The organism is Xanthomonas pisi DSM 18956 (genome assembly GCF_001010415.1).
GTDB classification, from domain to species: Bacteria; Pseudomonadota; Gammaproteobacteria; order Xanthomonadales; family Xanthomonadaceae; genus Xanthomonas; species Xanthomonas pisi.
This window is the reverse complement of sequence record NZ_JPLE01000007.1, coordinates 1-57,671: the sequence shown is the minus strand read 5'-3', so window position 1 is coordinate 57,671 and position 57,671 is coordinate 1. Positions and strand designations below refer to the sequence as shown.

Below are 57,671 nucleotides of genomic sequence, written 5' to 3'. Positions count from 1 at the left end.
CACCATGGCGCCGCAACGCCTGCGCCCGGTCATGGCCTGCGTTGGTGATTCCCTGCCGCATTCGCACTTTCAAGAGAACCCGTCATGAAAAAATGCATGCTCACGTTGGCGCTCTCGGCGCTGGTACTGACGGCTGCACCCGATGTCTTCGCGCAGTCCACATCCGGCGACGGTGCGGGTTGGTTCGTCAACGGCGGCGTCGGCCGCACCTCGCTCAAGAGCGGGCCCTACGATGGCAGTGATACCGGCTACAACGTCTCCGCCGGATATCGCTGGAATGTGTTGTTTCCGTGGCTATCGCTTGGCCTGGAAGCTGGCTACAACGATCTTGGCAATATCCAGGCGAAAAACCTCTTCAACGGTGATGCGGTCGTGGAAGACCAGAGCCAGCTACGTGGGTGGACGGTCGGGTTGAATCAGCGCTTCGCACTGGGCGAGAAGTGGTATGCCAGCATGCGCGGCGGACTGTACGGCTGGAAGGGCCAGGGCCTGCGCAATGACAGCGTGTCCGAGCGCGCCGACCTGGACAAGCTATCGTGGTATGCAGGCGCCGGCGTGGGCTACAACCTGGGCGAGCACTTCAGCATCGGCGCCGGCTACGACCATTACAACGCCAAAAAATTCGATGTCGATCTGAGCACCGATATGGCTTCGGTCAATGCCGAGTACCGGTTCTGACAGCCATCGGCATGTCGGGCTGCGCTGAGTCGGCAAACAGCGGACGCAGCTCGACCCTGCAGCCATACGTGCAACCACGCGTCACGCTCGGCGAAAGGATGCGCCTGCGGCGGCGAGGCGACACAGCGCTGCCGACCTGCCCGGCTTCAAGCGCAGCCCCTTATCCGTGCTGCGCGAATTCGCACGATACGGCGCGCGCGATCTACCTGCTACGGCCGCCAATTCGCATTGCGTTCCCAGAACGCAACGCTGCGCCGGTAGGCATCGCGGTCCAGTGCCACACCGGAGCCGCCCTCTTCCACGCCCAGTGCATTACGCAGCATGGTGATGGGCGCCATCGGAATTTCTTCCGGCTCGTTGGTGTAGAGGCAACCGACAACGCCCCAATCGGCGTCGATCGGCGAGCCCTCCTTGGTCAGCTGATCGCGGCTATACAGGATCGGCAGCATGTACCGGGCAACCGGCGCCTCGACGCCTTCGAACCAACGCACCAGGACCGACAATTCCTGTGTATTGCGTGCTTCGTAGCCGCAGCGCAGCAGGTGACGGTTTTCTGCGCTGATCGGCACCGTCAGGCAGCGGGTGCTGGTCCAGTTGCGATGCACATGCAGCTGGCAGAACGGCGCGTAGCCTTCGATCACGCGCAGCGGTGGCGCGTCGTTGAGATGCTGGATGAATTGCTCGGCCGTGCAGTCCTGGATGGCATTGCGACGGCCATCGCGCGGAAACAATCGGGTGCGGGCGAACGGCGTAAGAACGATCGACATGGCAACAGGCCGGCGGCAAAGAGCGCCAGGGTAACGCGCGGGCCAACGCGCGGTCACTTACCAGATCAGATCGTCGGGCACCTTGAACTGGCTGTAGTACGCGTCGTCGCTGTCGCTCGATGAGGGGGCGGGGTTGCGCGCATGATCCAGCACCACCGTGCCTGGATCGCGGCTATAGACCTTGTCGGCCGCCGCACGCGGAATCAGCTCGAATCCGTCGCCATGCCGCACGATCACCAGTGCGCCACTGGCCAGCTGGCCACGCAGCGCCGGATTGACCAGCACGCTGCGGATGATGCTACCGTCGTTGAAGCGATAGTCGATCTCGCCTTCGCGCTTGACCTTGCTGGTCTCCACGATCTGCCGCACCTGCGCCAGCACTTCCTGCTTGCGCAGCTGCGCGTTGCGCTCCTCGGCCAGCGCGCGATCGCGCTCGGCACGCTCGGCCTGCAGCCGCGCCGCATCCACCTTGTCGGCATCGGCAGGCGTGACCGCCCCGCCCTTGGCATGCCGCTGCTTGACCTGCTCGCGCGCAATCTTGTCCACCTGGGCTTTTTTGACCAGGCCAGCCTTGAGCAGCTGTTCTTGCAGTGGATTACGCATGGCAGACATCGGCAGTGAATTAGCCGCTAGTTTAACGCGACACGCGCCAGGCACCTTCGTCGCCGGTCCGGGCCGCTGCGCATCAGTCGCCGCCAGCCGCCCGGGCAGGTGCGCGACCGGCCACGCAGCGCTTATGATGTGCCACTTCCATACAATTCAAGGACGAATGATGATCATCTGGGGATCGGGCGGCGACGCCATCGCACTCGGAGCCGCCGACGGCGCGCATTGCGACCAATGCGCGCAACAACGCAGTTTTCGCAATGTCCTGCATTACCGCTATGCGCACCTTTGGTACATCTTCAGCTGGGTCACCAAGAAGCAGTATCTGCGCGTGTGCGACGGCTGCAACCACAGCACCCCGCTGGACACCAAGACCTTCGAAGCGTCTCGGGGCAAGCCGCCGATTCCTGCCTACCGCCGGTTTGGCGGCCTGGTGCTGCTGGGGCTGATCGCGCTGCTGGTGCTGTTTGGCGCCTACAGCGCATCGCAGACATCCAAGCAGGACAACGCGCTGCTGGCGCAGCCTGCGGCAGGAGACCTGTACACCGTGGACCTGCAGACGGTGGCACCTGGCGCCTACGATGGACATGCCTACGGTGTGGTGCGGGTACACAGCGTCAACGGCGACACCATCAGCCTGGCGCTGCCGCAAAAGGGCTTCAGCAAGTGGAAAGGCGCCGAGCGCGATGCCGGCGGCAGCACCGCCAGGCAGCCGGCGTACTACACCGACGAGCACATCGACCTACCGCTGTCCAAGCTGCAGGAATTGCACACACGCGATGAGCTCCGCCACGTGTATCGCTGAGCGCTGTCGGCCAGCAGGTGCGGCGTAGGCTGCACCGGCGCAGTGCGTGGCGCCCCCTGTTGCCTGCAACGTTTCTCCTTGGTGCTGGTGCATCGACCGCTCAAGGCAGCTTCAAATACGTTGCAACGTCGAGCGCGCTCTGGTCGCACGGCGAACATCGACAGGGCGCTGCCTGCCGCAGTCCAGTCCTGCCACGGCCCTTGTCGATGGCAACACGTCGCTGACCACCTGCGTCAGTCACCCAAACGGCTCGATGCCATGCGCTCCAGGCGCAGCGGATGCGGCGCAAGTTGTGCGACCCATCGCGCTGTTGCCGTCCAACCACGCACGCAGTTTGGCGCTCTGTCGCATTGAATACGTATGCACAACACCGATGTTGCGGCGCGATGCGCGCTTAGCATCGCCACGCGCTGCACGCCGTGCGCGCGCTTTCCGGAACAGGGGCCGGAGGCCTTGATGCGGGCATCGCGGACTGCGCGGATGCTCGCGCTCACCGACTGGAGAATCATCCGATGCATAGCACGCCTGCTCATGCTCCACCCTCGCTCACACAGCGATGCGGCCGCCTGCTGCTGACGGCGGTGATCTTGCTGCTGACCACCGCCAATGTGCAGGCCGATGTCATCCTGCATGCCTTCAACTGGCCCTATGCCACCGTGGAAGCGCGCGCCAAGCAGATCGCCGACGCCGGCTATCGCAAGGTTCTGGTGGCGCCGGCCACTCGTTCGCAGGGCAGCGCGTGGTGGGCGCGCTATCAACCGCAGGATCTGCGCGTGATCGATGGACCGCTGGGCGACACGGCCGCGTTCTCGCGCATGGTGCAGGCACTGGCCAACAACGGGGTGGAAACCTATGCCGACGTGGTGCTCAACCACATGGCCAACGAAGCGGCGACGCGCTCGGACCTCAACTACCCGGGCAGTGCGGTGTTGTCGCAGTACGCAGCCAACCCGGGACGGTACGATTCGCTGCGCCTGTTCGGCACCTTGCAGTCGAACTTTCTGAGCGCCAGCGACTTCGGCCCGGCGCAGTGCATCAGCAACTACAACGACGCCTTCCAGGTGCGCAATTATCGTATCTGCGGCGGTGGCAGCGACCCGGGCTTGCCGGATCTGGTCGGTAACGACTGGGTGGTGCAACAGCAGCGCGCCTACCTGCAGGCGCTCAAGGGCCTGGGCGTGACCGGCTTCCGCGTGGATGCGGCCAAGCACATGACCTTCGATCATCTGAACCGCGTCTTCGATGCCGGCATCCGCTCCGGCGTTTATGTGTTCGGCGAGGTGATCACCGGCGGCGGCACCGGCAATGGCGATTACGACCAGTTCCTTGCGCCGTATCTGCAATCCACGCCGCATGCTGCATACGACTTCCCGTTGTTCAACGCAGTGCGCAATGCCTTTGCCGTGGGTGCCAGCATGCAGCAGCTGGTGGACCCGGCCAGCGCCGGGCAGGCGTTACCGGGCAATCGCGCGGTGACCTTCGCCATCACGCACGACATCCCCAACAACGCCGGCTTCCGTTACGCCATTCTTGACCCGGTCGACGAAACCCTTGCCTATGCCTATCTGATCGGTCGAAACGGCGGCATGCCGATGGTCTACACCGACAACAACGAAAGCGGCGACAACCGCTGGGTCAACGCCTACCAGCGCGACGACCTGCGCCGCATGATCGGCTTCCACAACGGCGTGCAGGGCACCGACATGCAGGTGCTGTCGTCCAGTTCCTGCCACATCCTGTTCCGTCGCGGCAGCCTGGGCATCGTGGGCATCAACAAATGCGGCAATCCGGTCACCACCACCGTGGGCATGAACAACAGCGTGCTGTACTGGAATGCAGACTACGTAGACGCGCTGGGCTCGGGCAACGTGGTGCGCATCACCAGCAGCTCCTACACCTTCACCCTGCCGGCACGTGGCACGCGGATGTGGCGACGCTGATCCGGAGCGCAGCCATGCACCCATCGGCGCTGCCTGCATGAGCAGGCAATGTAAATCCCACCTTTACACCAGGCAGTGCCCGGATCTCGCACGCGCGCCGCCAACACGACGACGGCGTGATCGCCACGCTTGTTGACCGCATCAGTCAACGCCTGCGCCGCACATCGCGTGCGCAGGCGTTGTGCGTGTGCGGGCGGGGCGATCGCTGCGCTTGACGCAACGACGCTGTGCGCATGCGATCACGCGGACATGATGCAGCCGGGTGCGATCGACACATTCTTGGCCAGCGGATGAATCGATCGATAGAAACAGCGCGCGCGTCGCAACGAAATGCCCGGTTCGCCGGACCTACCGGCAACCGGATGCATGCTGGCCCATCTGCCTGGCGTGCAGCCGGTTGACCGCGAGCCGATGGCATCGCCGCATGAGCAATGACCGACCCAACGTCGCGCGCAACCGTCCAGCGGGATGATGCGGCGAGGCACCGACGGAGACGCGGCCCATCCCGCATCCATCAGCGCTCGCCTGACAGCTGCGCAGGCGCCATGTCGGCAACTCGTGTTGCAACGCGATCGGTCTCACCGACCAGTGGTGCATTACCGGAGCCCAGCCGATGCCTTTGTACTTCGTCCGTCATGGCGAGTCGCTCGCAAACGAACAGAACTATTTTGCAGGCGCGCAGAATTCGCCACTCACTCCGCTGGGCCGGCGCCAGGCGCGTCAGGCAGCCGACTACGTCCGCCAACGCGGGCTGCACTTCGATCAGGTCCACGTTTCCACACTCGAACGCGCGCAGGCAACCGCAAGCATCATCCTGGAAGGCGTCACCGCACCACCGCAGGTGATCTCCAGCGCTGCATTGGTGGAACGCGATTTCGGCATCTTCGCCGGCAAGAACAAGACCTTGATCAAGAAGTCGATCGGTCACCGTCTCTACGACGTCTGCTTCCACGATGCCGACGGCGCACCGCCCGATGGCGAACACTGGATGGACATGTACGCCCGCTGCAAGCATTACTACGACACCGTGCTCGCGCCGTTGGACCGGCAAGGCAAGCAGGTCCTGGTGGTGGCGCACAAATACATCGTCGAGGTATTTGCGCTGATCGCCTCCGGCCTGCCACCTGCCGACTACATCGACTTTCGGCTACCCAATTCCCGGCCGCTGTCGTGGGACGAGCTCAGGCAGATGACTGCGCGCAGTTCCTCGCGCATGAACTATCTGGGCGAGCAGACCGAAATCCATCTGCTGCAATGGATGTTGATCGCCGCGGCAGGCGGCTTCGCGCTGTCGTGCGCGGGCGTGCGTGTGCCGCATATTGCCAGCACAACGGCCATCGTCGTCTTGCTGGCAGTCAATGCGTTCTTCCTGTCGGTACGCATCGAGGCCGGTGCCTTGCGCCTGACCCGGGGGCCGGAAAACATTGCGCTGTGCGTGATCAGCGTGGCACGTGCGTTCTGCGCCATGCTGCTGCTCACACAGTTCTACAACGAATGGATCCACGTGATCGGCCTGTTACTGATCGTGCCGCCGGCATTGTCGGTGCCGACCTTCTCGCTGGCGCGCGGCGGCGATTATTTCTTCGCAGCGCGCTACACGCTCGTCTTGTCGGTGCTATTGCCGCTGCTCCTGCTGGGGTTGTTTGTGGATCACCGCGCGCTGCTGGGCAACGCGCATGCGCTGGAGCGGTTTTTCGTGGTGCTGCTGCTCGCCTTGGCGCTGCCCTCGCTGGCCGCACAGGGATGGCGTCGGGCGCGCCCGATCGCAGCCGGCAAGCTCGCCACCAACTGGGGCTGGGTGGGCGCATTGACGATGGTGCCGATGGCCTTGCTGGTCGGGCTACGCACCGAAGGAAGCGCGCTCGTCCACGCGTTGACGCAGGGCGGTTGGCAGGCCTGGGGAGCGCTGCTGCTGCCGTTTACGCTCCTGCTGGCTTGCCGCGTGGGCAGTGCCGTGTACTTACGCGCACACCAGAGCGTGACCGGCAAGCGTATCGATGCCGGCATTGCGGCGGACATCCACCTGCTGCAGACCTCGCCCAACATCTTCCTGTGGCTCAGTCTGTTGTTGCCGGGCACGTTTACGCATGCGCCCACACTGGTCGCCGGCACCTTGCTGGGCTTCTTCGCGTTTGCCCTGCTCGATGAGACGTGGGTGGTCAGGCGTTTCCGCGCGCAGATCACCCCCGCGTTGCGCAGGCCGGTGAGCTCCCCCATCTCGGGGGCGGATGTGCGCACTGCCGAAAACATCGAGCGCGACGACGTGGCACTGGAAAGCCGTTGATCGGCACCGGCGGCAGCGAGGTTGCGGGCGGACGTGTGACGCCATGGCGCTGCGGCAACCGTGCAGACATGCGATTGCGGCACGACAACACCGACCGATGGCCGGTGTTGTTCGTCATCACGACTGCCAGGACGGCGCCGTCGATTACCAGGCAAACGGTGCGGTGACCGTGCGCGCCCCGAGCAGAAACGCATCGGCCACATGCACGAACGGAGCGACATCCACCTCCGATTCGCCGGCACGCACCAGCTGTACAAATCGCCGGTACAGGCCATCGTATTCGCTGGATGCGGGCACAGCCTGCGCCTGCCCGTCGATATGCAGCTTGGCGCCGCCTTCGCTGAGCATGAGCACGCCCTGGGTGGTTTCCACTTCGATATCCCAGCGCTGATGGCCGGTCTGCAGGAAGTCGAATTCGGCCGTGACCGGCACGCCGGCGGTATCGACAAACGCAAGCCTGGCGTACAGCGGCGCCTGGCGATTTTGCGGTGTGTGCAGCTCGGCCTGATGCAGTGCGAAGCTGCACGGCAGCAGATGGGTGGCGATGGACAATGCATTGATGCCGGGATCGAACACGCCCATGCCGCCGGGTTCGAGAATCCAGTCCTGCCCCGGATGCCAGTGGCGGATGTCTTCCTTCCAGGTGATATGCGCACGCACGACCTGCTTGTCGGCCAACCATGCGCGCGCGGGTTCCACGCCGGCCGCGCAACGCGAATGCCAACTGGTGAACAGGCTGCGCTGCGCGTGCTGCGCCACCTTGCGCAGGTCGTCGATCTCGGCAAGCGTGGCGGCCGGCGGCTTTTCCAGAAAGACATGCCGACCAGCGTTCAACGCCGCCTGCGCCAATGCATGCCGCCCCACCGGTGGCGTGCACAACGACACGGCTTCAAGCTCCGGATGCGCGGCGAACGCTTCGTCCAGGGTGTGATACGCCGGGACGCCGTCGACCGTGCCATGCCGGCTCACTGTGGCCACCAACTGCACGTCGGCACGCGCGGCGATGGTCGGCACGTGCTGGTCGCGGGCGATCTTGCCGATACCGACAAGGGCAATACGCAATGCGTCTGGATGCTTCATCGAAACCTTCGTGCTGGTGAGGAGGGGCATGCCCGCCGCGTTGCGCTGCCTGCGGCGAAGGCGTCGGGCCGACGCAACGTGTAGCCAGACCTGCGACCACACACCTGCGACGGCGCAGTGTACGGTCAGGCCATGGCCCGCTGCGAGACATCGCTCCTGCTTGTTTTGCTATACCTGCACGGGCGCCATGCAGCGGTTCCGTCAGCGCTGCGCAGCTGCAGTGCCTGACGGCAGCTGCGATACAGGCCGCCGTGCCGATTGCGAGACGCCACGGCAACGATTGACGCACGGCCTGCGCACGGCCCAGGATCGTCGGCCGGCACGTGGGTGCCCCTCGTCGCAGGACTGCATCGATGCTGCATCACGTCTCCATTGGCGTTGGCAACATCGCGGCCTCGGCCGCGTTTTACGACGCCGTGCTTGGCGCACTCGGCTATGTGCGGGTGTGGTCGGACCTGGAACCGGGCACGCTCGATCAGGCCGTCGGCTACGGCCACCCCGGTGGCGAAGACTGCCTGGCGCTGAAACAACAACAGGCGACGCAGTGCGCACCGGGCCGCGGATTCCATCTCGCATTCGCAGCCAGCACTGCTGCAGCAGTGGACGCCTTCCATCTGGCCGCACTGCGACACGGCGGTCGCAGCAACGGCGCGCCCGGTTTGCGACCCGACTATGGCGATGCGTATTACGCCGCATTCGTCATCGACCCCGACGGCCACCACATCGAAGCGGTGGTCGACACGACGATGTGATCGCTGGCAGTCGCCTGGCGTGCGGCACCGATCATGCCGGCACCGCACGCCATGGCGATGCCCAGGATCAGGGTGAGGCGTGGGCCAGGAAGCGGTCGAAATCGGCAATATCCAGGCTGCCCCAACCCGATGCGAAATCCCAGCCGCTAGCGGCCACATAGCCATCGCCATACAGGCCATTGGTCCCTGCCAGCACATCATGCTTGCGCTGCGCAGCGCCGCGCTGGCTCGCATAGCGATAGAGCTGCGGACCGATGAAACCCAGATTCGGGTGCGACTGCAGTAACCGCGCGACATAGCCGGCGAAGGTCGGCGTGGCGGCGCTGGTGCCCCAGACGTATCCACGGAATTCGCGGCCTTGCGCATCGGTCAACAGGACCTCTGCGCTGCTGGAAAAAGCACCGTTGAAACTGACATCCGGCACGGCGCGGCGTCCGGAACTTACCTGTGCGGGGATCGCGGCCTTCTGCCACTGCGGCGCGTCGGCCCCCCGGCTCAGGCCGCCCTGGCTGATCTGGCGGCCCACACCGGTATTCCAGACGCGCTCGGCCGCATAGGTGCCGGCGCTTCCGGTCCTGGTCTGCAGCTCTGTGGCACCGACCGCGATTGCATACGGGTCCGATGCGGGAAACGCGACCTGGCGTTGGTCCTGATGCCCCAGCAGGCTGTCGTAATACGGCGCAGTCGCACGCGCGCTCAAGGGTTGATAGATCCCGTCGTCGCCGCTGCAGATCAGGATGTTCTGCCCCTGCCTGACCGCCTTGGAAACGCTGGCATCGATGGCCTGGAAGATCGTGTCGTCCACTTCGGCTTCCGGTGCGTAGATCGACATGCTGACCACACGCGCAAGGTTGTCGTCGGCCGCACGCGCCAGGCCATCGGTCATGCTTTTCCAGGAAAAGTCCGGGATGTTGTAGATGATCAACTGCCTCAGTCCGCCGGCACTGCCGACCAGCAGTTGCGTGTCCATGTCCCACTCGGTTTCGTTGTTCTTGCTATCTGCCGTGGAGCGGAAACCCGGCGCTGCCGGGTCGCCCACCGTCACCACCGTGACCGGCGTATGCAGGCCGTGCAGCGTCTGGAAATGCTGCAGACGCGACAGCGTCTGTTCCAGATTGCCGGCGGCGATAATGGCACCGACAACGCCGCTGGCAGGTGCCAGCGCGTTCGCGCCATAGACGCTGCCCAGCTCTTCCACGCTATGCCGCACCGCTTCCGAGGCGCCGCTACTGCGCGCAAGGGCGGCACTTGTACCCAGTCCCCGATCGACAGCGACTCGCGCATCGGCGGGGACGGTCGAGCGGTGGGTCAATCGGGCAGTGCTGCGGTTATCCAGCCCCACCACGCCTTGCACGAGTGGGCGCAAGGCGTCAGGAAGAACGATCCCATCCTGATTGAAGTACACCGCACGCCCGTCGATAGTGCCCGTGCGCAGCGTCACCGCGAACGCCGACTGCAGTGCGGCCGCCGTTGCAGTGGCCTGCAACACGCGACCATCGGATACGACCTGCACATCGCTGATGCCGTGCTTGCGCAGGTAGTCCTTGATTTGTGCAATGTCGCTGGCAGCAGCCGCAGCGGTGTGGTCCAGCGCGCCACGCAGCAGCGGGTCGGCCGCATCGCGCATCAACCAGTACTCGATCGCCGCGTGCTGCGCGGCTGCGTCCATCCGCGGCCTGAGCACGAGACTGATCTGCAGGACGCGCTCCGGCGCCATCGGCGCGCTGGCGCTGACCGCTGGCCACTGGCCGGAGGCCGGCAGATCCGACGTCGCCGCGTACGCGGTGCCCGCGCCGCACACGGTCATGGTGGATGCCAGCAATGCCATACCCAGGGATTTCCGCATCGTTCGATTCCTTCGCTGTCGAGAATGAATACATCGGCTGCGGATTGTTACGAGCAGGTATGACCATTCACTCCGCGCCATGCGAAGTTGTTCGGCGTTGAGCGAGGACGCCTGGTGGAGCTCTCGAACGACGTCTGTGCGCACCTGGAACGCGGGCGGTCGCGATGGCGGGCGGGCAAGCGAGCGCCAACGCCACCAGGCCGGCCATGCGGGCGCCACAAGCACAACGCCGACGGCTGTTCGGCAGGCGGCAATGACGCAGCGCTATCGTTCCCCCCGGCCCGCGGCGTCGCCAGCGACCCGCCCTGCACTCGCAGGACGGGTAGCTGGACCGGACGCTCACATTTCCAGCACCACCTTGCCCAGATGGCTGCCCTGCTCCAGATAGCGATGCGCTGCAGCCACCTCACCCAGCGGAAAGCGCTTGTCGATCAGCACGCGAATCCTGCCTTGTTCGATCCATGGCCACACCACGCGCTCGACTTCCGCAGCAAGGCGGGCCTTCTCGTCGGCAGTGCGCGGACGCAGCGTCGATCCGGTCAGGATGGCCTGCTTGCGCATCAGCTGTGGGATCGGCACCTCGATGGTCGAACCGGCCTGCGAGGCGATATAGACGATGCGCCCGCGCGGGTTGAGCGCTTCCAGCGTATCGGCAAAGACCGCCGCACCCACCATGTCGAGCGCTACGTCCACGCCGCCATGCGCCTTGGCCACGTCCACGAACGACTCGCTGGTGGAATCGATCGCCACATCGGCGCCCAGCTCGCGCGCCTGCGCCGCCTTGCCGGCCGAGCGCGCAGTGGCCAATACATGCGCACCGGCCGCCTTGGCCATCTGGATCGCGGTGACGCCGATCCCGGACGTTGCCCCATGCAGCAGCAGCCACTCACCGGCCGCCAAGCGGCCATGCTCGAACAGATTGGCATAGGCAGTGAAGAGGGTTTCCGGCAATGCGGCCGCATGCACCAGATCCATGCCGGCGGGAATCGGCAGCACATGCCGCGCATCGACCGCGGCATAGTGCGCATAGCCGCCACCGCCAAGCAATGCGCAGACACGGTCGCCCACCTTCCAGCGACCAGCCGGCTCCACGATCTCGCCGGCCACTTCCAGACCCAGCGTTTCCGGCGCGCCCGGCGGCGGCGGATAATGCCCGGCGCGCTGCAGCAGATCCGGGCGATTGATGCCCGCCGCATGCACACGAATCAGCACCTGCCCGGACGCCGGCCGCGGGCGCGGTTGCTCGGTGACATACAGCGCGTCGGCATCGCCCTTGCCATCGCGGATGGCGATGGCGGTCATCGTGTTGTCGGACATCAAGGCGCTCCGTCAAAGGGGCGCCCAGTGTAGGCAGGCAGATGTCAATGCCCGGCGTAGGGCGCGCGATGCCACTGCCGCTGCACACCCTGTCTCGACGCGCCACAGGACGCTTCGCACTCACCTCAAGGTACATAACACGCCCTAGGCCGAGGCGAGCGCCAGATCGCCGACACCACGCGCCAACGCAACCCGGATGCGGCCCAACGATTCGGCGATGACCTCCATTTGCTGCTCTTGCATGTCGCGCTCCGATCACGTGGCGCGGGCTAGCCGAGCTTGGCGCGCACGCCGACGCGCGGCCGGCGCATGCAAGCAGCCCCGGCCATGCGGTCGTCCCTGCACGCTGGCATCGCCCGCAATCGATCGGGACACTCGCAACCAAATATGCATTCATCGCGATGAAGCGATATTATGCGGGCACGATCCGCCGGACCCGCCGCGATGACGCATCTCAGCTTCGAGTTTTACCCGCCCAAGAACGACGACCAGCGTGCGCAGCTGGAGCGCACCGCGACCAGGCTGAAGGGCTATGCACCCGAATATGTGTCGTGCACCTTCGGCGCCGGCGGCTCCACGCTCAGCTACACCTCCGAGACGGTACGCCATCTCAAGCAGAAGCACGGCTTCGAGGCGGCGCCGCACCTGTCCTGTGTCGGCGGCAGCCGCGAGGAGATCCGCGAACTGCTCAAGCTGTATCGCACCATCGGCTGCACCCGCATCGTTGCGCTGCGCGGCGACCTGCCCTCGGGCATGGGGCACCCGGGCGACCTGCGCTATGCCTCGGACCTGATCGCCTTCATCCGCGCCGAGCACGGCGATGCCTTCCGTATCGAAGTAGGCGCGTATCCGGAAACCCATCCGCAAGCGGTCGATGCCTTGAGCGACCTGCGCTACTTCAAGGCCAAGGTCGATGCCGGTGCCGATGCGGCGATCACCCAGTATTTCTACAACGCCGATGCCTACTTCCATTTTCGCGATGCGGTGCAACGCATGGGCGTGGAGGTGCCGATCGTTCCCGGCATCATGCCGATCTCCAATTTCTCGCAGCTACGGCGTTTTTCCGAGCAATGCGGCGCCGAGATCCCGCGCTGGATCGGCAAGAAGATGCAGTCCTACGGCGACGATGCCGATGCGGTGCGGGCATTCGGTGCGGAAGTGGTGGCCAGCCTGTGCGAGCGCCTGATCGCAGGCGGCGCACCGGCGCTGCACTTCTACACGCTCAACCTGGCCAAGCCGACCACGCAGGTGCTGCAGCTGCTCGGGCGCTGAGCCCGGCCCCCGGCTCGGCCCACTTGCGGCAACCTGCCGGTACACACGGTTCAATGCATGCAGGTGCGCCCGGCCACACCACGTGCGAGCGCGCGACCCTCGCGTTTCTCGCCGGCTCACACGCGCCCGGCTACGCTGCGCGGATGTTTCGTTTCCTGCCAGCGCTGGTGTTGCTGCTCTGCCTGCCTGCCGCCGACCGCGTGCAGGCACAGGAGATCCGTCGCTGCGTCACGCCGGACGGGCAAACCATGTTCACCGACCGCCGTTGCGAAGACGTGGGCGCTGCAGTGCGCGCACCACCGTCCCCGCGCACGCAAGGCAATACCGGGCTGCACCGCTATGGCTGCCCACGCCGGCTGAGCGAATTGGTGTCGCTGCTGCAAAGCGCCGTGGACAGCCGCGACGTCAATCGACTGTCCAGCCTCTACCTGTGGAGCGGGCAGTCCGACGCGGCGGCCAACCAGGTGCTGAGCCGGCTGGAAGCCATCGTGCAACGCCCGCTGCTGGACATCGCACCGATGTATCCGCAGACCGATCCGCCCACCTGGGATGCAGACACCGCCGCGGCAACTCCATCGCTGGACGGCAGCGCGATCGATGCGCCATTGCCCGCACCCACACGCCCGCGCCCATGGGGCCTGCGCCTGGAACAAAACCTCGCCAGCGGCACTCCCGCGCGTAGCGTGTTGCGCCTGCGCCGGCAGTACAACTGCTTTTGGGTGACGTTTTAAGGCCGACAGGGACCTGCGGTGAGCCGCTCCCCGAAACGGCATCGGCTTGATGGATGGCGAGCACTCACTTCCAGAAGGTCCACCTGGATGTCTTGCGAGGCAATTCAATACCGTTTGCACGCGTGCTCAGGAATTCCAGATACTTGGGATCCTCGCTGGCGAACACTTCGGGGCCGTCCCCCATGTAAGCCCGCATCAGCTCATCTGCCGAGCGATCAAGATTGCCAAGCTCAAGTTGGCACTGCCCAAGTCGCAGATGGATGAACGGGTTCCCAAGTGCGCCAGGGCAGTGCATGGCACGGGACAGGGTGTCCCGACCCGCCGTAAAATCTCCGCTGCGGAAGTTGGCATCCCCGACCGCAGCGAGTATCCACGTCGCCGCATGCCAGTCCTCTTTGGGATCCGGCAACAAGTTCCAGGCCGAGCGATACGCCGCTAGCGCCGAAGGAAAATCGCCTGCGTCGGCATGCCGATCGCCCAGCGCGCACAGACGGTCAAGTTCCGCGCTCGTTTCCAGCGAAAGTTCAAGCACGTGAGTGATCTCCGGTCAGCGCTGACAACATGCAAGTAAGGCACCACTGCTCAACTGCAAGGCGGGCGTGGCCGATGCTGGCGGATTGGGCCACGCCCCAGCATCAACCCACCGTTCCATGCGCGCTGTTCGCACCCTCTGCTGGCTGCTCACCGCGTTTGTTGGTCGCTTCCGGCGCAGTCACTGCGATTGCGGTAAAGCCCACGCAACACGTGAGGCAATTGCGCCGCCGATGCGGCGGGTTTGGACAATGGCGTGCATCGATAACGCTAGCGCGCAGCGGCCGCCATCACTGCGGCCAGAGCGAGCGGATTGCCGCAATGCCTTGCGCGCCATGCGAGCGTGCTTCGCGCAGGTCGGCCGCCTGCATGCCGCCGAGCGCGTAGATCGGCAACGACACCTGCTCGCGCAGGGTTTCGAAGCCGTCCCATCCCAGCGGTGTCGCAGCCGGATGCGATGCGGTGGCCTGCACCGGACCCAGCACCGCAAAATCGCAGCCAAGCCGCTGCGCATGACGCAAGTCCTCCAGCCCATGGCACGAGGCGGCCACCGGTTGTTCTGCGGGCAGCGGACGTTCCTGCAAACCGGCCAACTGCTCCGATCCCAGATGCACGCCGATTCCAAGTTCCGCGGCCAGTGCGATATCGCGATTGAGCAACAGCTGTGCGCGTGTACGGCCGCGCAGGTTCATCACCTGGTGCAACAACGCCTGCCAACGCACCGGCGCGACCTGGCGCCCGCGCAGCTGGATGCGGGTCACACCGTCCTGCAGCGCGCGCCCCAGGCTCTCCAGCCAGCGCGCATCGTCGTCGGGCTCGGGCGTGATCAGATAGCGGTCGGGCTGACGCAGCACACCGACCACCGGCACGTCGGCCGGCGGCATCGAATAGCGGGCCAGCTTGTCGGCCGCCACCCAGGTCATCGCCTGACCTTCGCGACCGCGCGGACTGCCTTTCCAGCTCGTGATGTGCCGCACTTCCAGCCGCAGGCGTTTGTCCGGATACAGCTGCGGCACATCCATGACCCACTCGCCAACCTGGGCCTCGATGCCGAGTTCTTCATTGAGCTCGCGCACCAGCGCCTGCTCGGAGGTCTCGCCGGGCTCGCGCTTGCCGCCGGGAAATTCCCACAGCCCGGGCATGTCGCGGGTTTCGGTACGGCGCGTCAGCAGGATCCGGCCGCGCGGGTCGGTGATCACGCCGGCAACGACGTGGATGGATCGAAGGGAATCGGGCATGCAACAAGAGTGCCGCGAGTGTGCGGTTCAGTGCAATCGCTTGGGGGCCGGGATTGGAGATTGGGGATTCGAGATTGGTCAAAGCGCAGCACGTGTGCTTCTGCCAATCCCGAATCCCGAATCCCCAATCCCCAATCTCCCGGCCTACAGTGGATGCCCGATGCGCCAGAGCACGCCGCTGGGATCGTGCAAGGTGAAATCGCGTGCGCCCCATGGCCGGTCTTCCGGCGCGCTGCAGCTCACCCCGAACTGCGCGCCCAGGCCGGTGTCGTGCACGTGCTGCCACCACCCGTCGGCATCGTCCACCCACAGATGCAGCATCAGGTTTTCGGCCAGCTCGCGCAGATAGAAATCCTGCAGCAGGAACGCGCAGTGCGCACCGTGCCGAAAGCAGGTCACGTTGCCCACCTCGTCCTCCTGCACGAATCCCAGCGCACGATAGAACCGCTGCGACAGCGCGTAATCGCGCGCAGGCACGAACACCTTCAATTGCTGGCTGGACAGCAGTGCCATGACCGCACTCCACGCAGGATGTGGATCGAGCATACGCCCCGCAGTGGCACCGGCGGAGAGGCCTCATACAAAAGGCGCCGCGTTGGCGCCGCGAGAGATGGACAGCGCGCGGCAGAGCTGCCGTGCCGAGGCCCACCGCAAGACAGCTCGCCGGACGCTTCCAGCGTCTATGCGGTTGGTGTCCCGTCGTTGCCTGGCAACGATGCAAGCCATGCCTTCGCAGGGAATTGGCCAAAGGCGGCGAAACCTGAGCGTGGCCTCGTACCCGGTCTGCGATATCCCCTTTCCTGCTTCAAGACCCCCTCAGGATCCCATCCGTAAGCAGAGCCCCCTTGGTAAGGGGGCGCGCCAAAGGCGCGGGGATCGGAAGCAATGACCGTGCACCAGGCATCCGCGTAGCGGATGCCTGGTGCGCAGCCCGCTTCGCGGGCTGCGCCACGGTCAACTCAGCTCAGCTGAGTTGACCGTGGCAGTGCTTGTACTTCTTGCCGCTGCCGCACGGGCACGGATCGTTCCGGCCGACTTTGGGCTCGTCGCGGGTGACCTGCGACACCGGCACCGGTGCGTTGCCGCCCTGCATCTGCTCCACTTCCTCGTCGGCACCGTAGCCGCCGGCATCCTGGTGCTGGAACTGCGAGGCCATCAGGCGTGCTTGCGCCTGGAGACGCTCCTGTTCTTCCAGCTCGGCCACTTCTTCTTCGCTGCGGATGCGCACGCGCGCCAGCAGGTTGACCACTTCGCGCTTGACGTTCTCCAGCATCTCGGAGAACAGCTCGAAGGCTTCCTTCTTGTATTCCTGCTTGGGCTGCTTCTGCGCGTAACCACGCAGATAGATGCCCTGGCGCAGGTAATCCATCTTGGCCAGATGCTCCTTCCAGCCCTGATCGAGCACGGTCAGCATCACGTGTTTTTCCAGCGCGCGCATGGTGTCGTTGCCCACCGCCGCTTCCTTCTCGGCGAAGTGCGCATCCACCGCCGCCTGCACCTTGGCGGCGATCTGCTCGGCGTCCAGTTCTTCCTGCGTGCGCGCCATTTCGCGCAACGCCATCGGCATGCCCAGCTCCGATTCCAGCGTGGCTTCCAGCCCCTGCAGGTCCCACTGCTCGTCCACCGAATTGGGCGGCACGAAGCGGGCGACCAGGTCATAGATCACGTCGCCACGGATGCCGTCGACGTTGTCCTTCACCGACTCGGCATCCAGCAACTCATCGCGCTGCGCGTAGATCACCTTGCGCTGATCGTTGTTGACGTCGTCGAAGTCCAGCAGGTTCTTGCGGATGTCGAAGTTATGCGCTTCCACCTTGCGCTGGGCCTTCTCGATCTGCCGGCTGACCAGGCGATCTTCGATGACGTCGTCTTCCTTCATGCCCATCATGCGCATCGCCTTCTGGACCCAGTCCGAGGCGAAGATGCGCATCAGGTTGTCTTCCAGCGACAGATAGAAACGCGACGAACCCGGGTCACCCTGACGACCGGCGCGGCCGCGCAACTGGTTGTCGATACGCCGCGATTCGTGGCGCTCGGTACCGATGATGTGCAGGCCGCCGGCCGCCTTGACCGCGTCATGACGACGCTGCCAATCGGTCTTGATCTTGAAGCGCGCGTCCTCGGTCGCATCCTCGCCCAGCGCGTGGTACTCCGATTCCAGCGAACCGCCCAGCACGATGTCGGTACCGCGGCCGGCCATGTTGGTGGCGATGGTCACCGCGCCCGGCTGGCCGGCGTTGGCTACGATGGTCGCTTCGCGCTCGTGCTGCTTGGCGTTGAGCACTTCGTGCTTCACCCCGGCCTTGCGCAGATGCTCTGACAGCATCTCCGAGGTCTCGATCGAGGTGGTGCCCACCAGCACCGGCTGGCCGCGCTTGGCGCAGTCTTCGATATCGGCCAGCACCGCGTTGAACTTGCCCTTGCGGTTGAGGAACACCTGGTCCGGATGGTCCTTGCGCACGGTCGGGCGGTTGGTCGGGATCACCACCACTTCCAGGCCATAGATGCTCTGGAACTCGTAGGCTTCGGTGTCGGCCGTACCGGTCATGCCGGACAGCTTCTTGTACATGCGGAACAGGTTCTGGAAGGTGATGCTGGCCAGCGTCTGGTTCTCGCGCTGTACCGGCACGCCTTCCTTCGCTTCGACCGCCTGGTGCAGGCCGTCGGACCAGCGACGCCCGGACAGGGTGCGGCCGGTGAATTCGTCCACGATCACCACTTCGCCATCGCGCACGATGTAATCCACATCGCGCTGGTAGATCGCATGCGCACGCAGCGCGGCGTTGAGGTGATGCACCACGCTCAGGTTCTGCGCGGCGTACAGGCCGTCTTCGGCGTTTTCCAGGATACCGGCCTGCATCAGCAGTTCTTCGGCGTGGCCCATGCCCGCTTCGGACAGATGCACCTGCTTGCCCTTCTCGTCGATCCAGTAATCGCCCTCGCCTTCCTCGCTTTCCTGCTTGGTCAGCTGCGGCACGATGCGGTTGACGCGGATGTACAGCTCCGGCGATTCGTCGGCCGGGCCGGAAATGATCAGCGGGGTGCGCGCTTCGTCGATCAGGATCGAGTCGACTTCGTCGACGATCGCGTAATGCAGAGTGCGCTGATAGCGGTCGGCGCGCGACAGCGCCATGTTGTCGCGCAGGTAATCAAAGCCGAACTCGTTGTTGGTGCCGTAGGTGATGTCGCTGCCGTAGGCTTCGCGCTTGTCGCTATGCGGCATGCCCGGATACACCACGCCCACGCTCAGGCCCAGCCAGTTGTACAACTTGCCCATCTGCGCGGCATCGCGGCGCGCCAGGTAGTCGTTGACGGTGACCACATGTACGCCCTCGCCCTGCAGCGCGTTGAGGTACACCGGCAGGGTCGCCACCAGGGTCTTGCCTTCGCCGGTGCGCATCTCGGCGATCTTGCCCAGATGCAGCACCATGCCGCCGATCAGCTGCACGTCGTAGTGGCGCATGCCCAGCACGCGACGGCTGGCCTCGCGGCACACCGCAAAGGCTTCGGGAAGGATCTTGTCCAGGGACTGCCCGGTGGCAAGCCGCTGCTTGAACTCCGGGGTCTTGGCTTGCAGCTCGGCGTCGGAGAGCTTCTCGATCGTCGGCTCCAGCGCATTGATCTGGGCGACGAGGCGGGTGAGCTGGCGCAGCTGGCGTTCGTTACGACTGCCAAAGACACGGGTAAGCAGACTGTTGATCATTGAAGAAACCGGTTGAAAAGGAACGGTTTGACCGACGCCGGTCCCAAGACCCGACCGCCGTAAACGAAACAGGGCGCACTGCGCCCTGTCATGGCAACACCCTATTGTAGCTTGGGGCGAGCCTTCACGAATCAAGCACCTCCGCGGGAGCGTGCCATGCCTTCGTCAACCGCGTCCTCGGCGCCCTACCGGCGTCGTGGTGTCGCCCAGGAACTTGCGCGGATTGACCACGCGGCCATCGGCCCACACCTCGAAATGCACGTGCGCACCGGTGGAACGGCCGCTGGAACCGGCCCTGGCCACCTGCTGCCCGGCCCGCACCAGATCGCCCACCTTCACCACCAGGCGTGAGTTGTGCGCGTAGCGGGTCACGTAGCCGTTGCCATGATCCACTTCCACCACGTTGCCGTAGCCGCCACGCACACCGGCGTAGCTGACCACGCCATCGGCGACCGACATCACCGGGTCGCCCACGTTGGCGTGGAAGTCCACACCCTTGTGGAAGGCCGAGCCGCCGTCGAACGGATCGGCGCGACCGCCAAAGCCCGAGGTGATATAGGTGTTGCGGATCGGCATCCGCGAGGGCACCGAATTCTGCTCGAGCTGATGATCGAACATCAGCGCCGCCAGGACGTTCAGTTGCTGGCCGGAGGCGGAGAACTGCTGTTCGACCTGCCCCAGCGTCTGCTTGAGCGACTCAACCGGCATGTCGCTGACCGGCTCATCGCCGCCACCGACGCCGACCGGCTCGTCGAAGTCGAACTCGCCATCCTTCAACTTGCCCATTTCGGTCAGCCGCTCGCCCAATGCGTTGAGGCGGGTGGCCTGCGCCTGCAGCTCGCCCATGCGTGCGGCCAGTGCATTGACCTGCGCCTGCGAGGCGCGCTGCGCCTGGGCCAGCTCGACCTGCTGCTGCGCGACCTTGGCCTGCAGCGCGGAATTGGTCACCATGCCGGTAGCGGTGCTTGCGCCGACGCCAATCAACATGCCCAGCCCAAGAACGGCGCCGAGGACTACCATCGGTCGATCCGCGGCAAAACCCTGGACGTGTCGGGCCAACCGTTGCGCCCGGGTTTGTCGAGATTTGATTACAACTTTTTTCAACGCCATATGAGTGTCATGTCCAAGCCCAAATCCAGCGCACACAACCCTTCCGCTCCGCAGCAGGCCATCGAGGCCGCGCTGGGTGAAAAGGCTGGCGACCCCTTGCGCCGAGCCTTGTGGCTCGATGCGCTGGACCGGCAGTTGCGCCCCCTGTTACCGCCCCATCTGGCGACCCGTTGCCGGTTGGCCAATGTCCGAGGCGAACAGCTCGTTTTTCTGGTTGATTCACCGATCTGGCATGCCAAGGTGCGGCTCGCCGAGACCCAACTTCTTGATGCCGCCCGATCCATCGGGTTGAAGGCCACCGCAGTGACCGTCAAGACGGCAAGCACTCCGCTGCATTCCCCAACACAGCAGAACCGCGACCGTCCACGGCCGGTGTCCGAAGCCACGCACAAGGGTCTGCGCGAGGCACTGGCATCCTTGCAGGACGTCTTGCCGACCAAGCGGTGACATCCTTGCCGCCGTCTCCGGGCAGCCAGCAGCGCGTGAAAAGATTGCGAAGACCACGCACGACCCGACGCATCCTAGCGGTCATGGCGCCCGCAGGAGTTAGATAAGTCTTAAATAAAAGTTAAGACCGGAGCTGAAATCCGACCTGGCTCACACTTTCGATGCCAATTGCGGCATTCCCTGACATATCGTCAGGCAGTGAACGCAGTCAGCGAGCGGTCGTCAGGGACGTGCGGGCGTTTGGCCGCCCGCATGCAGCTGGGCACCGTCGGGCGAAGCCGCATCGACCGAAAGCGACGCGGCAGGGGGCCGATCTCAGGCGTAGACGGGGCTGGCGTAGGTCACCGGCGGCTGCTCGGTTCCTTCGGGGAAGCTGACCCATTCCCAGGCGGCCTGATCCGCCAGCAACGCGCGCACCAGCTTGTTGTTGAGCGCATGGCCGGATTTGAACCCTTCATAGGCGCCCAGGATGGCGCCGCCAGCCAGATACAGGTCGCCGATGGCATCCAGGATCTTGTGGCGCACGAATTCATTGGTGTAACGCAGGCCATCCTCGTTGAGTACGCGGAACTCGTCCAGCACGATGGCGTTGTCCATCGAACCGCCCAGGCCCAGATTGCGCTCGCGCATGTACTCAAGGTCGCGCATGAAGCCGAAGGTGCGGGCGCGCGAGATTTCCTTGACGTAAGCCGAGGTGGAGAACTCGATTTCCTGGCGCGACTGCTTGGCCGGGATCATCGGGTGATTGAATTCGATGGTGAAGCCCAGCTTGTAGCCGTCGTACGGCTCGAAACGCGCAATCTTGTCGCCTTCGCGCACTTCCACCGGCTGCTTGATGCGGATGAAGCGCTTGGCCTTGTTCTGCTCGACGATGCCTGCCGACTGCAGCAGGAACACGAACGGGCCGGACGAACCGTCCATGATCGGCAACTCGGCCGAGGACAGTTCGACGATGACGTTGTCCACACCCAGGCCGGCCAGTGCCGACATCAGGTGTTCGACAGTCTGGATCTTGGCGCCGTTGCAGGTCAGCCCGGTGCACAGCGTGGTCTCGGTGACCAGCTCGGCATCGGCGGGGACTTCGACGACCGGTTCCAGGTCCACACGCCGGAACACCACGCCGTGATCGACCGGGGCCGGTCGCAGCGTCATGTACACCTTGTCGCCGCTATGCAGGCCGACGCCGGTGGCGCGAATGGTGTTTTTAAGAGTGCGTTGCTGGGTCATGTGCGAAGTCTGGGGGAACGATGCAGACAGACGCTGAACAGACTGTCTAATCCGGTGAGATTATCCGAATTTTAACAAGTTGCGCGTGAGGAAAGGTGTCATACCGCTGTCTTGCCACTGCAAAAGCTGCCGGATCGTGACCGATCCGGCAGAAAAGGACATGGCATGGCAGCCCCGACAGCTGTCGGGTCGGACGGGCTACGCCGCCGTAGCGACGTAGCCGACGCCCATCAGTCGGCCTGGCGGCGCAGGAACGCCGGGATATCCAGGTAATCGTTGGGCAGGTCAGCCGCCGGCGCCGAAGAACCGCCGCTGTTGTGGTTGCTGCTGCCGACCGAGTCGCTGCTCGGACGACGCAGACCCAGGCCCATGCTGCCGCCGACGGCCTTGGACACCGCGTCGCCGCTGGTGGTGTCGAAGTCGCCGAATTCCGGCTGGCCGGTGGTGGCATTGCGCACCAGCTTGATCGGCGCGCGCTGGTCCGGACGCTGGGTCTGGCGGGCAACCGCACGGTTCAGGCCGGTGGCCACCACGGTCACGCGCACTTCGTCCTGCATGTCCGGGTCGAGCACGGTGCCGACCACCACGGTCGCATCTTCGGACGCGAAGGCTTCGATGGTGCGGCCGATCTCGTCGAACTCGGACATGGTGAAGTCCGGGCCGGCGGTGATGTTGACCAGGATGCCGTTGGCACCGGCCAGGTTGACGTCGTCCAGCAGCGGGTTCTGGATGGCGGCTTCGGCAGCGGCCTGCGCGCGATCGTCGCCGCGAGCCGAACCGGTGCCCATCATGGCCAGGCCCATTTCCGACATCACGGTGCGCACGTCGGCGAAGTCGACGTTGATCAGACCCGGACGCACGATCAGATCGGCGATGCCCTGCACGGCGCCCTGCAGCACATCGTTGGCAGCGCGGAAGGCCTGGATCATGGTCGCGTTGCGGCCAAGCACGGTGATCAGCTTTTCATTGGGGATGGTGATCAGCGAGTCGCAATGCTGGCTGAGTTCCTCGATGCCCTTCAGCGCGACCTGCATGCGGCGGCGGCCTTCGAACGGGAACGGCTTGGTGACCACGGCCACGGTCAGGATGCCCATTTCCTTGGCCAGCTGCGCCACTACGGGGGCTGCGCCGGTGCCGGTGCCACCGCCCATGCCGGCGGTGATGAACACCATGTCCGCACCCTGCAGCGCGTCCATGATGCGCTCGCGGTCTTCCAGTGCGGCCTGGCGGCCGACTTCCGGATTGGCGCCTGCGCCCAGGCCCTTGGTGACGTTGGTACCGAGCTGCAGCTGCAGCTTGGCGCCGCAGTTCTTGATCGCCTGCGAGTCGGTGTTGGCGGTGATGAATTCCACGCCATCGACATTGGTGTTGACCATGTGCGCGACCGCGTTGCCGCCGCCGCCGCCCACGCCAACGACCTTGATTACCGCGTTGGGAGCCATCTTTTCGATCAGTTCAAAATGTGCCATGTCAGTGTCCTCTTGAGCCGGGATTGGGGAGTGGGGATTCGGGATTCGCAAAAGCGCTGGTCCCTGCCCCACTCCGCACCACGGCGAGTGTTGTTGTTTGAAAGTCGGGATTCGTGTGCCTGGGCCATGGATGCGCTGTTGCGCTCTACGACTCACCGCACCTACTCCTCGACGCAATGCCTGCAAAAAAGTTTACCGCCTACCCGCTCGCCGCTCTCTACTTAATCGCTACTGCCACTCTGCTTTTCTTTCGCTCTTGCCAATCCCAAATCCCGAATTCCAACTCCCGGCCTCTCAGAATTCGCCGCGATACCAATTCTTCAATTTCTTGAACAAGCTTCCCGCACGGCCGGTCGGGATCGACGGGCGGCGCGGGTGTTCGATCTGGCTGCCCATCAGCAACAGGCCCACGCCGGAGGCGTGCACCGGGTTGCCGACGACTTCGCCCAGACCGGTGACGTGCTGGGGAATGCCCACGCGCACCGGCATCTGCAACATCTCTTCGGCCAGCTCGACCACGCCTTCCATCTTCGACGCGCCACCGGTGAGCACCATGCCGGCGCGCACCATTTCCTCGAAGCCGGAACGGCGCAGTTCGGCCTGCACCATCTCGAAGATTTCTTCGTAACGGCCCTGCACTGCCTGCGCGAGCGCATGACGCGGCATGCGGCGCGGCGGGCGGTCGCCCACCGACGGCACCTGGATGCTTTCTTCGGCGGTGGCCAGCTGCGCCAGCGCACAGGCGTAACGCACCTTGATCTGCTCGGCTTCCGGCGTGGGCGTGCGCAGCATGTGCGCGATGTCGTTGGTGACGTGGTCGCCGGCGATCGGCAGCGAGGCGGTGTGGCAGATCGCGCCCTGCACGTACACCGCCAGATCGGTGGTACCGGCGCCGATATCCACCAGCACCACGCCCAGTTCGCGCTCGTCGGCGGTCAATACCGCGACGCTGGACGCCAGCGACGACAGCACCAGATCGTCCACCTGCAGGCCGCACTTCTGCACGCATTTGGTGATGTTGGCCGCGGCCGATTGTGCGCACACGACCAGATGCGCGTGCACCTCCAGGCGCACGCCGGTCATGCCGACCGGGTTGCGGATGCCTTCCTGCGAATCGTCCAGCACATACTCGCGCGGGATCGCATGCAGGATGCGCTGGTCGGCAGGAATGGCCACGGCCTTGGCGGCGTCGAGCACGCGCTCCAGATCGCTCCAGGTCACTTCGCCATCGCGGATCGGCACGATGCCGGGCGAGTTCTTGCACTGCACGTGGTTGCCGGAAATGGATGCGTACACCGAGCGGATCTCGCAACCGGCCATCAGCTCGGCCTCTTCCACCGCGCGCTGGATCGACTGCACGGTGGATTCGATGTCCACCACCACGCCACGCTTGAGACCGCGCGATTCATGCGAACCGATGCCGATCACTTCGATCGGATTGCCGGGCGAGTACTCGCCGACCAGCGCGACGACCTTGGAGGTGCCGATGTCCAGTCCAACGATGAGGGATTTGTCGCCTTTGCGGTTCATGTCTTAAAGCCGGGATTCGAGATTTGGGATTCGGGATTGGAGAAAAGCGGTGTGCGGATGCGAGGCAGTTCCAGGACGACCGTGTGATGTGCGGCGGGCGTGGCCGGCGGAGGCTTCTTCTTGGTCTCGGGCGCTGCGTTTTCCAGATTGCGTTCGACCGTGAAGCCGTTGGTGTAGCGCAGGTCGGCGCGGGCGATCGGGCGCTGCGGGTCGGCCAGTTGCGGCAGCACGCGGGCGAAGCGTTGCAGGCGGGCGCGGGCGTCGTCGCGGCCGATCACGATCTGCACACCGTTGCTCAGGCCCAGCGACCAGCTGCCGCGGGCGTCCATCTCCAGGCGCTCCACATCCAGCCCGGTCGGCGCGAACAACGCGCGCGACTCGTTGTACAGCGCAACCACATCCTGGGTCTTGCTGTCCGGACCGCCGAGCTGCGGCAACTTGAAATCCTTGAGCAACGGCGGGGTGCGGAACAAGCGGCCCTGTTCGGACAGCATGCGATCGGTGCCCCAGCGCGCGAACGGCTTGTGCTCGGTCACGCGCACTTCCAGCACGTCCGGCCAACGCTTGCGCACCTGCGCGCTTTCCACCCACGGCAACCGCGCGATGGCGTCTTGCGCCTGCTGCAGCTTCACCGCAAAGAACCCCGAGCGTGCATACGGCAACACCACCGCGCGCAATTCTTCGGCCGGCACCCGCTTGAAGTCGCCGGACACCCGCAACTTCGCCAACGGCCAACGCTCCGCACCCACCCACCCGTTGAGCACGGCCACGACCGGCAACGCGACCAGCGCCACCGCGATCAACCAGGCCAGGATGCGCAGCGTGGCGTTCATTGGCGCGCTCCGCGCGCGTGATTCGTGATTGGGGATTGGAGATTGGCAACAGCGCGAGCGGCGCTCGCGTGATTGGGGATTCGGGATTGGGGATTCGCAACGGCATTAGCAACGGCAACGGCGCGCATGGCGTCGCTGTTGACCAATCCCCAATCCCGCCGTCATAGCGTCTGCTCCAGCACGCGCCAGACCAGCGCTTCGAAATCGATGCCGAGCTGACGGGCGGCCTTGGGCACCAGCGAGTGGCTGGTCATGCCGGGGGCGGTATTGACTTCGAGCAGATACAGCTGGCCGCTGCTGCGATCGCGCATGACATCGACCCGGCCCCAGCCACGTGCACCGGCGGCACGGAACGCATCCAGCGCAAGCTGGCCGATCTGTGCTTCGGCGTCGCCATCCAGCCCCGGGCACAGGTACTGGGTGTCGTCGGCCAGGTACTTGGCGTTGTAGTCGTACCACTGGCCCTTGGGCACGATGCGGATCGACGGCAGCGCGGTCTCGCCCAGGATGGCCACGGTCAGCTCGTCGCCTTCGATCAGTTGCTCCATCAACAGTGCGCCGTCGTAGCGCGCGGCCAGCAGCACGGCTTCTTCGAGCTGCGCCTGATCGAACACGCGGCTGACGCCGACGCTGGAGCCTTCGTTGGCCGGCTTGACGATCACCGGCAAGCCGATCTGCCGTGCGGCGGCGTGGATCTGGTCTGCGCTGGCGCCGGCAGCCAGACGCGCGTAACGCGGCGTCGGCAGACCCAGCGACAACCACACCTGCTTGGTGCGGATCTTGTCCATGCTCAACGCCGAGCCCAGCACGTCGGAACCGGTGTACGGGATACCGAAGGCTTCCATCAGGCCTTGCACGATGCCGTCTTCGCCGCCGCCGTTATGGCCGTGCAGCACGTTGAAGACGCGATCGAAGCGCTGCGCGACCAGCGCCTGCGCCAATGCGGGAATGCCGTCGACCGGCTGCGCATCGACACCGCGCGCGCGCAGTGCGTCCAGCACGTTGCTGCCGGAATTCAACGACACTTCGCGCTCGGACGAGGTGCCGCCAAGCAGCACGGCGACGCGTCCGAACGCGGCCGGATCGTTGCTGCGTGCAGCGGCGATCGGCGCGCTCATGCCTGCTCTCCGACAAAACCGTGATTGATGATGTGCTGGGCGACGTAACCGATATCGCCGGCGCCCATCATCAACAGCAGGTCGCCGTCCTGCAGCACGTCCGGCAGCACCTCGGCCAGGCCGGCGATCTGGCCGACTACCACCGGCTCGCTGCGGCCGCGCGCACGGATGGCACGCGCCAGTGCGCGCGAGTCGGCGCCGGGAATCGGCGCTTCGCCGGCCGGGTAGACCTCGCTCAACACCAGTGCATCGACGGTGCTCAGTACGGCGGCGAAGGCATCGAACTGATCGCGGGTACGGCTGTAACGGTGCGGCTGGAAGGCCACGACCAGACGCTTGTCCGGCCAGCCGCCGCGGGCGGCGGCGAACACCGCCTCCAGCTCGCGCGGATGGTGGCCGTAGTCGTCGACCACGCGCACACGTGCGCCGTTGCTGGTGGTGACTTCGCCCAGATCATTGAAACGGCGACCGATGCCGGCGAAGTTTTCCAGCGCGCGCGCAATGGTCTGCGGCTCCACGCCGAGCTGCCAGCCGATCGCCGCGGCAGCCAATGCGTTGAGCACGTTGTGCCGGCCCGGCAAGGCCAGCGTCACCGGGGTGGTGGTGCCTTCGGGCAGGCGCAGCGTAAAGCGCATCCGCGGGCCGTCCTGCACCACGTCTTCGGCGCGCACGTCGGCGTTTTCGCTCATGCCGTAGCTCATGACGTGACGCGGCGTCTTGCCGGCCAGTGCAGCCACTTCCGGGTCGTCGATGCACAGCAGCGCCAGGCCGTAGAACGGCAGGCGCTGCAGGAATTCGGCAAAGGCGGCCTGCACGCGGGCGAAGTCGTTGCCGTAGTTCTCCAGGTGATCCGAATCGATGTTGGTAATCACCGCCATCAACGGATTCAGGCGCAGGAAGCTGCCATCGCTTTCGTCGGCTTCGGCCACCAGCCACTGCCCGCCACCGAGCTTGGCATTGGCGCCTGCCGCCAGCAGTTGCCCGCCGATGACGAAGGTCGGATCCAGCCCACCTTCGCTCAACACGGCCGCAGCCAGGCTGGTGGTAGTGGTCTTGCCGTGCGTGCCGGCCACCGCGATGCCGCGACGGAAGCGCATCAGTTCGGCCAGCATCGCCGCACGCGGCATGATCGGGATGCGCTGGCTGCGCGCTTCCATCAGCTCGGGGTTGTCTTCGCGGATCGCGCTGGACACCACCACGCAATCGGTCCCCAGCACATTGGCCGCCGAATGCCCGCGCATCACGCGCGCACCGAGCTTGGCCAGGCGGCGCGTGGCCGCATTGTCGGCGTTGTCCGAACCGGAGACCTCATAGCCCAGCGTCAGCATGACCTCGGCAATGCCGCTCATGCCGGTGCCACCGATGCCGACGAAATGTACGCGCGGAAACGCGCGCACCAGATCGCCGCTGTCCTGCAGACGGCGGATCACGCGGCACCTCCTGCGGAGGTGCCGGGATTTGGGATGGCAAGCCTTCGGCTGTCGAAGAGCGAGCGGGATTGGAGATTGGTGGCGATCAACTGCGCGGAGCGGTCGCCATTATTGGATGTCTGCATGCTGTCCTGCTTGTGCTGTTGCTCTTTACGAATCCCCAATCCCGAGTCCCCACTCCCGGCTTCCTGCAGAATGATGTCGGCGATACGCTCGGCGGCATCCGGCTTGGCCAGGGTGCGGGCGGCTTGCGCCATCGACAGGCGGCGTGCCGGGTCGGTGAGCAAGGTCTGCAAGACCTGCTGCAGGCGCACGGCCAACGTATCGTCCTGCTTGAGCAGTACGGCGGCGTCGGCGCCGACCAGGTATTCGGCATTGCGGGTCTGGTGATCGTCGACGGCGGCGGCAAAGGGCACCAGCACGCTGCCGATACCGGCGGCGCACAGCTCAGCCAGGGTAGAGGCGCCAGCGCGGCACACCACCAGGTCGGCCCAGGCGTAGGCGGCGGCCATGTCGGCGATGAACGGTTCGACGCTGGCATTCACCCCGGCCTGCGCATAGGAGGCCTCGGCTTCGCCGCGCAGCTTCTCGCCGCACTGATGGCGCAGCTCGACATCCGGATGCCCGAGCGCCGCCAGTGCCGCGGGCACTGCCTGATTCAAGACACGAGCGCCCTGGCTGCCGCCAAGCACCAAGACCCGCACCGGCCCACCACGCCCGACCAGACGTGCGGCCGGTGCCGGAAGCGCAGCGATTTCCGCGCGCACCGGGTTACCCACCGCTTCTTCGCCAGCGAAGCTGCCCGGAAAACCGGTCAGTACACGCCGCGCAAAACGCGACAGCACCTTGTTGGTCATGCCGGGCGCGCGATTTTGTTCGTGGACGAGCAACGGCACGCCGAGCAGGCGTGCAGCCAGGCCACCGGGGCCTGCCGCAAAGCCGCCGAAGCTGACCACCGCGCGCGGCTGCCGCTTGCGCAACACGAAGCCGGCAGCGCGCACGGCGCGCATCACCCGCACCGGTGCGCCAAGCAACTTGATGACGCCCTTGCCACGCAAACCGCTGATGGCCAGCGTGTCGATCTGGAGATCGTGCTGCGGCACCAGCCGCGTTTCCATCGCACCGTCGGCACCCAGCCAGGTCACCGGCACGCCGCGCGCACGCAGCACCTTGGCCACCGCCAGACCCGGAAAAATATGCCCACCGGTGCCGCCAGCCAAGATCATGACGGGGCGGCTGCCCGCAGATGGCGTGGCCGAGGTTTGCGAGGAAGCCGCCTGCACGCTCATGCAATCCTCCCGAAGGTCGGTTCCACACGCGGTTGCATCCGGCTGGTGCCGCGCAGGATGGCCGAGGCCGGCGCCACCGAAGGCGCTGCAGCTGGCGCCGCTGCCACCGGCGCCGGTGCTGCAGCGGTCTCGCGCTGCGGCTTGCGCCCAGCTGCATACGCCGGCGGCACGGATTCGACCACCGGCTCGGACGGCTCGGACGGTGCAGTGCCCGCACCCTGCGGCGACAACTTGCTGCGCAGGCGCTCGGCACGATCCATTTCGTAGGACACGCGCAGCAGCAGACCCATCGCCATGCAGGTCATCAGCACCGACGAACCGCCGGAGGAAATCAGCGGCAGGGTCAGGCCCTTGGTCGGCAGGATGCCCAAGTTCACGCCGATCGACACGAAGCTCTGCATCGCCACCCACAACCCAATGCCGAAGGCCACGTAGCCGGAGAAATGACGCTTCATTTCCACGCAGCGCATGCCCACCCAGAACGCACGGCCGACCAGCAGCGCATACAGGGACACGACACCGCAGACGCCGATGAAGCCGAGCTCTTCGGCGATCACCGAGAAAATGAAGTCGGTATGCGCTTCCGGCAGGTAATTGAGCTTCTGCACCGACGCGCCCAGGCCCACCCCGATCCACTCGCCACGGCCGATGGCCATGAGCGCATTGGACAGCTGGTACCCCGAGCCGAGCTGATCGACCCACGGATCCATGAAGGAGGTGACGCGCCGCATGCGGTACGGCTCGAAGATCACCAGCGCCACCAGTGCCGGCAGCAGCAGCAGGATCGGCAGGATGATGCGTCCGATCGGGGCGCCACCGAGCACCAGCATGCAGGCAGTGACGCTCAACAGCAGCATCGACGAGCCGAAGTCCGGCTGCAGCAACAGCAGCGCCACCAGAAAGCCGACCACGAACACCGGCTTGAGCATCGCCTGCCAGGTCGCATTGACCTCGTCGCGAAAGCGCACCAGGTAACTGGCCAGCCAGATGATGTAGAGCACCTTGACCGCTTCGACGACCTGGAACCGCGACACGCCCAGGTTGATCCAGCGCCTGGCGCCATTGACGGTGCTGCCCAGGCCAGGCACGAACACCACGATGAGCAGCAGGAAACAGGCCAGCAGCAGCATCTGGTTGTGCTGCTCGATGGTCTTGAGCTCGGTGCGCATCGCCCAGAACGCCAGCCCGATGCCGACACCCAGGAACAGCAGGTGGCGGGTCAGGTAATAGAAGGGGCTGGCTTCCAGCTCGATCGAACTGGACGCCACCATCACCACGCCCAACGAGGCGAGCGTGACCGCCGCGCCGAGCAGCCACGGGTCGTAACGGCCGCCGATGGCGTCCAGTCGTGTGGCCTGGCGGGACATGTCGTTCATCAGCGCACCTTCAACGTGGCAAGGCCGATCAGCACCAGCACCACCGAAATGATCCAGAAGCGCACGATCACGCGCGGCTCCGGCCAACCCTTGAGTTCGAAGTGGTGATGGATCGGCGCCATGCGGAACACGCGCTTGCCGGTGAGCTTGAAGCTGGCGACCTGGATCATCACCGACAGCGTTTCGATCACGAATACGCCGCCCATGATCACCAGCACCATTTCCTGGCGCACGATCACCGCGATGGTGCCCAGCACCGCGCCCAGCGACAGCGCGCCGATGTCGCCCATGAACACCATGGCCGGATAGGTGTTGAACCACAGAAAGCCCAAGCCTGCCCCGGCGATCGCCGAGCAGATGATGATCAGCTCGCCGGCGCCCGGAATCAGCGGGATCTTCAGGTATTCGGCGAACACCACGTTGCCCGAGGCATAGGCGAACACGCCCAGTGCGCACGCCACCAGCACGGTGGGCATGATCGCCAGGCCATCCAGGCCGTCGGTGAGGTTCACCGCGTTGGAGAAGCCGACGATCCAGAAATAGGCGATCACCACGAAGCTCACGCCCGCCAGCGGCAGCGCGATCGACTTGAACATCGGAATGTAGAACGTGATCGCCGCCGGTACGTCGGCGGTGTAGTACAGGAACAGACCGGCGGCCAGGCCGAAGATCGACTGCAGCAGATACTTCCAGCGCGACTTCAGACCGTTGGGATCGCGCCGCACGATCTTGATCCAGTCGTCGTACCAGCCGATCGCACCGAAGCAGAGCATCACGGCCAGCACCAGCCACACATAACGGTTGCGCAGATCGCCCCACAGCAGCACCGACAAGGTCACGGTCAGCAGGATCAGCGAGCCGCCCATGGTCGGCGTGCCGGCCTTGGAAAAATGCGTCTGCGGGCCATCCTGACGGATCGGCTGGCCGCCCTTGAACTGGGCCAGCTTGCGAATCACCGCAGGTCCCATCCACAGCGACAGGAACAACGACGTCAGCGCCGCCAGGATGCCGCGGAAGGTCAGATAGTTGAACAGCCCGAACAGGCTCTCCAGTTGCTGCAGCCAACGGGCCAACTCAAGCAGCATGGGATGCGCCCTCCGCCGGTGCGAGCAACGCGGTGACGATGCGGTCCATGGCGCTGCCGCGGGAGCCTTTGACCAGCAGCGTGGGCGGAAATTGCGCGGTGGTGGCGACAGTCTGCGCCGCCGCACCGGTGTGTTCGTGCATCAAAGAAGATTCCTGCGTTTGAGTCTGCGACGTGGCGACCTGCGCCAGATCCGCCTGCAATGCCGTCGCCAATGCGGCATGGGTGGCAAACACGCGACCGCCCTCGCCGAACGCCTGCGCGGCCGCGGCACTGAGTTCGCCCAGTGCGTACAGGCGCTGCAGCCTGGCCGCGCGTGCGCGACGTCCGGCAGCGGCGTGCAGCGCTGCGCCTTCGGGGCCGAGTTCGCGCATGTCGCCCAGCACCAGCCAGCCATCGCCCGGCGCGGCGGCCAGTGCATCGATGGCCGCATCCAGCGAGCCGGGGTTGGCGTTGTAGCTGTCGTCGATCAGCACTGCGCCACCGGGCAGGCGATGGGCGATCTGCCGGCCGGCCACTGCCCGCGCCTGTGCCAGGCCGGCGGCAATGATCGGCAGCGCGATCCCCGCGCCCAGCGCCAATCCGGCGGCAGCCAATGCGTTGAGGACGTTGTGGCGACCCGGCAAGGGCAGCGCAATCTGCGCCTCGCCCTGCGGTGTCACCAAGGTGAACTGTGCGCCATCGGCCTGCAGTCGCAGCTGACGTGCACGGATGTCGGCGCTGGCCTGCAAGCCATAGCGCAGCACGCGACGGCCCTGCACCGGCTGCGCCTGAAGTTGCTGCTCGAACCAGGCGCCGAAGGCATCGTCGGCATTGATCACCGCCACGCCATCGGACGGCAGCGCGGTGTAGATCGCCCCCTTGGTCCGTGCGACGCCGAGCAGGCTGCCCAGGCGCTCCAGATGCGCCGGCGCGATGTTGTTGACCAGCGCAACCTGCTGCCGCGCGATGTCGGTGAGGTAGGCGATGTCGCCCGGCTTGCCGGCACCCATTTCGTAGATCGCGACATCCGCATCGTCGGGCGCGGCGATCACCGCCAGCGGCAAGCCGATTTCGTTGTTGCGGTTGCCCGGGGTGGCGTAGACGGTCGTACCGTCGACCCGCCCTGCTTCGGTCAGGATGGCCAGCAGCAGCGCCTTGACGCTGGTCTTGCCATTGGAGCCGGTCAAGGCGATCACGCGGGTGGCACGATCGCGCTGCATGCCGGCGGCAATGCGCGCCAGCGCCAGCTCGGTGTCGTGCACCAGCACCTGCGGCACGCTCAAGGTCGGCAGCAGGCGCTCCACCAGCAAACCGCTGGCGCCCTGCGCAAGTGCATCGGCAGCGAAGTCGTGCCCATCGAAACGCTCGCCGCGCAGCGCCACATACAGGCTGCCGTGGGACAACGTGCGCGTATCGTTGCCGACCGCATCGATCATGGCATCGTCACCGTGCAGCTCGCCGCCGGCCCAATGCGCCATCAACGACAACGGGGTGAGCTTCATGCGCGCACTCCCAGCACGGTGCGCGGCAGCAAGGCCTGCGCCGCCACCGCTGCATCGTCGAACGCATGCTGCACGCCGGCGACTTCCTGGTACGCCTCGTGGCCCTTGCCGGCGATCAGCACGATATCCGACGCGCTGGCCATGGCGATGGCCTGATGGATCGCCGCGGCGCGGTCGCGCTGCACGATGGCAGCATCCGGGCGCGCAAAGCCGCGCACGATATCGGCAACGATGACGTCGCCATCTTCGCCGCGCGGGTTGTCGTCGGTGACGATCGCCACATCGGCATTGAGTTCGGCGATGGCGGCCATCTGCGGGCGCTTGCCGGTGTCGCGTTCGCCACCGCAACCGAACACGCAGATCAGCCGGTCCTGCGCATGCGAGCGCAGGCTGGTCAGCGCCTGTTCCAGCGCGTCGGGCGTGTGTGCGTAGTCGATCACCACCAGCGGTGCGCCGTGCGCGCCGCCGAGGCGATTCATGCGGCCGTGGATGGGCTGCAGCTGGCCCAGCACCTGGGCGATCTGCACCGGCGCATAGTCCAGCGCATGCAACGCACCGGCCACCGCCAGCAGGTTGTCCACGTTGAAGCGGCCCAGCAAGGGCGAATGCACGGCGTGCACGCTGGCATCGATCCGCAGCGCGAAGCTGATGCCGTTGTGATCCAGCTGCAGTGCGTCGGCACGCACCGTGGCGCCACCCTGCCCGCGCGAACTGACCCCGATCGCGCGCAGCGCAGGGTCGAGCGAGGCCAGCAGCGTGCGGCCGAACGCATCGTCCAGATTCACCACCGCAGCCTGCAACCCGGCACGCGTGAACAGCTTGGCCTTGGCCGCGCCGTACTGCGCCATATCGCCGTGGTAATCGAGATGATCGCGGGTGAGATTGGTGAACACCGCCACGTCGAAATGCACCGCATCCACGCGGCCCTGATCGAGCGCGTGCGAGCTCACTTCCATCGCCGCGGCCTGCGCGCCTTCGTCGCGCAATTGCGCCAGCAATGCATGCGTGGGCAGCACCAGCGGCGTGGTGAACCCGGTCGGTACGGTCGCGCCGTACAGACCCACGCCCAGCGTGCCGAGCGTGCCGGTGGGCGTACCGAGCAGGGTCAGCGCCTGCGCCAGCAGCTGCACGGTCGAGGTCTTGCCGTTGGTACCGGTGACGCCCACCATCTGCAACGTGCGCGACGGATGACCGTGGAACTGGTCGGCCATGCTGCCGAGCCGCGCGCGCAGGCCGGGCACGGCGATGGCGTCGGCCGGTGCCGGCAACGCGTCCGGTGCGGGCGGCTCGAACAGCACCACTGCCGCGCCATTGGCGCGCGCCTGTTCGACAAAGCCAAGCCCGTGCGCGCCGAAGCCGGCGATCGCCACGAATGCATCGCCCGGGCGCACCGCACGGCTGTCCATCACCAGGCCGGACACCTGCACATCGTGCGCGAGCGTCAGCTCCGGCAACAGCTGCGACAGCGGCATGGTGCGGCTCACTGACGGCTCTCCTGCAACGGGGCAGGCTGCGCAGGTGCAGGCGGCGGTGCGATGGCGGTCGGAATGCCGGCCGATACTTCGTCCACCGGGTCCGGCACCAAGGCCGGATCCAGATCGGCCGGCTGCGGCTTGACGATCGGTTGCCCGGTCTTGCCGGCGGCCTGCGCGGCCAGCCACGACTGGATGTCGTCCGGCGGCACGTCCATCAATCGCAGCGCGCCTTCCATCACCTTGTGGAAGACCGGCGCCGACACCAGGCCGCCGTAATACACCTTGCCCTGCGGATCGTTGATGACGATGACGGTGGCAAAGCGCGGCCGCGTCGCCGGCACCAGACCGGCGAACAGCGCGTTGTAATGCCCGCGCTCGTAGCCGTTGGCGCCGTTCTTGCGCGCGGTACCGGTCTTGCCGGCCACGTGATAGCCCAGGATCGCCGCGCCCTTGGCGCCGCCCTGGGTGACCACGGTCTCCATCATGTCGATGACCTGGCGCGCCACCTCGGGGGTGATCACCTGACGGGTCTCGTTGTGCTGGCCACGCACGAAGGTCGGCGGCGTCAGCTTGCCGCCGTTGCCCAGCGTGGCGTACGCCTGCGCGATCTGCAGCGGCGTCACCGACAGGCCGTAGCCGTAGGACATCGTGGTCTTGGACGGGCCGCTCCAGCGCGCCGGCTGCAACACCACGCCGGCCGATTCGCCAGGAAACCCGCTGTGCGGCGCACTGCCGTAACCGAAGTTGCGGATCGACTGATAGAAGGTCTGGTCCGGCACCTTGGCCGCGATCTTGGCCGCGCCGATGTTGGAGCTGCGGGTGATCACGCCGGTGACGTTGAGGACGCCGTTGTTGCGCGGCACATCGCGAATGGTGAAGCGTCCCACCGACATGTAACCGGGGTTGGTATCGATGACGGTGTCCTTGGTCACCACGCCGGCGGTCAGCGCGGTGGCCACGGTCAGCGGCTTCATCGTCGACCCCGGCTCGACCAGATCGGTGACGGCGCGATTGCGTCGTGCCGACGGATTGATGCCGGTGACCGAATTGGGGTTGTAGGTGGGCAGGTTGACCATCGCCAGCACTTCGCCGGTGGCCACGTCCATCACCACCATCGACCCGCCGGCCGCGTTGTTTTCCACCAGCGCGTTGCGCAGTTCCTTGTAGGCAAGGAACTGGATGCGACGGTCGATGCTCAGCGTCAGGTCCTTGCCCGGCTGCGCCGGACGCACCAGGTCCACGCTCTCCACGATGGCGCCGCGCGCATCGCGCACCACCTTCTTGGAGCCGGGCTTGCCGCGCAGCCATTCGTCGAAGGCCAGCTCCAGCCCTTCCTGGCCGCGGTCGTCGATATTGGTGAATCCCAGCACATGGGCCATCGCTTCGCCTTGCGGATAGAAGCGACGGAACTCGCGCTGCGAGAACACGCCGGGGATCTTCAGATCGACAATGGCATGCGCCTTGTCCGGGTTGATCCGGCGCTGCAGGTACATGAATTCCTTGCCGGCCTTCTGCGCCAGCCTGGCGTTCAACTCGTCCAGCGGCTGGCCGAGCGCCTTGGCCAGCTCGGCAATGCGGTCGGGGTTGCGCAACAGTTCCTGCGGATTGACCCAGATCGATTCCACCGGCGTGGACACTGCCAGCGGCTCGCCGTTGCGGTCGGTGATCATGCCGCGCGAGGTCGCGATCGGCAGCTCGCGCAGATAACGCGCTTCGCCCTGGCGCTGGTAGAAATCGCGATTGACCAGCTGCACGAACGCCGCCCGGCCGATCAGCGTCACCGAGCACAGGCCCAGCGCGATGCCGACCAGGGTCAGGCGACCACGGAGATTGAAGTTGCTGCGGGGGCGGTTGCGGCCGGCCTTCACCACACACCTCCCGGTGCACAGCTGCACCGTACAAAGTGGCTGTGCTGCTGCTTTGTCATGGGCGCACCACCACGATGTCGTTGGTCTCCGGGAACTTCATCCCGATGCGCGCACGCGCGACCTGATCGACCCGGTTGCTTTCGGCCCAGGTGGCCTGCTCCAGCTGCAGCCGGCCGAATTCGATATTCAACTCGTCACGCGTGTGTTCGAGCTTGGACAACTGCACGAACAACTTGCGATGCATGTGGCGCATGTACACCACCCCGATCGCCGAGGCGATGCTGCAGGCAAGCAGCACGATCAGCAGCAGGCGGCTCATTGGGCGTCTCCTTGAGACGCCGGGATTGGGGATTCGGGATTCGGGATTCGCTCAGAGCGCTTTTCCAATCCCGAATCCCGAATCCCCAATCCCAGCTTCTCAGCCACCCGCAACACCGCGCTGCGGGCGCGGGGGTTGACGTTCAACTCGGCATCGTCGGCCTTGATCGCACCGCTGATCAGCTGCAGCGTCGGCACGAACGGCTGCGCTTCGGGCAGGCGGCGGTTGCTCGGCGGGGCCTTGGCGTAGCGGGCCATGAATTGTTTGACGATGCGGTCTTCCAGCGAATGGAAGCTGATCACCGCCAGGCGGCCGCCGGGCTTGAGCGCGGCCAACGCCGCATCCAGCCCGGCTTCCAGATCGTCCAATTCGCGATTGATGTAGATGCGGATCGCCTGAAAGCTGCGTGTGGCCGGATGAGTCTTGCTGTCGCCGCGCGGCATCACCGAGGCGATCAGCTCGGCCAGTTGCGCGGTGCGCAGCAACGGCTGCTCGGCGCGGCGTGCCACGATGGCGCGTGCGATACGGCGGCTCTGGCGCTCTTCGCCATAGGTCCACAGCACATCGGCGATCTCGCGGTCGCTGGCATGCGCCAGCCACTCGGCCGCGCTCTGGCCGGCGTCCGGGTCCATGCGCATGTCCAGCGGGCCGTCCTTGCCGAAGCTGAAACCGCGACCGGCCACGTCCAGCTGCGGCGAGGACACGCCCAGATCCAGCAGGATGCCGTCGACGGTGGCAGCGGCGACCACCTGGCCGAGCCCGGCGAAACTGCCGCGATGGATGGACACGCGCGCATCGCCACCGAACGTTTGTTCGGCCACCGCGATCGCTTCAGGGTCCTTGTCCATCACCAGCAGTCGACCTCCCGGGCCGAGGTGTTGCAGCACGCCGCGTGCGTGTCCGCCACGCCCGAACGTGCCATCGAGATAGGTTCCGCCTTCGGTCACCTGCAGGCCATCCAGAACCTGCGTGTACAGCACCGGCACATGGGCCGCCGGCGGCTGCGACACCGGGTGACCGGGCTGCGCTTCACCGCGCATCCGGGCACCCCGGCTCACAACCTGAGATCGAGCAATTCATCGCCCAGATCCCCGTCAGACAATGTCTGCTGGATCAGTGCGCGATGTGCCTGCTCGCTCCAGAGTTCGAATTTGTCGCCCATGCCGAGCAGCACGGCCTTCTTCTCGATGCCGACCGCGTTGCGGTGGCTGGCCGGAATGCTCAGACGGCCATTGCCGTCCAGCTCCAGCACGGCGGACGAACCCACCAGTTTTTGCTGCAGCGTGCGGACCACGCGCTGGGTGTTGGGCTTGGACATCACATCGTCGCGCACCCGCTCCCACTCCTTCTCCGCATACAGCCACAGGCAACCGGCTTCGAACGGGTTGTAGGTGAGCACAAGGCGGTTGGCACTCACACGCGCGACCAGGTCGCGATACGCGGTTGGTACCGCCATGCGCCCCTTGTCGTCCACCGTGATGGCAGTCTCGCCCTGAAACACCGAATGCAACCTCGAATACCCGCTGGGGGATCATTGAACCACGAAAAACCACAAAACACCTGGTTTTCCCTCCGATGCCCACCTTAGCAGCGCGTCAAAGGTTGTCAACAGTTTTCAAGATCACAAATCGCCAGTCGCATCAATGAGTTGCAGCACTCTTTAGAGACTTGTTCAAAGCTTATCCACAAGTTGCTGTTTCGCCTCAGATTTTGAGATTGAACGAAAATTCAGGGCCGTGAAGGCCATGTAAACCCGACCCCCGTCTCACTTCACGCTGCGCCAGCTGCACCCCGCCACTGCGCAAACGGGCGACAATCGAGGGCATGTGCCTGGTCGCTCTTGCCTGGAAAACCCACCCGCGCTGGCGCCTGCTGCTGGCCGGCAACCGCGATGAGTTCCACGAACGCCCCACCGCACCGCTCGCGCAGTGGGGGGCGCCTGCCGATACCGTGCTGGCCGGGCGCGACCTGCGCTCGGGCGGGAGCTGGGTCGGGCTGGGCGGCAACGGCCGTGTGGCCGTGGTCACCAACGTGCGCGACCCGCTGGCCACCATGTCCGGGCGCTCGCGTGGGCATCTGATCGCCGACTACCTATCCGGCAGTGCCGACGCTGCCGCCTATGCCCGGGAACTGGCCGCCGCCGCACACGCCTTCCCACCGTTCAACCTGTTGCTGTGCGACGCCGAGCGCTGCGAGCACCTCAGCAATCACCCGCCGTTGGCCCGCGCCCTGGCTCCCGGCATCCACGGTATGTCCAATGGCCCGCTGGATGCCCCGTGGCCCAAGACCGCTGCACTGACTACGGCCCTGCACGAGTGGTGCGCCGCAGGTGCCGAAGACCTGCACCCCTTGTGGACCGCCTTGGCCAACCCGGCCGTCGCTCCCGACGACGCCCTGCCTGACACCGGCGTGGACCAGGCCACCGAACGCCTGCTCTCGGCTGCCTTCATCACCGGCGCCAGCTATGGAACCCGCGCCAGCACCATCGTCGCGGTGGACCACCAGGGCAGCGGCTTCATCCACGAACGCCGCTTCGGACCGAACGGGATCTTCCAGGGCGAGAGACGGCTGGAAATTCAGGAAGACCGGACTGCGTAGCGGGGCGACGAGGCCAGAGACACCGGGCCAGGCCCGCGTATCGATCCCCGTAAGCCGGGAGGAGGCAGACCGCCTCGCTCTCTTCTCCCGCAAGCGGGAGAAGGTGGCGCGCAGCGCCGGATGAGGGGGCCCGCCACGCATTCCCGCGATGCCCCCATCCGCCCTGCGGGCACCCTCCCCCGCAAGCGGTGGAAGGCACATCCCCACGGAACTCCTGGTTCCGGGATTGCCCTCTTTCCCGTAAGCCGGGAGAAGGCAGCCGCCTCGTTCTCCTTCTCCCGCCTGCGGGAGAAGGTGGCGCGCAGCGCCGGATGAGGGGCCGCCACGCATTCCCGCGATGCCCCCATCCGCCCTGCGGGCACCTTCCCCCGCAAGCGGTGGAAGGCACATCTCTCCGGAACTCCCGGGTTCTGGGGCTGCCCTCTTTCCCGTAAGCCGGGAGAAGGCAGCCGCCTCGCTCTCTTCTCCCGCCTGCGGGAGAAGGTGGCGCGCAGCGCCGGATGAGGGGGGCCCGCCACGCATTCCCGCACTGCCCCCATCCGCCCTTCGGGCACCTTCCCCCGCAAGCGGTGGAAGGCACATCCCTACTGAACTCCCGGGTTCTGGGACTGCCGTCTTTCACGTAAGCCGGGAGAAGGCAGCCGCCTCGCTCCCCTTCGCCCGCCTGCGGGAGAAGGTGGCGCGCAGCGCCGGATGAGGGGGCCCGCCACGCATTCCCGCACTGCCCCCATGCGCCCTGCGGGCACCTTCCCCCGCAAGCGATGGAAGGCAGGTATCTCTGAAACCCGACGCTCCAGCAGGGCAGCCAGGTGCAAGCCCCCTTGAGTCAAGGGGCGCGGCGGCGACTGCGGGGGTTCTGGCATGCCCGGAGCGGGACCCGCGTTTTGTACCGCCATCGGCGATACGAAGCGTGGGCGCTGCAATACGAAGCGTGGGCGCTTTCGATAAAGGCGTACGCCCAAACGAAAGGTGGCGGAGCCGGCCGATAAGCCGGGTTCTGTCGTGGACAGTCATTCGTCTAGGCGCTACGTCACCGCAGCGCTCAAGCAACCTACCCGGATCCAGCGCGGGCCACGCCAATGGATCCCTATTTGGTCTTGCTCCAGGTGGGGTTTGCCGTGCCGGTCCGTTACCGGACTCGCGGTGCGCTCTTACCGCACCATTTCACCCTTACCGGCCCCTCGCCCCCCCCCTGCGACCTCCGAACGCACTTGGCGATGCTGGGCATCGCCGACACGTTTCAGTGGCGGCAGAGGGGTGACGAGGGACGTAGGCGGTATCTTTCTGTTGCACTTTCCGTCGGCTTGCGCCGCCCAGGCGTTACCTGGCACCTTGCCCTATGGAGCCCGGACTTTCCTCGGCACCCTTGCGAGTGACGCGACTGTCTGGCCGACTCCGCCGGGGCGCACTATACGCTATCGCCCCCCTTGCAGAACGGCGCAGCGCTGCCAGCCCCGCCATTGCCGGTAGGCCCGCAGTTGCCCGTAGGAGCGCACCCGGGCGCGAGAGGCCTTACCGAGAAAAATCCCAGTGCACGTCAACGTGCCTCCTGCAACAGCACACCTAGCCGCCATACAAGGCCTTGCGTGGCGCACCGGTCAGCTCGGCGGCCAGCTTGGCGGCGGTGGAAGGCGGCAGGTGTTCGGCGAGTTTGGCGTAGACGCGGCGCCCCTCGGCCAACTGGCCGTCGGCGGCGTCGGCGGCGCCCTGCACCATCACCACGAACTCGCCCTTGCGCTGGTTGTCGTCGGCTTCGACCCTGGCCTGCAGCTCGGCCAGGCTGCCGTCGAGCACGGTTTCGAACAGCTTGGTCAGCTCGCGGGCGATCACCGCCGGGCGCTCGTCGCCGAAGGCCCCGCGCAGGTCGGCCAGCGACTCGACGATGCGGTGCGAGGACTCGTAGAACACCAGGGTGCGGGTTTCCCCGGCCAGGTGCGCCAGCCGCTCGCGGCGGGCGGCACTCTTGGCCGGCAGAAATCCCTCGAAGCCGAAGCGGTCGCTGGGCAGGCCGGCGACGCTGAGGGCGGCGATCGCCGCGCAGGCGCCCGGCACCGGGCTGACCTTGATGCCGGCGACGCGGGCGGCGCGCACCAGCTTGAAGCCGGGGTCGCTGACCAGCGGGGTACCGGCGTCGCTGACGATGGCCAGCGAGTCGCCCTCGCGCAGGCGCGCCACGATGCGCTCGGACATCGCCTCTTCGTTGTGGTCGTGCAGGGCCAGCAACGGGCGGTCGATGCCGAAATGACTGAGCAATTGGCGGGTGTGGCGGGTGTCTTCGGCGCAGATCGCGGCCACGCCACGCAACACCTCCTGCGCGCGCGGCGACAGGTCGGCCAGGTTGCCGATCGGCGTGGCGACCACGTGCAGGGTTCCAGGGGACATCATCAGCGGTCTTCCGGGGGCAAAGGGTAGAATCGTAGCGGTTTTCAACGGACCGCCCTGGCGGCCCCTGTCCAATGGATCTGAAATGAACAAGCGTGTTGCAAGGATCTCCGCCCTGTCGGTACTGGTCATGCTGGCGGCCGGTTGCGCCACCAGCAGCGTCACCCAGACCGCCTCGCCGACGCAGAGCGCGGCGCTGGCGTTGCTGGACCAGGGCAAGCCGCGCGAAGCGGCGCAGCAGCTGGAAGCCGAAGCTGCCGGTGCCAGCGGTGCGCAGCGCAGCCGTCTGCTGGCGGCCGCCGCGTTCGGCTGGCACGACGCCGGCGACGATGCCCGTGCACGGACGCTGCTGGCACAGGTCAATGCACGCCATCTGAGCGGGGAAGAACGTGCCCGCTTCGGGCTGCTGACCGGCGAGCTGGCGGTGATCGACAAGCAAGGTGCGCAGGCGTTGCAGGCCTTGGGCGATAGCCCGCAAGGGCTGACGCAGCCGCTGCAGACGCGCTGGCTGCTGGCACGCGCCGCTGCGCTGGAAGCCACCGGCGACCTGTTCGGCGCCGCCGCCGACCGTGCACGCGCCGATGCCAGCCTGACCGGCACGCCCCGTAGCGAAAACCAGCGCGCCATCGTGCGTCTGCTGGCAGCGCTGGACGATGCCACGCTCAAGGGCCGTACTGCCGCGCTGCCAGCCGGCGACCCGCTGTACAACTTCGCCGGCCGCGCGTTGATCAGCCGCGGGCTGGCGCTGCCGCGCGCGTTCGATCGCGATGCGCAGTGGGGCTTCGACACCAGCAAGCGGCCGCCCGCCGAGCGCGATGGCTATCGCCCGCCGATCAAGCTGGCCGTGCTGCTGCCGCTCACCGGCAACCTGGCCACCGCCGCCGCGCCGGTGCGCGACGGGCTGCTGGCTGGCTACTACGCCGAAACCCGCCGTCGCCCGGAGGTGCAGTTCTTCGATACCGCCGGCACCGCTGCCGGTGCCAATGCCGCCTACGACAAGGCGGTGAGCGCCGGTGTCGATTACGTGGTCGGCCCGCTGGGCCGCGACGAAGTCAGTGCGTTGTTCGCGCGCGGCCAGCTTGCCGTGCCGGTGCTGGCGCTCAACCGTCCCACCGACAACAAGGCGCCGCCCAGCGGCAGCGCGGGCTTCTCGCTGGCACCGGAAGACGACGGCATCATGGCCGCCGAATACCTGCTCGCGCGCGAACGCCGCAACGTGCTGATCGTGGGCACCGGCGACGACAACGGCAAGCGCACCATCAAGGCCTTCCGCGACCGCTTCACCGAACGAGGCGGCACTGTCGCCGGCAGCATCAGCGTGGCCGATGCACCGGGCGACATCGGCGCGCAGCTGCGCACCTACGGCACTGCCGATGCGGTGTTCCTGGCAGTGCGCGGCAACACCGCACGCGCGCTGGCACCGCAGCTGGCGTTGAGCGGGTTTGCCGGCAAGTCGCGCGTGGGCACCTCGCAGCTGGTCGCCGGCACCGGCAAGGTCGAAGACGACCTGGCGCTGGACGGCATCGTCTACCCCAGCGAAACCTGGACCGCGCTCGGCGTCTCCGGCCTGCCGGCGGCCAGCCAGGTCGCCAGCACCCTGCCGAGCGCGCGCGGCCCGGCCGCACGCCTGTTCGCGTTCGGCTATGACGCCTGGAAGATCAGTGCGTATCTGGAAAAGCTCGCCACCGGTACCGATGGCGGCCTGCGTGGCGCCACCGGCACCTTGCACCTGGACGGCTTCGGCAATGTGCTGCGCACGCCGGCCTGGTCCACCTTCAACGGTGGCCGCCCGGTGCCGATCGCCGACGGCCGCTGAGCCGTGCCGGCAGTGCGCCAGCAACGTGGTGCGGCCGTGGAAGCGGCCGCGCGCGTCCTGCTGGAGCAGGCCGGCTTGCACCTGGTGGTGGGCAACGCCAACTACCGCGGCGGCGAACTGGATCTGGTGATGCGCGACGGGCCGGCGCTGGTGTTTGTGGAAGTGCGTTACCGCCGCGACACCCGCTTCGGCGGCGGCGCGGCCTCGGTGGATATCCGCAAGCGCCGCAAGCTGGTGTTGGCGGCGCAGTTGTTTCTTGCCTCTCATCCTGCCTTGGCAGCGCTACCGTGTCGCTTCGATGTGGTCGAGGCCAGCGGCGAGCCGCCGGTACTGCACTGGATCCGCGACGCCTTCCGCGCCGACGATTGCTGAGTGTTCACAAGCTCGACTGACGAGGCTCGATGCCGACCATCCTGACCCACGCCGCAGTGCCACTGGCGCTTTGGTGCGCCAGCGAGCGCGGACGCATTTCCCCGCGCCTGCTCGCTGCCGGCATCGTGGCGGCGATGCTTCCCGATGCGGATGTGCTGGCGTTTGCGTTGCACGTTCCGTATGCCGATGCGTTTGGCCACCGCGGTGCCAGCCATTCTGTGTTGTTCGCCAGCGTCGTTGCACTGCTCGGCGCACTGGCGCACCGCAGCCTGCGTGCGGATGTCGTGCAGACCGCGGTGTGGCTGTTTGTCTGCACCGCATCGCACCCGCTACTGGATGCGATGACCTCCGGCGGGCTCGGCGTTGCGCTGGCGTGGCCATGGAGCGAGGCGCGCTGGTTCGCGCCGTGGCGGCCGATTCGCGTCTCTCCGTTCGCCAACGGGTTCTTCAATGCGCGCGGCTTGAACACGCTGCTCTCCGAGCTGCGCTGGGTCTGGTTGCCGCTCACCGTCGCAGCGCTGGGATTCAGATGCATCCAGCGCGCCGCACCACAGGATCACCCGCAATGACCGACGTACTTCCCACCCCGCTGGCCGAGCTGTTGGCAGCGCGGCTTGGCCCCGATGGCTGGTTGACCGGTGCCGATGCGCGCCGCCGTTATGGCGAAGACGATTCGCATCGCTGGGCGTTGCCCGCTGCCGTTGCGCTGCCGCGCGATACCGACGAGGTGGTGGCGATCGTGCAGGCATGCCGCGCGCATGGCGTGCCGATCGTGGCGCGCGGCGCGGGCACCGGCACCACCGGCGCGGCAGTGCCGTTTTCCGGCGGCGTGGTGGTGTCGATGGCGCGCATGAACCGCATCCTGGCAGTGCGCCCGGAGGACCGCTGCGCCGTGGTGCAGCCTGGCGTGCTCAATGGCGACCTGCAGCAGGCCTTGCAGCCGCATGGTTTGTTCTGGCCGCCGGACCCGTCCAGTGCGGAGATCTGCAGTGTTGGCGGGAATTTGTCCACCAACGCAGGCGGCCCGCGCGCGGTGAAGTACGGCGCCACCCGCGACAACGTGCTCGGCCTGGTCGCAGTGACCGGCACCGGCGACGTCATCCGCTGCGGCGGTGCGTATACCAAGAATTCCACCGGCTACGACCTCACCCATCTGCTGGTCGGCAGCGAAGGCACGCTGGCGATCATCGTCGAAGCGATCTTGAAGCTGACCCCGCGCGCCGTCGCGCAGGCCGGGCTGCGCGCGTTGTACCGCGATGCCGCCAGCGCTGCGGAGGCGGTGTCGCGCATCATGGCGCAACCGACCACGCCGACCATGCTGGAATTCATGGATGCCAGTGCGATTGCGTTATTGCGCCGCAATGGCAGCGACGTGCCCGAGGCTGGCGCAATGTTGTTGATCGAAGCCGATGGCGACCACGACACGCTGCCTTACGCATTGCAGGCCCTGCACGATGCCGCCAATGGCGAGGGCGTCATCAGCCTGGACATCGCCGCCGATGGCAGCGCGCGCGACAAACTGTGGGCGGCACGCCGTGCGTTGTCACCCGCATTGCGCACCATCAAGCCCGGCAAGATCAACGAAGACGTGGTGGTGCCGGTGTCGCGCATTCCTGCACTGGTTGCAGGCGTGGAAGCGCTGGCGGCGGAGTTCGCCCTGCCGATCGTCGCCTTCGGCCATGCCGGCAACGGCAACCTGCACGTCAACATCATGTACGACCCGGACGATGCCGATGAACACGCGCGCGCGCATGCGGCATTGCCGCGCGTGTTCGCGCTGGTGCTGTCGCTGGAAGGCACGCTCTCTGGCGAGCACGGCATCGGCGTGGCCAAACGCGATTTCATGACACAGGCATTCAGCGCACCCACGCTGGCGGCGATGCGCGCGATCAAGGCCGCGCTGGATCCGGACGGCATCTTGAATCCGGGCAAGGTGTTGCCACCGGTCGAGTGACCCGCTCGCAGCGTTGCACCTGAAATGCCGAACGTGATCCGGCGAACGCTACGCTGGCCTGGAGCGTTTCCGGGGCCCAGGAGCGCAATGCGTGGATGGCACGATCATCAGCGTCGAAGTCGAAGTCGAAGTCGAGAGAGTGTGTCCTGCGCAGCAACGAACGACCTGCCGATCAGCACCGCCGCGATTCAACGCAGCTGCGCATCCAGCCAATCCAACACGCGCTGTTGCACATCCACGCCATGCTCGGTTTCGTAAAACCAGTGCGGGCCACGCGGATAGGTCACCTGCTCGACCGCTGTGCCCTGCAGTTTGAGCGCGCGGTACAGCATGTCGCCCTGCGATGGCGGTACGCGTCGGTCGGCCTGCCCATGCAGGATCAGCACCGGCACATGCACCTTGTCGGCATAGCGTATCGGCGAGTGTGCGTCGTAGTCGGCACGGTTGCGCACCGGGTCGCCGAAATAGCCCGGCAGGTAATCGGGCACATCGGTGGTCAAGGCCATCGCGCCGATATCGACCACGCCTGCACCGACGATGGCGGTCCTGAAGCGCGATGACTGCGTCACTGCCCATGCAGACAGATAACCGCCATAGCTCCAGCCGCCGATGGCCAGACGCGCAGGATCGATCACGCCCTCGCGTTCGAGCTGGTCCACGCCGTCGAGCACATCCTGAAAATCCGCACCGCCCCAGTCGTGGCGCGCCAGCTCGGCAAACGCCGCACCCTGCCCTTCCGAGCCGCGCGGGTTGGGCAAGAACACCGCATAGCCATGGGTGGACAGCAGTTGCGCCCAGTCATGCCAGGACCCCAACCAGCCGGATGCCCAGGCCGCTCCCGGTCCCCCGTGGATCTGCACCAAGGTCGGCAACGGCGTTCCCGCCTTCCAGCCTGGCGGCGTGACCAGCACGCCCGCGATCGTTCGCCCATCGCGCGACGCGGTCCAGCTCAGTTCGCGCACTTGGCCATGCGTCCAGGTGGCGACCTGCGGATTGGTGCTGCTGTGCGGCGCGAGCTGACCTGCATGCAGCGTCCAGACCTCGGCAGGCTGGTCATCGCGCAGGCCGAGATAGGCGACCTCGCCATTGCGCGCAACGCTGAATGCCTGATACGGAATCTGCGGCCGGGCAAGCGGCTTCCAGCGTCCGCTGTCGGCATCGATGCGCAGAAAGACGCCACGTACGCCCTGCAATCCTTCGCCGATCAAGCTGCCATTGTTTTGCCAGCGCGCCAGCCACAAGGTGCCGGGCCAGTCGCGCGCCAGCACCACGCGCCGCTGATGACGCAGGTGGTGCACGATCAGATTCGCCACCATGCCGTGCTCGCCAAGTTGCCCATACAGCAACCGGCTGCCATCCGGCGACCATTGCAACGGCAATGCCGAAGCATGCGGCTCCAACACCGCACCAAGCACGCCGTCCTGCAGCGACAACAGCTGCACGCGCGATGCGTACCAGTAGTCGTTGAGCGTGGTGCCGTCGGACACGCGCAACGCCAGGTGCTGGCCGTCCGGCGACCAGGCGAGGTCGTGCACCTGCAGGCCGGGCGGTGTCAGCACACGCGTCTTGCTGCTCTGCAGGTCACACACCCATACCCGTGAAAACCGGGTCGGCCGCTCGGTCTGTACGGCATCGCGCTTTGCGTCCGTATCGGCCGCTGCCTGCGCAGTGGGCGGATCCAGCGCCAGGTACGCGATCTGGCGCGCATCGGGGGACAGCGAGAAGCCGCTGACCTCGCCTGCCGAACGCGTCAGCAGTTGCGGTGCCGCCGCTTCGGTCTGTTGCCAGACCTGGGTGGGCGCCAGTCGCTCGCCTCCGGTGGCGTCGTCCGGCAACGGCCGCGTCGACAGGAAGAGCAGCCGGCGGCCATCGGCAGACCAGCGTGGATGCTGGTCGTCGGCTTCATCGCTTGAGGGCATCGATACTGCGGCAGCGGCGCCGCGCGCGGGTATCTGCCAGATCTTGCTGAGCGGCGGCTTGCCTTGCGCCTGCGGGGTGGCGACGGTGTAGGCGATGCGGCGACCATCCGGACTGATCTGGGGGTCGCCCACGCTACGCAGCTGCATGATCTGCGCAGGCGTCGGCACGGTTTGTGCAAACGCGCAGCCGACCGACAACAGCCAACCCGACAACAGCCACCACGTAGCGAACCGATACCGCATCTCACCCACCTCTTCCAACTACCGACGCATGCTGCGCCGCGCATGTTGGCATGCCATTGGCGGTGGCGTGAAAGCGCCTGCAACCTCTGCTAGACCATGTCCTCGAACCGCCCCAGGTCTCGCTCCAGGTCACACCCACGAGGACGAGGTCCTGGCCGCATTGCACCACGTGCATGCGGACTCCCGCATCGCGCGACCGAACGCCGTGCCCGGCTTCGTACCCTCGGTGACAACCGGATCTCGCTCAAGCTGTGTGCGCCGCCGCGATAAAGACATCTGCGCTGTGCTGATCAGCGCGTCACCCCGATAAACCGCAACCCCACGCCCGGCTCGGTGACGATGTAATGCGGGTCGGCGGCATCGTCATGCAGTTTCTGGCGTAGCTTGCCGACCAGGATGCGCAGGTAGTGGGTGTCTTCCTCGTGGGTGGGGCCCCACACTTCGCGCAGCAGCTGCGGCTGCGTCACCACGCGGCCGGCATGTTTGAGCAGCAGCGCAAGCAGTGCGTATTCCTTGCGACTCAGCGGGACGGCTTCGCCATTGAGGGTGACTTCGCGCAGGCCCAGATGGATGTGCAGGCGGCCATCGTCGAACACGCTTTCTTCCACCGTGTTGCCGGTGCCGGCCTGACGCAGCAGTGCGCGGATGCGCGCCATCAGTTCCTGCACGCCGAACGGCTTGGTGACGTAGTCGTTGGCACCGGCATCGAGTGCGGCGACCTTTTCGGTTTCGCCGGCGCGCACGGTGAGCATGATCACCGGCACGTTGGACCATTGGCGGATCTCGCGCAGCACCTCATGGCCGTCGCGGTCAGGCAGGCCGATATCCAGCACCACCAGTTCGGCACCCTGCCCGGCCAGCAGCGCAAGACCTTCTTCGCCGGTGCCGGCCTGCAGCACGCGGTACCCCTGCGCGCGCAGGCTGATATCGAGAAAGCGGCGAATCTGCGGCTCGTCGTCGACGATCAGCACGCGGGCGGGAGGGATGGCAGTGGTGTCAGTCGGCATCGGGGCGAGGTGGCGCGGCAGGAACGAGCAACGGCAGCGTAATGCGGATCGTGGTGCCGTGACCATGCGTCCCCGCCAGCGCCTCCACGCTGCCGCCGTGCGCGCCGATCATGCCCTGGCAGATGGTCAGCCCCAGGCCGGTGCCATGACGGCCGCGGTCACCGCGTTCGACGCTGTAGAACATGTCGAAGATGCGCGCGCGCTCGTCTTCGGGAATGCCCGGCCCCTGGTCGCCGATGTCGATCTGCAAGGCGCCGCTGCGCAGCTGCGCCTGCACGGTGACGGCCATGCCTGGCGGGGAAAATTTCGCCGCATTCTCCAGCACGTTGAAGATGGCCTGCTCCACCAGCGCCGGGTGCACCCAGATCGCCGGCAGGTCGGCGGCCAGGTCCAGCTGCAGGCGCACATCCGGCTGGTAGCGCTGCAGGCGGCGCATGGCCGAGCCGATCAACTCGTCCACGCCGATCCAGTCGCGATTCAAGGTCAGCCCGGTGTGGCCGAGCTTGGTCATGTCGAGCAGGTTCTGGATGTAGCGGTCCAGCCGTTCGCCTTCCAGCTGGATGGTATCGAGCAAGGCATGCCGATCCTGCGCATCCATCGCGTCGCCGTAGCTGGCCAGGCTGCTGGCCGAGCCGATCATCGAGGCCAGCGGCGAGCGCAGGTCATGCGAGACGGACGATAGCAAGGCAGAGCGCAGGCGCTCGGTTTCGCCACTGACGCGTGCGCCTTCCAGATCGGCGACCAGGCGCGTGCGCAGTGCCGCCTGGCCGATATCGTCCACCATCGCTTCGGCCAGCCGGCGTTGCTCCAGCCCGGGGCGCTGTACGCTCTGCCGGAAGCGCAACGCCGCCACACCGAGCGTGCCGCGCTCGTGGCGTACCGGCAGGCACCACCATTGCGCACCGGCCAGGGTGTCGGTGAAGCGGCCCGCAGCCTGCCCATGGCGCTGCGTCCACTCCGCCGCGCTGCGGTCGAGTGCGCCGAAGCTGGCCGGTGCGTCGCTTTCGCGCTGCTCCAGGCGCAGCCAGACCTCCGCATCCAGTGCGGTGCTCAATGCACGGCGACCGGCTTCCAATACCTGGCCGAGATCGGCGGCCGTGCTGAGCTGGCGGCCCAGCGCCTGCAGCGCGTTGGCGTGCGCATTGGCCGCGCGCAGCGCCAGCACCTGGCTACGCAGGCGCGAGGCCAGGCGCCCGGCGACCAGCGCGGCGATCAGGAACAGACACACCGTGACCACACCCTGGCGCGCGCTGATGTGCAGGGTGAAGCGCGGTTCGATGAAGAAGAAGTTGTAGGCGACAAAACTCAGCAATGCCGCGATCACCGCTGCGGCCATGCGCGTGCGCGAAGCGACCAGCACCACGGCGACGATGAACACCATCGACAGATCGTCGATATCGGTCCAGCGCTGCAACAGCCACGCCACGCCCACCGCACCGGCGGCGGCGATCGCGGCGAAGGCCAGGTCGTAACCTTGCAACCAATGGCGCGGATTGCGCCAGCGTTGCCGCGCGCGCGCGCGCGCATCGGCGGAGCTGACGATGACCAGTTCGTAATGCGCGCCACGCTGCAGCAATTGCTGGGTCAAGGTGCGGTTGAACATGCGCGCCAGGGGACGCTCGCGGGTGCGCCCGAGCACCAGGGTCGACACACCGTTTTGCGATGCGAAATCCAGCAAGGCCTCGGCGACATTGGCGCCATGCAGCAACGCGGTGTCGCCCCCCAGTCGACGCGTCAGTGCGAACGCGCGGTCGATCTCCAGCTGCCAGCCGGCGTCGGCCACGGTACGTGTCTGCACGGTGACCACGGTCCATGGCGCATCGCGGCGTTCTGACAGTCGCCGCGCCACCCGCACCAGATAGTCCGAACTGCCACGCCCATCGATGGCCACCACCACGCGACGGCGCAGCGCGGCGGTGCCGGGCAACCCGCGTGCGGCCTGGGTGTCGCGCAGGTCGCTGTCGACGCGGTCGGCGGCGGTCTGCATCGCCAACTCGCGCAGCGCGGTCAGGTTGGATGGCGAGAAGAACGCCTGCAACGCCTGTGTCGCCTGTTCGGGCAGATACACCTTGCCCTGCTGCAGGCGCTCGATCAGTTCGCGTGGCGGCAGATCCACCAGCACGATGTCGCGCAGGCGATCGAACACCGCATCGGGCACGGTTTCGGATACGCGCACGCCGGTGATGCGCAGCACGATGTCGTTGAGGCTTTCCAGGTGCTGGATGTTGACCGTGGTGTAGACATCGATGCCGGCATCGAGCAGCTCGACGATGTCCTGCCATCGCCGCTCGTGACGGCTGCCGGGCACGTTGCGATGGGCCAGCTCGTCGATCAGCGCCAAGCGCGGCTTGCGCGCCAGCAGCGCATCCAGATCGAGCTCTTCCAGCGTGCGGCCCTGGTAGCTCACGCGGATGCGCGGCAACAGCGGCAAGCCGTCCAGCAACGCGGCGGTTTCGCTACGCCCGTGGGTTTCCACAATGCCGGCCACCACGTCCATGCCCTGCCGCAGGCGCTCGCGCGCCCGCGACAGCATGGCGTAGGTCTTGCCCACCCCGGGCGCCGCGCCCAGGAAGACCGTCAGGCGCCCGCCGTGATCTCGCTGCAGTTCGCCGATCAGCGCGTCGGCTTGTTGGGTGCGGGCGTCGGTCATGGAAGCCGGGATTGGGGAGTCGGGATTGGGGATTTGTGGAGCCTACCGCGAGCTGACTGCTCTAGTGCTGTTGCCTGGCCCCATTCCCGATTCCCGTTTCCCCATTCCCCGCGCGATCCAGCGCCAGGTTCAACGCCAGCACATTCACCCGCGGCTGCCCCAGCAGGCCGAACTGTGGCTGCTCGGTGGCGGCCTGCAGCAGTGCGGCCACGCGCTGTTCCGGCCAGCCGCGCGCGGTGGCGATGCGGCGTACCTGCACCTGCGCGCCTGCCGGGCTCAGGTGCGGGTCCAGGCCGCTGCCGGACTGGGTCAGCAACTCGCTCGGAACCGCATCCGGTGCAACACCGTCGCGTACAGCGACCTGCGCGCGGGTGGCGGCGATGCGTGCCTGCAGGTCAGGATTGGAGCGCGCCTGATTGCTGCCGGCAGCGGCGGTGGGGTCGTACTTGGCAGCCGATGGGCGCGGCTGGAAATACCGCGCAGCGGTGAACGGCTGCGCGACCAGGGCCGAGCCGACCACGCGCGTGTCCTGGCGCACCAACGAGCCATGCGCCTGGGCCGGAAACAACGCGCCGGTGATGCCGGTGGCGACCAGCGAATACGCCAGACCCAGACCCAACAGGGTGAACAGCGCGAGCATCACCGAGCCGCGCAAGGCGCCGTCGTCGCGCAACGGCAGCGCAGTGGAACGCGGATTAGCAGAAGACGTGGTCATGGCTCAGGCACCCAGGGTGGCGACAAGCGCCAGATCGATCAGTTTGATGGCGGCAAACGGCAGAACGACGCCGCCCAGGCCGTAGATCAGCATGTTCCGGCGCAGCAAGGCGGTGGCGCTGGACGGACGGAACCGCACGCCACGCAAGGCCAGCGGAATCAACGCCGGAATGATCAACGCATTGAAGATCAGCGCCGCCAGCACCGCATGGCGCGGGCTGGACAACTGCATCACGTTGAGCGCGGCCATCGAGGGAATCGCGGCCGCAAACAGCGCCGGCAGGATCGCGAAATACTTCGACACGTCGTTGGCCAACGAGAAGGTGGTCAAGGCACCGCGCGTGATCAACTGCTGCTTGCCCACTTCGACCACCGCCAGCAGCTTGGCCGGGTCAGAATCCAGATCCACCATGTTGCCGGCCTCCTTGGCCGCCTGCGTACCGGAGTTCATCGCCAGACCCACGTCGGCCTGTGCCAATGCCGGAGCATCGTTGGTGCCGTCGCCCACCATCGCCACCAGCCGCCCGCCGGCCTGCTCGGCACGGATGCGCGCCAGCTTGTCTTCCGGGCGCGCCTGCGCGATGTAATCGTCGACGCCGGCTTCGGCGGCAATGGCGGCGGCAGTGAGCGGGTTGTCGCCGGTGATCATCACCGTCTTGATGCCCATCGCACGCAGCTGCGCAAATTTCTCCTTGATGCCCTGCTTGACCACGTCGCTCAACTCGACCACGCCGAGCACATGGCGGCCTTCGGCCACCACCAGCGGAGTAGCGCCACCGCGCGCGACTTCTTCGATACGGCCGTTCAATTCCGGCGAGACCGTCGCACCCATTGCCTGCACATAGGCAACGATCGAGTCGCCGGCGCCCTTGCGGATGCTGCGCCCGGCGATATCGACGCCGGACATGCGGGTTTGCGCGGTGAAAGCGATGAAATGCGCGCCGTCCGGCTCGACGGCGACGGCACCCTGCTGGCGTGCCAGCTTGACGATGGATTTACCTTCCGGCGTCGGATCGGCCAGCGACGCCAGCATCGCGGCATCGCGCAGTTGCGTACGATCGATGCCGGCCAAGGGATGGAACGCAGTGGCCTGGCGGTCGCCGTAGGTAATGGTGCCGGTCTTGTCAAGCAGCAACACGTCCACGTCGCCAGCCACTTCCACTGCCTTGCCGGACTTGGCCAGCACATTGGCCGACAGCGCGCGGTTCATGCCGGCAATGCCGATCGCCGGCAACAGGCCGCCGATGGTGGTCGGGATCAGGCACACCAGCAATGCGATCAGCAACAACGGATCCAGGGTGACGCCGACGAAGCCAGCAATCGCCGGCAGCGAGGCCACCACGATCAGGAAGGTCAACGTCATTGCGGCCAGCAACAAGGTCAGCGCGATTTCGTTGGGCGTCTTCTGCCGGTTGGCGCCTTCCACCAGTGCGATCATGCGATCCAGAAAGCTGTGGCCCGGCTCGGCCGTCACCTTGAACACGATCTCGTCGGATAGCACCCGGGTGCCGCCGATCACGCCACTGCGATCGGTGCCGGCCTCGCGCAGCACCGGTGCCGATTCGCCGGTCACCGCCGCTTCGTTGATGGTGGCAAGACCGCGCACGATCTCGCCGTCGGCCGGGACGAATTCGCCTTCGGACACCATCACGTAATCGCCCGGACGCAGCTCGGCAGCCGGCACGCGGGTTTCGCGCCCGCCCAATGCGGTTTCGACGCGACGTGCGACCAGATCCTTGCGCGCACGTCGTAGCGACGCGGCCTGCCCACGGCCACGCGCTTCGGCAATGGCTTCGGCAAAATTGCCGAACAGCACGGTGACGAACAAGATCACCGTGATCGCCCAGCCAAAGCCGGCATTGCCATAGCCGCTGGCGGTGATCACCGCCGCCAGCAGCGTGCCGCCCATCACCACCGCCATCACCGGGCTGCGCAGCAGATGCCGTGGCGAGAGCTTGATAAAGGCCGCACGCATCGCTGCGATCAGCACCGCAGCATCGAACAACGCTGCGTCACCGCGCTCGCGTTTTTCAGTCGTATCGATCGTAGACATTGCTTAATTCTCAGGACGCCGCCAGGGCGAGGTGTTCAGCGATGGGGCCCAGCACCAATGCCGGCATGAACTGCAGCACGGTCAGCACGAGCACGATCGCCATCAAGGTCAGCGCAAAGGTGGGAGTTTCCACCTGCAGGCTGCCGGCCGATTCAGGCGCGCGCCGCTTTACCGCCATGCGCGCGGCCACCATCAACGGCAGGATCAACGCCGGGTAGCGGCCCAGGGCCAGCACCACCGAGCAACTCAGGTTCCACCAATACGTGGCATCGCCCAGCCCTTCGAAACCCGAGCCATTGTTGGCGAAGGCCGAGGTGTACTCGTAGAACACCTGGCTGATGCCGTGAAAACCCGGATTGGAATTGGCGGTCAATGCCGGCACCGCCAATGCCACCGCGGTAAAGCCCAGCACCACCAGCGGCTGCAACAGAATCAGCAGTGCCAGCAATTGCACTTCACGCGCTTCGATCTTGCGGCCGAACAATTCGGGCGTGCGCCCGGTCATCAACCCGGCCAGAAACACGCTCAATAACAGGTACACCACAAATTGCTGCAGGCCGCAGCCGACGCCGCCCCAGATGGCGTTGATCAGCATATCCACCAACGTGACCAGGCCACTCAATGGCGCCAGCGAGTCGTGCATTGCATTGACCGAACCGTTGGAGGTTTGCGTGGTCAACGCTGCCCACAGTGCGGACGCATCGGCGCCGATACGCACTTCCTTGCCTTCCATCAAGGCCGGCGAGGCGGCACTGGCCGAATGCGCTTCGGACCACAGCAACAACGCCGTGGATGCCGCGGACATCGTCAACATCGTGCCGAACACCAACGCGGTGAGTCGCTTGCGCCCGGTCAGGTAGCCGACCATGAACACCACGCTCATCGGCAGCAGCACCAGCGCCAGGGTTTCCAGCACGTTGCTCAAGGGCGTGGGGTTTTCCAGCGCCACCGAGCTATTGGGGCCATACCAGCCGCCGCCGTTGGTGCCGAGCTGCTTGACCGCCACCATCGCCGCCACCGGACCGACCGGAATGGTCTGCTTGGGCATGCCGGCACTGCTGTCCAACGGTGCGGCGGTGGCGGCGCCCTGCAGGGTAGAGGGAACGCCTTGCCAACCAAGCAGCACGGTCCACAGCAGGCACAGCGGCAGCAACACACGCACGCTGGCGCGGATCACATCCGCCCAGTAATTGCCGACGTCTGCCTCCGGCAGTGCCTCCAGCCCCGAAGCCGACTGCTGCCGTCCCTGGCGCGGCGTGAGGGTCGCCGGATCGTACGGCCCGTCCACCTGTGGCGCGGCGCTCGCCGTCGCAGTGGATGCCAGCGGGGCATCGGACACGGTTGCGGCGGCTCGCCCGCCGAACAATGCACGCAAGGTCGCCACCGCCAACGCCAGGCCCATCATCGGCGTCACCACCTGCAAGCCGACAATGCCGGTCATCTGCGCCAGGTAAGACAACTGCGCCTGGCCCGAGTAATGCTGCTGATTGGTGTTGGTGACGAACGACACCATGGTGTGCAGCGCGGTATCCCAGCGCATGTTCGGGATGGCGTCCGGGTTGAACGGCAGCCACGCCTGGGTCATGAACACTGCCCAGGTCAGCAGGCCGACAACCAGGTTGCTGAGCAAGAACGCCACTGCATAGCCGCGCCACGACATGCCCTGCTGCGGGCGGGTGCCGAGCAGTGCATACAACGGCCGCTCGATCCAGCCGAACAGCGCATCGCCGCGCATCGGTGCACCACGCATCACTGCCGCCAGATAACGGCCCAGAGGCCACGCCAGCACGATGGCCAGCGCATAAACAAGAAGGGTTTCACTCATTGGAGCGCACTCGCATCAGAAGTCTTCGGGCCGCAGCACCACGTACAACAGGTAGGCCGCAGCAACGAGTACGGCCACGCCGCACAGCAGGGACAACCAGGCAGGCATGGCGGCTACTCCCCGTGACGCGCACAAGGGCGCAGGATCGCTGCGCTGCGCACGGGCGCATGCGGCAGTTGCATGACAACAAGGCAAGGCGTCGCCACACCGCGCGCGAAGCGCCGATGGAGCAGACAGGTCAAGGGATGCATCAGGATCGTCCACGGCGGAACCGCTCCGCCACTGCGCGCAGTCTCGTCCCGGGCTGCGTAAAGTCGCTACCGACGTGCCATGGTCGCCGCGTAAATTCCGCATAAAAGCGGCCGAGCGGTGCTTGGTCGACGCCTGGATTGTTTGCTCGCCTGTGTGCGGTTACGGGTTGGAAGCTGGCTATTGGTTTGGCTGAAGGCGGTTGGTCGAGGGCGCACTGCCCTGGCCGGTTCCGGGACACGCCGTGAATCCGTCCGTGGAGCAACTGTGTTGTTGGAGA

At 66.2% G+C, this 57,671-nt stretch carries 46 protein-coding genes and 1 other RNA gene; 13 read left to right on the top strand and 34 right to left on the bottom strand.

The annotated features are described in order from the left end of the window. Window positions 1-84 precede the first annotated feature (84 nt). Entirely contained in the window at window positions 85-678 is a 594-nt protein-coding gene (locus Y887_RS01295; protein WP_046962632.1) for a porin family protein, read from the top strand. Window positions 679-887: 209 nt separating this feature from the next. Here the strand turns inward: Y887_RS01295 and Y887_RS01290 are convergent, their stop codons facing one another. Next, a complete protein-coding gene (locus Y887_RS01290) occupies window positions 888-1,445 on the bottom strand; it encodes a DUF3228 family protein (RefSeq protein WP_046962631.1) in 558 nt (185 codons plus the stop codon). A 57-nt stretch (window positions 1,446-1,502) separates the two neighbouring features. Further along, a complete protein-coding gene (locus tag Y887_RS01285; RefSeq protein ID WP_046962630.1) occupies window positions 1,503-2,048 on the bottom strand; it encodes a DUF2058 domain-containing protein in 546 nt (181 codons plus the stop codon). Window positions 2,049-2,217: 169 nt separating this feature from the next. Between Y887_RS01285 and Y887_RS01280 the strand changes: the two genes are divergently transcribed. The 3 genes from Y887_RS01280 to Y887_RS21250 all read left to right on the top strand — a co-directional run bounded on the left by Y887_RS01280 (window position 2,218) and on the right by Y887_RS21250 (window position 7,080). Continuing rightward, window positions 2,218-2,856 (top strand): hypothetical protein, encoded by a 639-nt coding sequence (locus tag Y887_RS01280; RefSeq protein ID WP_245879347.1) that lies wholly within the window; start codon window positions 2,218-2,220, stop codon window positions 2,854-2,856. A gap of 569 nt (window positions 2,857-3,425) precedes the next feature. After that, a complete protein-coding gene (locus tag Y887_RS01275) occupies window positions 3,426-4,796 on the top strand; it encodes an alpha-amylase family protein (RefSeq protein WP_162199142.1) in 1,371 nt (456 codons plus the stop codon). Between the two features lie 613 nt (window positions 4,797-5,409). Next, complete coding sequence (locus Y887_RS21250; protein ID WP_245879348.1) at window positions 5,410-7,080, top strand: histidine phosphatase family protein; 1,671 nt, start codon at window positions 5,410-5,412, stop codon at window positions 7,078-7,080. Window positions 7,081-7,224: 144 nt separating this feature from the next. Here the strand turns inward: Y887_RS21250 and Y887_RS01260 are convergent, their stop codons facing one another. Continuing rightward, complete coding sequence (locus Y887_RS01260) at window positions 7,225-8,160, bottom strand: Gfo/Idh/MocA family protein (protein WP_046962627.1); 936 nt, start codon at window positions 8,158-8,160, stop codon at window positions 7,225-7,227. Between the two features lie 353 nt (window positions 8,161-8,513). Here Y887_RS01260 and Y887_RS01255 point away from each other — a divergent pair, with 353 nt between their 5' ends. Then, the gene (locus Y887_RS01255; RefSeq protein ID WP_046962626.1) at window positions 8,514-8,912 is read left to right on the top strand and encodes a VOC family protein; all 399 of its coding nucleotides are present in this window, start codon (window positions 8,514-8,516) and stop codon (window positions 8,910-8,912) included. Between the two features lie 67 nt (window positions 8,913-8,979). On the opposite strand, the gene Y887_RS01250 is transcribed toward Y887_RS01255, so the two are convergent. Together Y887_RS01250 and Y887_RS01245 are read right to left on the bottom strand one after the other, a co-directional pair. Further along, entirely contained in the window at window positions 8,980-10,758 is a 1,779-nt protein-coding gene (locus tag Y887_RS01250) for a S53 family peptidase (protein WP_046962625.1), read from the bottom strand. A gap of 339 nt (window positions 10,759-11,097) precedes the next feature. Then, window positions 11,098-12,075, bottom strand: coding sequence for an NAD(P)H-quinone oxidoreductase (locus tag Y887_RS01245; protein WP_046962624.1), 978 nt, complete (start codon window positions 12,073-12,075; stop codon window positions 11,098-11,100). 444 nt (window positions 12,076-12,519) lie between these two features. On the opposite strand from Y887_RS01245, the gene metF reads away from it, so the two are divergent. Together metF and Y887_RS01235 are read left to right on the top strand one after the other, a co-directional pair. Then, window positions 12,520-13,347: a methylenetetrahydrofolate reductase [NAD(P)H] gene (gene metF / locus Y887_RS01240; RefSeq protein ID WP_046962623.1), complete on the top strand. Its 828-nt coding sequence runs from the start codon at window positions 12,520-12,522 to the stop codon at window positions 13,345-13,347. 53 nt (window positions 13,348-13,400) lie between these two features. Next, window positions 13,401-14,078 (top strand): hypothetical protein, encoded by a 678-nt coding sequence (locus Y887_RS01235; protein ID WP_046962622.1) that lies wholly within the window; start codon window positions 13,401-13,403, stop codon window positions 14,076-14,078. A 64-nt stretch (window positions 14,079-14,142) separates the two neighbouring features. Here the strand turns inward: Y887_RS01235 and Y887_RS01230 are convergent, their stop codons facing one another. From Y887_RS01230 to Y887_RS01210, 5 genes are all read right to left on the bottom strand, one after another. Continuing rightward, complete coding sequence (locus Y887_RS01230) at window positions 14,143-14,610, bottom strand: tetratricopeptide repeat protein (protein WP_046962621.1); 468 nt, start codon at window positions 14,608-14,610, stop codon at window positions 14,143-14,145. 289 nt (window positions 14,611-14,899) lie between these two features. After that, complete coding sequence (locus Y887_RS01225) at window positions 14,900-15,847, bottom strand: Nudix family hydrolase (RefSeq protein WP_046962620.1); 948 nt, start codon at window positions 15,845-15,847, stop codon at window positions 14,900-14,902. Window positions 15,848-15,991: 144 nt separating this feature from the next. Further along, entirely contained in the window at window positions 15,992-16,360 is a 369-nt protein-coding gene (locus Y887_RS01220) for a VOC family protein (RefSeq protein WP_046962619.1), read from the bottom strand. Window positions 16,361-16,811: 451 nt separating this feature from the next. Continuing rightward, window positions 16,812-19,550, bottom strand: a complete 2,739-nt coding sequence (gene secA / locus Y887_RS01215) for a preprotein translocase subunit SecA (protein WP_046962618.1) — start codon at window positions 19,548-19,550, stop codon at window positions 16,812-16,814. Between the two features lie 165 nt (window positions 19,551-19,715). Then, window positions 19,716-20,660 (bottom strand): M23 family metallopeptidase, encoded by a 945-nt coding sequence (locus Y887_RS01210; RefSeq protein ID WP_046962617.1) that lies wholly within the window; start codon window positions 20,658-20,660, stop codon window positions 19,716-19,718. Here Y887_RS01210 and Y887_RS01205 point away from each other — a divergent pair, their 5' ends adjacent. Further along, window positions 20,661-21,107 carry a DciA family protein gene (locus Y887_RS01205; protein WP_084725890.1) on the top strand — a complete coding sequence of 149 codons (447 nt, stop codon included), beginning with the start codon at window positions 20,661-20,663 and terminating at the stop codon, window positions 21,105-21,107. 315 nt (window positions 21,108-21,422) lie between these two features. Here the strand turns inward: Y887_RS01205 and lpxC are convergent, their stop codons facing one another. The 15 genes from lpxC to mraZ form a co-directional block, all read right to left on the bottom strand. Further along, a complete protein-coding gene (lpxC, locus tag Y887_RS01200; protein ID WP_046962616.1) occupies window positions 21,423-22,334 on the bottom strand; it encodes a UDP-3-O-acyl-N-acetylglucosamine deacetylase in 912 nt (303 codons plus the stop codon). Between the two features lie 230 nt (window positions 22,335-22,564). Further along, complete coding sequence (gene ftsZ / locus Y887_RS01195; protein WP_046962615.1) at window positions 22,565-23,803, bottom strand: cell division protein FtsZ; 1,239 nt, start codon at window positions 23,801-23,803, stop codon at window positions 22,565-22,567. A gap of 294 nt (window positions 23,804-24,097) precedes the next feature. Then, a complete protein-coding gene (ftsA, locus tag Y887_RS01190; protein WP_003485272.1) occupies window positions 24,098-25,333 on the bottom strand; it encodes a cell division protein FtsA in 1,236 nt (411 codons plus the stop codon). Then, window positions 25,330-26,166, bottom strand: a complete 837-nt coding sequence (locus Y887_RS01185) for a cell division protein FtsQ/DivIB (RefSeq protein ID WP_046962614.1) — start codon at window positions 26,164-26,166, stop codon at window positions 25,330-25,332. Before Y887_RS01185 ends, ftsA begins: the two co-directional genes overlap by 4 nt. A 161-nt stretch (window positions 26,167-26,327) precedes the next feature. Next, complete coding sequence (locus tag Y887_RS01180; RefSeq protein WP_046962613.1) at window positions 26,328-27,284, bottom strand: D-alanine--D-alanine ligase; 957 nt, start codon at window positions 27,282-27,284, stop codon at window positions 26,328-26,330. Then, window positions 27,281-28,714 carry a UDP-N-acetylmuramate--L-alanine ligase gene (gene murC, locus Y887_RS01175; protein ID WP_046962612.1) on the bottom strand — a complete coding sequence of 478 codons (1,434 nt, stop codon included), beginning with the start codon at window positions 28,712-28,714 and terminating at the stop codon, window positions 27,281-27,283. The genes Y887_RS01180 and murC overlap by 4 nt, the downstream gene beginning before the upstream one ends. After that, on the bottom strand, window positions 28,711-30,003 hold the full coding sequence (gene murG, locus Y887_RS01170) for an undecaprenyldiphospho-muramoylpentapeptide beta-N-acetylglucosaminyltransferase (RefSeq protein ID WP_046962611.1): 1,293 nt from the start codon (window positions 30,001-30,003) through the stop codon (window positions 28,711-28,713). The genes murC and murG overlap by 4 nt, the downstream gene beginning before the upstream one ends. Beyond that, the gene (gene ftsW / locus Y887_RS01165; RefSeq protein ID WP_046962610.1) at window positions 30,000-31,379 is read right to left on the bottom strand and encodes a putative lipid II flippase FtsW; all 1,380 of its coding nucleotides are present in this window, start codon (window positions 31,377-31,379) and stop codon (window positions 30,000-30,002) included. The genes murG and ftsW overlap by 4 nt, the downstream gene beginning before the upstream one ends. Next, window positions 31,379-32,464, bottom strand: a complete 1,086-nt coding sequence (gene mraY, locus Y887_RS01160) for a phospho-N-acetylmuramoyl-pentapeptide-transferase (RefSeq protein ID WP_005991584.1) — start codon at window positions 32,462-32,464, stop codon at window positions 31,379-31,381. The genes ftsW and mraY overlap by 1 nt, the downstream gene beginning before the upstream one ends. Beyond that, window positions 32,454-33,947 carry a UDP-N-acetylmuramoyl-tripeptide--D-alanyl-D-alanine ligase gene (locus tag Y887_RS01155; protein ID WP_046962609.1) on the bottom strand — a complete coding sequence of 498 codons (1,494 nt, stop codon included), beginning with the start codon at window positions 33,945-33,947 and terminating at the stop codon, window positions 32,454-32,456. Before Y887_RS01155 ends, mraY begins: the two co-directional genes overlap by 11 nt. Then, the gene (locus Y887_RS01150; protein ID WP_084725891.1) at window positions 33,944-35,419 is read right to left on the bottom strand and encodes a UDP-N-acetylmuramoyl-L-alanyl-D-glutamate--2,6-diaminopimelate ligase; all 1,476 of its coding nucleotides are present in this window, start codon (window positions 35,417-35,419) and stop codon (window positions 33,944-33,946) included. The genes Y887_RS01155 and Y887_RS01150 overlap by 4 nt, the downstream gene beginning before the upstream one ends. A gap of 8 nt (window positions 35,420-35,427) precedes the next feature. Further along, window positions 35,428-37,290 carry a peptidoglycan D,D-transpeptidase FtsI family protein gene (locus tag Y887_RS01145; protein WP_046962607.1) on the bottom strand — a complete coding sequence of 621 codons (1,863 nt, stop codon included), beginning with the start codon at window positions 37,288-37,290 and terminating at the stop codon, window positions 35,428-35,430. A gap of 55 nt (window positions 37,291-37,345) precedes the next feature. Continuing rightward, the gene (gene ftsL / locus Y887_RS01140; protein WP_005991913.1) at window positions 37,346-37,609 is read right to left on the bottom strand and encodes a cell division protein FtsL; all 264 of its coding nucleotides are present in this window, start codon (window positions 37,607-37,609) and stop codon (window positions 37,346-37,348) included. Then, the gene (rsmH, locus tag Y887_RS01135; protein WP_046962606.1) at window positions 37,606-38,649 is read right to left on the bottom strand and encodes a 16S rRNA (cytosine(1402)-N(4))-methyltransferase RsmH; all 1,044 of its coding nucleotides are present in this window, start codon (window positions 38,647-38,649) and stop codon (window positions 37,606-37,608) included. The genes ftsL and rsmH overlap by 4 nt, the downstream gene beginning before the upstream one ends. 14 nt (window positions 38,650-38,663) lie before the next feature. Next, on the bottom strand, window positions 38,664-39,110 hold the full coding sequence (mraZ, locus tag Y887_RS01130) for a division/cell wall cluster transcriptional repressor MraZ (protein ID WP_046962662.1): 447 nt from the start codon (window positions 39,108-39,110) through the stop codon (window positions 38,664-38,666). A gap of 323 nt (window positions 39,111-39,433) precedes the next feature. Here mraZ and Y887_RS01125 point away from each other — a divergent pair, with 323 nt between their 5' ends. Beyond that, a complete protein-coding gene (locus tag Y887_RS01125; RefSeq protein ID WP_046962605.1) occupies window positions 39,434-40,207 on the top strand; it encodes an NRDE family protein in 774 nt (257 codons plus the stop codon). Window positions 40,208-41,177: 970 nt separating this feature from the next. Here the strand turns inward: Y887_RS01125 and rnpB are convergent. Both rnpB and rsmI read right to left on the bottom strand, forming a co-directional pair. Next, window positions 41,178-41,604, bottom strand: an RNA gene (gene rnpB, locus Y887_RS18195) — RNase P RNA component class A. A 166-nt stretch (window positions 41,605-41,770) separates the two neighbouring features. Continuing rightward, a complete protein-coding gene (gene rsmI / locus Y887_RS01120; RefSeq protein WP_046962604.1) occupies window positions 41,771-42,592 on the bottom strand; it encodes a 16S rRNA (cytidine(1402)-2'-O)-methyltransferase in 822 nt (273 codons plus the stop codon). An 82-nt stretch (window positions 42,593-42,674) separates the two neighbouring features. On the opposite strand from rsmI, the gene Y887_RS01115 reads away from it, so the two are divergent. The 4 genes from Y887_RS01115 to Y887_RS01100 are packed head-to-tail and all read left to right on the top strand — an operon-like array spanning window position 42,675 to window position 46,731. Beyond that, window positions 42,675-44,405, top strand: coding sequence for a penicillin-binding protein activator (locus tag Y887_RS01115; RefSeq protein WP_046962603.1), 1,731 nt, complete (start codon window positions 42,675-42,677; stop codon window positions 44,403-44,405). 3 nt (window positions 44,406-44,408) lie between these two features. Further along, entirely contained in the window at window positions 44,409-44,777 is a 369-nt protein-coding gene (locus tag Y887_RS01110) for a YraN family protein (RefSeq protein ID WP_046962602.1), read from the top strand. Between the two features lie 29 nt (window positions 44,778-44,806). Beyond that, window positions 44,807-45,346 (top strand): metal-dependent hydrolase, encoded by a 540-nt coding sequence (locus tag Y887_RS01105; protein WP_046962601.1) that lies wholly within the window; start codon window positions 44,807-44,809, stop codon window positions 45,344-45,346. Then, window positions 45,343-46,731, top strand: coding sequence for an FAD-binding oxidoreductase (locus Y887_RS01100; protein ID WP_046962600.1), 1,389 nt, complete (start codon window positions 45,343-45,345; stop codon window positions 46,729-46,731). Before Y887_RS01105 ends, Y887_RS01100 begins: the two co-directional genes overlap by 4 nt. Before the next feature lie 188 nt (window positions 46,732-46,919). Here the strand turns inward: Y887_RS01100 and Y887_RS01095 are convergent, their stop codons facing one another. The 7 genes from Y887_RS01095 to Y887_RS01065 all read right to left on the bottom strand — a co-directional run bounded on the left by Y887_RS01095 (window position 46,920) and on the right by Y887_RS01065 (window position 57,250). Further along, entirely contained in the window at window positions 46,920-48,893 is a 1,974-nt protein-coding gene (locus tag Y887_RS01095; protein WP_046962599.1) for an alpha/beta hydrolase family protein, read from the bottom strand. A 290-nt stretch (window positions 48,894-49,183) separates the two neighbouring features. Continuing rightward, entirely contained in the window at window positions 49,184-49,900 is a 717-nt protein-coding gene (locus Y887_RS01090) for a response regulator (RefSeq protein ID WP_046962598.1), read from the bottom strand. After that, a complete protein-coding gene (locus Y887_RS01085; RefSeq protein ID WP_046962597.1) occupies window positions 49,890-52,550 on the bottom strand; it encodes a DUF4118 domain-containing protein in 2,661 nt (886 codons plus the stop codon). Before Y887_RS01085 ends, Y887_RS01090 begins: the two co-directional genes overlap by 11 nt. Before the next feature lie 61 nt (window positions 52,551-52,611). Continuing rightward, window positions 52,612-53,265, bottom strand: coding sequence for a potassium-transporting ATPase subunit KdpC (gene kdpC / locus Y887_RS01080; RefSeq protein ID WP_046962596.1), 654 nt, complete (start codon window positions 53,263-53,265; stop codon window positions 52,612-52,614). A gap of 3 nt (window positions 53,266-53,268) precedes the next feature. Further along, the gene (gene kdpB / locus Y887_RS01075) at window positions 53,269-55,317 is read right to left on the bottom strand and encodes a potassium-transporting ATPase subunit KdpB (protein WP_046962595.1); all 2,049 of its coding nucleotides are present in this window, start codon (window positions 55,315-55,317) and stop codon (window positions 53,269-53,271) included. 10 nt (window positions 55,318-55,327) lie between these two features. After that, the gene (gene kdpA, locus Y887_RS01070) at window positions 55,328-57,142 is read right to left on the bottom strand and encodes a potassium-transporting ATPase subunit KdpA (RefSeq protein ID WP_046962594.1); all 1,815 of its coding nucleotides are present in this window, start codon (window positions 57,140-57,142) and stop codon (window positions 55,328-55,330) included. Between the two features lie 15 nt (window positions 57,143-57,157). Beyond that, window positions 57,158-57,250 (bottom strand): potassium-transporting ATPase subunit F, encoded by a 93-nt coding sequence (locus Y887_RS01065; RefSeq protein ID WP_006452907.1) that lies wholly within the window; start codon window positions 57,248-57,250, stop codon window positions 57,158-57,160. Window positions 57,251-57,671 lie beyond the last annotated feature (421 nt).

Bases quoted from the DNA above. Each gene is read 5' to 3' on its own strand.
- Y887_RS01295 (WP_046962632.1), top strand. From the start codon at position 85: ATGAAAAAATGCATGCTCACGTTGGCGCTCTCGGCGCTGGTACTGACG.
- Y887_RS01290 (WP_046962631.1), bottom strand. From the start codon at position 1,445: ATGTCGATCGTTCTTACGCCGTTCGCCCGCACCCGATTGTTTCCGCGC.
- Y887_RS01285 (WP_046962630.1), bottom strand. From the start codon at position 2,048: ATGCGTAATCCACTGCAAGAACAGCTGCTCAAGGCTGGCCTGGTCAAA.
- Y887_RS01280 (WP_245879347.1), top strand. From the start codon at position 2,218: ATGATCATCTGGGGATCGGGCGGCGACGCCATCGCACTCGGAGCCGCC.
- Y887_RS21250 (WP_245879348.1), top strand. From the start codon at position 5,410: ATGCCTTTGTACTTCGTCCGTCATGGCGAGTCGCTCGCAAACGAACAG.
- Y887_RS01260 (WP_046962627.1), bottom strand. From the start codon at position 8,160: ATGAAGCATCCAGACGCATTGCGTATTGCCCTTGTCGGTATCGGCAAG.
- Y887_RS01255 (WP_046962626.1), top strand. From the start codon at position 8,514: ATGCTGCATCACGTCTCCATTGGCGTTGGCAACATCGCGGCCTCGGCC.
- Y887_RS01250 (WP_046962625.1), bottom strand. From the start codon at position 10,758: ATGCGGAAATCCCTGGGTATGGCATTGCTGGCATCCACCATGACCGTG.
- Y887_RS01245 (WP_046962624.1), bottom strand. From the start codon at position 12,075: ATGTCCGACAACACGATGACCGCCATCGCCATCCGCGATGGCAAGGGC.
- metF (WP_046962623.1), top strand. From the start codon at position 12,520: ATGACGCATCTCAGCTTCGAGTTTTACCCGCCCAAGAACGACGACCAG.
- Y887_RS01235 (WP_046962622.1), top strand. From the start codon at position 13,401: ATGCATGCAGGTGCGCCCGGCCACACCACGTGCGAGCGCGCGACCCTC.
- Y887_RS01225 (WP_046962620.1), bottom strand. From the start codon at position 15,847: ATGCCCGATTCCCTTCGATCCATCCACGTCGTTGCCGGCGTGATCACC.
- Y887_RS01220 (WP_046962619.1), bottom strand. From the start codon at position 16,360: ATGGCACTGCTGTCCAGCCAGCAATTGAAGGTGTTCGTGCCTGCGCGC.
- secA (WP_046962618.1), bottom strand. From the start codon at position 19,550: ATGATCAACAGTCTGCTTACCCGTGTCTTTGGCAGTCGTAACGAACGC.
- Y887_RS01210 (WP_046962617.1), bottom strand. From the start codon at position 20,660: ATGGCGTTGAAAAAAGTTGTAATCAAATCTCGACAAACCCGGGCGCAA.
- Y887_RS01205 (WP_084725890.1), top strand. From the start codon at position 20,661: ATGAGTGTCATGTCCAAGCCCAAATCCAGCGCACACAACCCTTCCGCT.
- lpxC (WP_046962616.1), bottom strand. From the start codon at position 22,334: ATGACCCAGCAACGCACTCTTAAAAACACCATTCGCGCCACCGGCGTC.
- ftsZ (WP_046962615.1), bottom strand. From the start codon at position 23,803: ATGGCACATTTTGAACTGATCGAAAAGATGGCTCCCAACGCGGTAATC.
- ftsA (WP_003485272.1), bottom strand. From the start codon at position 25,333: ATGAACCGCAAAGGCGACAAATCCCTCATCGTTGGACTGGACATCGGC.
- Y887_RS01185 (WP_046962614.1), bottom strand. From the start codon at position 26,166: ATGAACGCCACGCTGCGCATCCTGGCCTGGTTGATCGCGGTGGCGCTG.
- Y887_RS01180 (WP_046962613.1), bottom strand. From the start codon at position 27,284: ATGAGCGCGCCGATCGCCGCTGCACGCAGCAACGATCCGGCCGCGTTC.
- murG (WP_046962611.1), bottom strand. From the start codon at position 30,003: ATGAGCGTGCAGGCGGCTTCCTCGCAAACCTCGGCCACGCCATCTGCG.
- ftsW (WP_046962610.1), bottom strand. From the start codon at position 31,379: ATGAACGACATGTCCCGCCAGGCCACACGACTGGACGCCATCGGCGGC.
- mraY (WP_005991584.1), bottom strand. From the start codon at position 32,464: ATGCTGCTTGAGTTGGCCCGTTGGCTGCAGCAACTGGAGAGCCTGTTC.
- Y887_RS01155 (WP_046962609.1), bottom strand. From the start codon at position 33,947: ATGAAGCTCACCCCGTTGTCGTTGATGGCGCATTGGGCCGGCGGCGAG.
- Y887_RS01150 (WP_084725891.1), bottom strand. From the start codon at position 35,419: ATGCCGCTGTCGCAGCTGTTGCCGGAGCTGACGCTCGCGCACGATGTG.
- ftsL (WP_005991913.1), bottom strand. From the start codon at position 37,609: ATGAGCCGCCTGCTGCTGATCGTGCTGCTTGCCTGCAGCATCGCCTCG.
- rsmH (WP_046962606.1), bottom strand. From the start codon at position 38,649: ATGCGCGGTGAAGCGCAGCCCGGTCACCCGGTGTCGCAGCCGCCGGCG.
- Y887_RS01125 (WP_046962605.1), top strand. From the start codon at position 39,434: ATGTGCCTGGTCGCTCTTGCCTGGAAAACCCACCCGCGCTGGCGCCTG.
- rsmI (WP_046962604.1), bottom strand. From the start codon at position 42,592: ATGATGTCCCCTGGAACCCTGCACGTGGTCGCCACGCCGATCGGCAAC.
- Y887_RS01115 (WP_046962603.1), top strand. From the start codon at position 42,675: ATGAACAAGCGTGTTGCAAGGATCTCCGCCCTGTCGGTACTGGTCATG.
- Y887_RS01105 (WP_046962601.1), top strand. From the start codon at position 44,807: ATGCCGACCATCCTGACCCACGCCGCAGTGCCACTGGCGCTTTGGTGC.
- Y887_RS01100 (WP_046962600.1), top strand. From the start codon at position 45,343: ATGACCGACGTACTTCCCACCCCGCTGGCCGAGCTGTTGGCAGCGCGG.
- Y887_RS01095 (WP_046962599.1), bottom strand. From the start codon at position 48,893: ATGCGGTATCGGTTCGCTACGTGGTGGCTGTTGTCGGGTTGGCTGTTG.
- Y887_RS01090 (WP_046962598.1), bottom strand. From the start codon at position 49,900: ATGCCGACTGACACCACTGCCATCCCTCCCGCCCGCGTGCTGATCGTC.
- Y887_RS01085 (WP_046962597.1), bottom strand. From the start codon at position 52,550: ATGACCGACGCCCGCACCCAACAAGCCGACGCGCTGATCGGCGAACTG.
- kdpC (WP_046962596.1), bottom strand. From the start codon at position 53,265: ATGACCACGTCTTCTGCTAATCCGCGTTCCACTGCGCTGCCGTTGCGC.
- kdpB (WP_046962595.1), bottom strand. From the start codon at position 55,317: ATGTCTACGATCGATACGACTGAAAAACGCGAGCGCGGTGACGCAGCG.
- kdpA (WP_046962594.1), bottom strand. From the start codon at position 57,142: ATGAGTGAAACCCTTCTTGTTTATGCGCTGGCCATCGTGCTGGCGTGG.
- Y887_RS01065 (WP_006452907.1), bottom strand. From the start codon at position 57,250: ATGCCTGCCTGGTTGTCCCTGCTGTGCGGCGTGGCCGTACTCGTTGCT.